This window comes from Caulobacter sp. P4_E5, assembly GCF_056401555.1.
The window spans coordinates 1-55,892 of the sequence record NZ_JBFUJD010000019.1 but is presented as its reverse complement, the minus strand read 5'-3'; the positions used below and the strand labels follow the sequence as shown (position 1 = coordinate 55,892).

The following is a 55,892-nucleotide window of genomic DNA, read 5'->3' as shown; positions in this document are numbered from 1 at the left end:
GGCGTTGACCCCGGCGCGATGGCCGAGGACGCGCGGCATCCCCCGCTGCTTCGCCCAGCGGCCGTTGCCATCCATGATAATGGCCACGTGCAGACGTTGATCGGACGCATCGCCCCCGGCGCGCGTCGAAACGTTCTGCAGACCGGTGGTCGCCGGCATTCGCTTCAACCTTCCCTCGTCGCCTCCCCACTAATTCCCAGGGAAGGCGATCAAACCTGCATGATCTCTTGTTCTTTGATTTTCAAGGCCTCGTCGACCCGCTTGATGGCGTCGTCGGTCATCTTCTGGACCTCGGTCTCCATCTTCTTGCGCTCGTCCTCGGCGATCGCCCCGTCCTTTTCGGCCTTCTTCAGGTCGTCATTGGCGTCGCGACGGACATTGCGGACCGCGATCTTCTGCTGCTCGGCGTATTTGCCGGCCAACTTGGAGAGCTCCTTGCGGCGCTCCTCGGTCGGCGGCGGAAGCGGAATACGCAGGTTCTGGCCTTCGACGACCGGATTCAGGCCCAGGCTGGAAGCGCGAATGGCCTTCTCGACCGCGACGACAACGCCCCGGTCCCAGACGCTGACATTGATCTGGCGCGGCTCGGGCACGCTGACCGAGGCCACCGCGTTCAACGGCGTGGTCGAGCCATAGGCCTCGACCATGATCTGATCCAGCAGACTGGCCGACGCGCGGCCGGTGCGCAGGCTGCTGAATTCTTCCTTCAGGGCGACGATGGCCTTGTCCATGCGATCGCGGTAGCGCGAGAGGACGGGTTTTTCGGCGGCGGCCATGACGGGCTCTCCTCGCTGTTTTCTAAGATTCAGGCGGTGCGGTCTTCAGAGACCACGGTGTGGGTCCCCTCGCCTCGCAGGACGTTCAGCAGATTGCCGCGGCCCTTGATCGAGAAGACGATGATCGGAATGTTGCTGTCGCGCATCAGCGCGACGGCCGAGGCGTCCATGACCCGCAGATCCTTGGCCAGGACGTCCATGTAGCTCAGGCGATCGTAACGCTGGGCCGACGGATCCTTCTTCGGGTCGGCCGTATAGACGCCGTCGACGCTGGTGCCCTTGAACAGGGCGTCGCACTGCATCTCAGCCGCCCGCAGGGCCGCGGCGGTGTCGGTGGTGAAGAACGGATTGCCGGTGCCGGCGGCGAAGATCACCACCCGCCCCTTTTCGAGGTGACGCTGGGCGCGGCGGCGGATGTAGGGCTCGCAGACCGTGGCCATCGGGATGGCCGACTGCACGCGGGTCTGGACGCCGATGCGTTCCAGCGCGTCCTGCATGGCCAGGGCGTTCATCACCGTCGCCAGCATGCCCATATAGTCGGCGCTCGAGCGCTCCATGCCCTTGGCCGCGCCGGCCATGCCGCGGAAGATGTTGCCGCCGCCGATCACCAGGCACAGCTCGACGCCGGACTTGACGATCTCGGCCACGTCGTCGGCGACGGATTGGACGGTGTTGGTGTCGATGCCGTAGGGCGTGTCGCCCATCAGGACCTCGCCCGACACTTTCAGCAGGATGCGGCGGTATTTCTGAGGTGCGCTGGTATCGGACATGGGACCGCTATTCCTGAGTCGTCGGCACGCACATTACGTGCGTTCTATAGAAGTGGGACGTGTTTTGCCAACCGGGGTCGCCCTTTGACGCGGGCGCCGCGTGGCGGGCGCAAAAAGGGCGCGGCGCGCGTCTAAACGCGCCGCGCCCTGATTGTTTGCCGAGGGCGCGAAAGCCCTCGACGACAGGCTTAGGCCTGGCCGGTCATCGAAGCGACTTCGGCGGCGAAGTCGTCGGTCTTCTTTTCCACGCCTTCGCCCAGGGCGAGACGGGTGAAGCCCTTCACGGTGATCGGCGCGCCCAGGGTCTTGCCGGTCTCGGCGACCAGTTGCTCGACCGTCTGGTCCGGGTTCATGACGAAGGCCTGCTTCAGCAGCACGACTTCTTCCAGGAACTTGCGGATGCGGCCTTCGATCATCTTCTCGATGACCGCCGGCGGCTTGCCCGACTCCAGCGCCTGCTCGGTGAACACGGCCTTTTCCCGCTCGATGGCGGCCGGGTCCAGATCATCCGGCGACAGCGACAGCGGGGCGGTCGCGGCGACGTGCATGGCGATCTTGCGGCCCAGCTCGCGCAGGGCGGCCTTGTCGCCGGTCGACTCGAGGGCGACCAGCACGCCGATGCGGCCGAGGTCCGGCGCGACGGCGTTGTGGATGTACGAAGCCACCACGCCGTTCTCGACCGTCCACTGGGCGGCGCGACGAACCATCATGTTCTCGCCGATCGTGGCGATCAAGTTGGTCAGGTGGTCTTGCACGCTTTCGCCGCCGGCCAGCTTGGCGCCGTTGACAGCGTCGATCGAACAGTCGGTCGCGACCGCCGCTTGGGCGATCTGGCGAGCGGCGCTCTGGAACAGGTCGTTGCGGGCGACGAAGTCGGTCTCGGCGTTCACCTCGACGACGGCGGCGGTTTCACCGGCGCCCTGCTCGGCCGCGGCGATGGCCACCAGGCCCTCGGCGGCGGCGCGATCGGCCTTCTTGGCGGCCTTGGACAGGCCCTTGGCGCGCAGCCAGTCGATGGACGCTTCGATGTCGCCGTTGTTCTCCGTCAGCGCCTTCTTGCAGTCCATCATGCCGACGCCGGACTTTTCGCGCAGTTCCTTGACCAGCGCAGCCGTGATCTCAGCCATGGAATATCTCCATATTCAAACGGTTAGCGACCGGGCTTGTCGCCCGCCATATTCGCAAAGAGTAGCGACCGGGCTTCTAGCCCGGTCGCATGTCAGGGTCGCGACGGCCTCCGCGTTCCGGCCGAGCCGGGCGGAGGCGCGTGGGAAATCAGCCTTCGGCCGATTCCGGAGCCGCTTCGACGGCGGCTTCCGGAGCGGCTTCAGCAGCCGCTTCTGGGGCGGTCGCTTCCGGGGCAGCGGCTTCCGGAGCGGTCTCGACAACGGCTTCCGGGGCAGCAGCTTCCGGGATCGGTTCCGGGATCGGTTCCGGAGCCAGAGCGCGAGCCAGGGCCGGCTCGGTCGGGTTCACGGCGGCGCCCAGGTCGACGCCCGAACCGGCTTGGCCAGCGGCCAGGCCGTCCAGAACCGCATCCGCGATCAGGTCGCAGTACAGCTGCAGGGCGCGGGCGGCGTCGTCGTTACCCGGGATCGGATAGGTGATGCCGTCCGGATCGCAGTTGGTGTCGAGGATGGCGACGACCGGAATGTTCAGCTTGCGGGCTTCCAGGATCGCGATCGCTTCCTTGTTGGTGTCGATCACGAACATGATGTCGGGGATGCCGCCCATGTCCTTGATGCCGCCCAGCGACAGCTCCAGCTTGTCGCGTTCGCGAGTCAGCTGCAGCAGTTCCTTCTTGGTGCGGCCTTGGCCTTCGCCGGCCAGAACGCCTTCCAGCTCGCGCAGACGAGCGATCGAGCCCGAGACGGTGCGCCAGTTGGTCAGGGTGCCGCCGAGCCAGCGGTGATTCACATAGTACTGAGCGCAGCGCTTGGCGGCCGTGGCGACCGGGTCGCTGGCCTGGCGCTTGGTGCCGACGAACAGCACGCGGCCGCCGGCGGCGGCGACTTCACGAACCTTCACCAGGGCCTGGTGCAGCAGCGGAATCGACTGCGACAGGTCGATGATGTGGATGTTCGAGCGCGAACCGAAGATGTAGCGGTCCATCTTCGGGTTCCAGCGGTGCGTCTGGTGACCGAAGTGGGCGCCGGCTTCCAGGAGCTGACGCATGGAGAATTCGGGAAGAGCCATCGGGCCTATATCCTTTTTCCGGTTGAACCTCCGCGGACACCCCCGTTCCAGACCATTCTGGAGCGGGACCGGAACGGCGACGCCGGGATGTCTCCCCGGTCGCAACCGAACGTCCACGTGTGGAATGGGCGGGCAAATAGGCTTTCAGCGGACAAAAAGCAAGCCCTCGACGTATGAGCTATGCACCGGTCGCTCGGCGCGAAAGACCGCGAACCGGCCTTCGCATCGTCGAAATGCCGCCATCTCTCCACAGGAGATTGGGGTGGGCTTCGCCGGATCTACACACAGGCATGCCCCAATGCCTTCGCCTTCGCTCCGGAGGCGAGCGGAGATCCTGGCCATGCTCGCCGTGTTCGACCTGGACGGAACCCTGCTGGACGGCGACTCCACGGCCCTGTGGCTCTGGGACCGGGTTCGCCGCTCGCCGCTCCGTGGCTTGGCCGTCCTGGTCGTCGCTCCAGTCGCCCTTCCCATGGTGGCCCTGCCCTGTACTCGCCGCGCCGGGGCCTCGATCCTGCTGTGGATCGCCACCGTCGGCCTTTGCGAGCGCCGTCTGCGCGAGTCCTGCCTCCAGTTCGGCGAGGCCTTCCGCTCTGGCCGGAGCGCCTTGGCCTGGAGGGCGGGCGGCCTGACGGTGCTGAACGAACATCTAGAGAGCGGCGACCGCGTGGTGGTCGTCACCGCCGCCCCGGACCTGCTGGCCCAGGCCTTGATCGGCCCGCTCGGTCACCCCATCGAAGTGCTGGGCACCTCGCTGAAGCGCCGCGGCGGCGGCTGGGTCGCCGACGTCCATTGTCGCAACCAGCGAAAATGCCAGGCCCTGGCCGACGCTGGTCATGGCGCGCGTTGGGCCTACGCCTATACCGACAGCCTCGACGACCTGCCCCTGCTGCGCGGGGCCGAGACGCCGGTGATCGTCAAGGGCGGCAAGGCGGCCGAGCGTCGGCTATTCCGGGCGGGCCTGGCCAATGGCCGCGCGGCGGTTTGGTGAGATTGGCCGGCTTCGCGGAAACAAGGACATCGACACGAGCGGCGCGACGCGAAAAACTTCCGTTCGATCGTCGGGCGCGAGCGGCCGGCGAGCTAGAGTCGCAACATAGGACTTCGGAGATGACGATCCGCCGAGACGCCGGCAAATGGCTGCAAAAGAAGGCGAAGACGGGACGCGGCCAGCCGATCGGGACAATCGCCTTCTATGGACCAGACCAACGGTGCGCGACAAAGGTTGTCGCGGCGGTCCTTCGGAGCCCTGACGAAGATCCGACGGACCTCCGTCGCTGGCTGACCGCCGATCGCGATCTTCGGCGCGACGGGGACACGCTGGGCGAGATCACCAGCTTCTTCAAGTCGCACGGCGTCCGATCGGTGGCCATGATCGACCGTATCATTGGTTGTCCGCACGAGGAGGGCATCGACTACCCCGTTGGCGAGCCCTGTCCCGCATGCCCCTACTGGGCCAAACGGGATCGTTGGACGGGTGAGCTCGAAACCTGAAGCGACGCGAAAGTTGACTTGAGCTTCTGAAGCGCATGGCGTCTGCCCGCTCGGCCTGTCGGATAGATCACTGATTGACCGCTGGGGCCGTCAACTCGCGCCTGCCCGCATGCCCTTTCCGGACCGAACAAGATCGCGGGAGGGACCCGTCCCCCTATCTGGGGCGGCGACTAAGTCGCAGTTCATCGCCCCCAGAGTCACCGTCGCGACGTGCAGATACCCGTGGCCGCCACTCTGACCGCGTCAATCGATTTGGCTCTCCCGCGGGTTCGCCGATCAGGCGCCTGACGGAGCCAGCCGATTCGCGCATAAGGCTGAGCGTGTGCGGGCGGGGCCGAGAAGGTCGCGCGCACCCCAAATCGGCCGCCGCTCAGCTCATCAGGCCGGGTCAATGAAAACCCGCCATCGCTCACGACGACTCGAACCCATCGCGCGCGAAGCGCTCGCTCAGAACGCCTTGCCGTCGATCTGCTGCGGCTTGAGCGCGAAGACGTCGACGCCGTCCAGACAACGGACATTGATCGCCACCATCGCCTGCCCGTTCGGCCCCATGCCGCGCCCGAACGATTGGATGCCGCAAGTTTCGCAGAACAGGTGCGAGATCTTGTGGGTGTTGAACTGGTACTCGGTCAGGGCGTCCTCGCCGCTCTTCAGGTCGAAGGCGTCCGCCCCGCTGAAGGCCAGGATCGAACCCAGCTTTCCGCAACGCGAGCAGTTGCAGCTGATCACGCTATCGAGCTCGATATCGACCGCGTAGCGAACGCGCCCGCACTGGCATCCGCCTTCGTGACTGGCCATCGTTTCTCTCCAAGGCTCCGGCCCCTATGCGGGGCTCTTCAACATAAAACCGTAGCCGCGCGGCCGGTACGCAGCGAACTCGCGATGCCGATATAGGAATATATTCCTATACATCCTCCAACAACGCCACACCCGGCGCGGTCTTCAGAGCGCCGCGCAGGGCGGCGTCCAGCGTATAGCGGCCCGGCAGGCGTAGCTCGATCTCGCGTCCGCCGCCAATCGCGGCGACGAAGGTCACCTCCCCGCCCTTCTGGGCCTGGGCCGGTTCCAGACGGCGCTTGAGCGCGTCGATCTCGGCCGCCGACGGCGAGAGATGCACCCGCAATCCGGCCACCACATTCTCAATGGCCTTCTCGATCGGCTCGGCGTCGTCGCCAAAGAAGCGCACCTCGCCGTCACGCGCCTTGGCGCGGACCTTGATGGCCACGGCCTTGCCAGGCTCCAGCACGTCGCGGCACTTGCGCAGCGATTCCGGCGGGAACAGCACCTCATATTCGCCAGTCGGATCCGACAGCGAGACGAAGGCGAACTTCTCGCCGCTCTGCGAGGCCCGCTCCTGGCGCCGGCGGACGACGCCGCACATGCGGAACGCCTCCATGCCCGCCTCGGCCTGGACCATGGCCTCGGCCAGCATGACCGTGCGCCGGCGGCGCAGCATGGCGACCATATCCTCCAGCGGGTGACCGGTCAGATAGAAGCCGACGGCCGACAGCTCCTCGTCCAGCAAGTCGACCTGGTTCCAGTTCTCGGTCTTGGCCATCCGCGGACGCCCGGCGCCGGGATCCGCACCGAACAGCCCGCCCTGCCCGCCCTGGCGGTCGGCGTGGCAGCTTTGGGCATAGGCGATCAGCACGTCGGCCGAAGCCACGATCTGGGCGCGGTTCTTGTGGATCTGGTCAAAGGCCCCGGCCCGGGCCAGGTTTTCGATCGCGCGCTTGTTGACCTGCTTGGGGTCGATCCGCTCGACGAAGTCGAAGACGTCGCGGAACGGCCCGCCTTCCTCGCGGATCGCCACCAGATGCTTCATGGCTTCGAGGCCGACGTTGCGGATGGCGCCCAGGGCGTAGAGCACCTCGCCGTTCTCGACCTCGAAATCGGCGCCCGACCGATTGACGTCCGGGGCCCGCACCGTGACGCCAAAGCGGCGGGCGTCCTGATGGAAGACGGCCAGCTTGTCGGTGTTCGACAAGTCCAGGCTCATCGACGCGGCGAAGAACTCGACCGGCGTGTTCGCCTTCAGCCAGGCGGTCTGGTACGAGATGAAGGCGTAGGCGGCGGCGTGCGACTTGTTGAAGCCGTAGCCGGCGAACTTGGCCACCAGTTCGAAGATCGCGCCCGACTGCTCTTCGGGAACGCCCTTCTCCTTGGCCCCGGAGACGAAACGGATCTTCTGGAGATCCATCTCCTCCTTCTTCTTCTTGCCCATGGCGCGACGCAGAAGGTCGGCTTCGCCCAGGCTGTAACCCGCCAGGATCTGGGCGATCTGCATCACCTGTTCCTGGTAGACGATGACGCCGTAGGTCTCCTTCAGCACCGTTTCCAGCGAGGGGTGCAGGGTATCGACGGGTTTGCGGCCGAACTTGCAGTCGACGAAGGTGTCGATGTTGTCCATCGGGCCGGGGCGATACAGCGAGATCAGCGCGGTGATCTCCTCGATCGAACCACAGCGCATCTTGCGCAGGGTGTCGCGCATGCCCTGGCTTTCGAGCTGGAACACCCCGACCGTCTGGCCTGAGGCGAGCAGCTCGTAACTCTTGGTGTCGTCGAACGACAGGCGACCGAGGTCGATCTCCATGCCGCGCTTCTTCAGGTGCTTCACCGCCCGGTCCAGCACCGTCAGGGTCTTCAGGCCCAGAAAGTCGAACTTCACCAGGCCGGCGCTCTCGACCCACTTCATGTTGAACTGGGTGGCCGGCAGATCCGAGCGCGGGTCCTTGTAGAGCGGGGTCAGCTGGGTCAGCGGCCGGTCGGCGATCACCACGCCGGCGGCGTGGGTCGAGGCGTTGCGGAACAGGCCTTCTAGTTGCAAGGCCACGTCCAGACAGGCCGAAACGTTGGCGTCTTCCTTCTTGGCCTGCTTCAGGCGCGGTTCCAGGTCGATGGCCTGGGCCAGGGTCACCGGCGCGGCCGGGTTGTTGGGCACCATCTTGCAAAGACGGTCGACCAGGCCCAGCGGCAGTTGCATCACGCGACCGACGTCGCGCAGCACGGCGCGGGCCTGAAGGGAGCCGAAGGTGATGATCTGGGCCACGCGGTCGCGGCCGTACTTCTCCTGCACGTAGGAGATCACCTCTTCACGTCGCTCCTGGCAGAAGTCGATGTCGAAGTCGGGCATCGAAACCCGCTCGGGATTGAGGAAGCGCTCGAACAGCAAGCCGAAGCGCAGCGGGTCGAGGTCGGTGATGGTCAACACCCAAGCGACCAGCGAGCCCGCGCCCGAACCCCGCCCCGGACCGACCGGGATCCCGTGCGACTTACCCCACTTGATGAAGTCCGACACGATCAGGAAGTAGCCGGGGAATCCCATTTTCTTGATGATGTCGAGTTCGAAGGCTAGCCGGTCCCAGTAGGCGTCCTCGGGCGCAGCCAGTTCCAGGCCGGCGAGGCGCATCCGTAGGCCTTCTTGCGCCTGGTGCGTCAGTTCCTCGCCTTCGTCGCGGCCGTCGCCGGTCGGGAAGCTGGGCAGGATGGGGTCGCGCTTGTGCACCATGAAGGCGCAGCGGCGGGCGATGTCGAGGGTGTTGTCGCAGGCTTCCGGCAGGTCCGAGAACAGCTTGCGCATGTCGGCCGGCGGCTTGAACCAATGCTCGGGCGTCACCCGCCGGCGTTCGTCCTGGCCTACGAACGAGCCGTCGGCGATGCAGAGCAGCGCATCATGGGCGTCGTAGAAGCTTTCCTTGACGAAATAGACGTCGTTGGTGGCGACCAACGGCACGTCGTGCTCGTAGGCCCAATTGACCAGGCCCGGCTCGGCCGCCGCCTGCTTGGGCAGGCCGTGACGTTGCAGCTCGACGTAGAAGCGGTCGCCGAAGACACGTTGCATCTCGGCCAGCGTCGCCGAGGCCTCGGCTGTCTTGCCCGCCGCGAACAGAGCGTCGACAGGGCCGTCCGTCCCGCCCGACAACAGGATCAGGCCTTCGCTGTATTCGACGACCTTGGCCCAGGGCACGATCGGCTCGGGCAGCTCGGCGCTGTCGAGATAGGCGATCGACGAGAGTTCGGAGAGATTGAGATAGCCGCGCTCGTTCTGGGCCAGCAGCATGATCGTCGGCGCCCGGGCCCAACGCTCGGTCGGGCCGCCGCCGATGCCGGTGATCGGGATGGCGCAGCCGATGATCGGCTGAACCCCCGCGTCCTTGGCGTAGGACGAGTATTCCAAGGCCCCGAACAGATTGGCGCGGTCGGCGATCCCCGCCGCCGGCATGCCCCCGGCAGCGGCCAGCTTGCCGATCTGGTCGGCCTTGATCGCGCCTTCCAGCAGCGAATAGGCCGAGCGGACTCGCAGGTGGACGAAACCCTGTCCTTCCCCGTCCGCCATGACCGACCTCCGCTACAAGACAGCCGCTCGCACGACTCAGGCCACCAGTTGGGCGACCGTACACATCATCCAGACGAAGCTGGCGACCGACACAAGCGCCAAAGACTCACGAGCGATACGGATCATCGGAACCTCCACAGATTTCTTGTTTTGTTCCATATTCTGGTTTTGTTCTGTTCACAAGATGTTCCGCGACGTTCCACCGCATTTTCTTTGAGCGAGTCACTCGCTAGGGCGCGCCGCCGCCCGATCTCTATGGCCAAGTCGCCCGGATCGGGGCAGATCGGAGCCATGCGCCTGATCATCGACACCGACACCGCCGGCGACGACGTCTTCTCGCTGATGCTGGCCCTCACCCGGCCCGGCGTCAGCGTCGAGGCCATCACCATCGCCCATGGCAATGTCGGCTTCGCCCAGCACGCCGAGAACGCGCTGGTGACGCTGGAACGGTGCGGCAAGGCGGGCCAGGTTCCGGTCTATCTGGGCGCCCAGGCGCCGTTCACCCGCGCGCCGCTCGACGCCGCCTATGTGTTCGGCCGCGACGGCATGAGCGACAGCGCCTTTCCCAAGGCCGCCCAGCGCCCCGCCGACGGCCACGCGGTCGACGAGCTGGTGGCCCGGATCATGGCCGCGCCCGGCGAGATCACCCTGATCGCCCAGGCCCCGCTGACCAATATCGCCCTCGCCTACCTGCGCGAGCCGCGCATCGCCCGGGCCTTGAAGCACCTGTGGATCATGGGCGGCACGGACAACGGCGTCGGCAACGTCACCCCGGCGGCCGAGTACAACTTCTATGTCGATCCCGAGGCGGCCAAGATCGTCGTCAACGCCGGCTTCAACCTATCGATCGCCACCTGGACCCTGACACTGCAAGACGGCCTATGGAGCACCACCCAATTGGCCGAGTTGGAGGCGCTGGGCACCGAGAAGGCCCGGTTCTTCACCGACGTGAACCGCGCCTCCCTCGCCTTCGCCCGCGAGATCGAAGGCCTGGACGGCAGCCTGCACCCCGACGCCCTCACCTGCGCGATCGCCCTGGACGAGACCCTGATCCTCGAGGCCGAGGATTGTGTCGTCGATGTCGAGACGGTGGGCGAGCTGACGCGCGGCTATCTCAGCGTCTCACATGCAATCCTGCCGGACATCGAGTTAGCCGACCCCGCCTTGAAACGCCGGCCGCCCAACGCGCGGGTGATCAAGAAGATCAATCAGGCCGGCTTCTTCGCCGCCATGAAGCAGGCCCTGCTTTAACTTAATCGCAGCGGTCTTCCCGCAGGTTCGACGCATGGGGAGACTGACTTCGACCGTTGTGGGGACGGCCATGGTCTTGGCGATCGCCGGTTCGGCGCAGGCGCGGGCGGAGCTGTTCTCCCGCGACACCGTCTCCGGCCTCGTTGATCTGCGCCTCGTCGCCGCCGATGGCGAAGCCTCGTGGATCGACGGCCGCGTCGGCAAGGCGCGCTTCGGCGACGGCCACCAAGGCGTGCGCCTGGGCGAGGCGGCCCTGGTCTGGAACCCCCGCTTTTCCGACACCGTGTCGGCCGTGATCGTCGGCGAGAGCCAGGACGGCCAGCGGCATCTGGTCGACCTGGGCGAAGGCTATCTAGCCTATCGCTCGCGACCGGGCTCGGCGCTGCGCGTGTCGGCCCGGGCCGGGGTGTTCTACCCGCCGATTTCGCTGGAGCACGATGGCCTGGACTGGTCCGTGCCCGACACCCTTACACCGTCGGCGATCAACACCTGGGTGGCCGAGGAAACCAAGGTCGTCGGCGCCGAAGCCACGCTCCGGCGCACCCTGGCGGGCCAGGCCTTCAGCCTGACCGTCGGCGGCTTCAAGAACGGCGACACCTCGGGCACCGAGCTGACCTTCCGCGGCTGGGCGCTGCACGACCTCAAGTCACCGGTGTTCGGCCGCTTTCCGCTGCCGCCGCTCAGCGCGCGGATGGCCCAGCGCCAGGCGCCGTCGACGACGCCCTTGGCCGAGATCGATGGGCGGATCGGCTATTACGGCCGCGTCGAATGGCGGCCATCACCCGTCCTGGCCTTCGACCTGCTCAGGTACGAGAACGAAGGCGACCGGACCAGCGTCGACGCCAACCGCGAATGGTCGTGGGAGACGCGGTTCTGGAATCTCGGCATGCGACTAGACCTCGACACCGTAGCCGTGAAGGCCCAGATCATGACGGGCGAGACCCTGATGGGCCGCTCGAACGCCAATGGAATCTGGGCCGACATGGGGTTCGACGCCGCCTACGTCTCGGTGAGCAAGGCGCTGGGGCCGGGCTCGGCGACGGTGCGCTACGACCGCTTTTCGACGACCGACCGGACCAACAAGGCCACCGACAACAACGCCGAGCATGGCTGGTCGGGGCTGGCGGCCTATCGCTGGGATATCAAGCCCAACAGCCAGATCGTCTTCGAGGCGCTGCACATCGACAGCTTCCGCCGCGACCGGGCGCGGCTGGGCTTGGCGCCGCGACAAGCTCAGACGGTCCTGCAGACCGCCTTCCGCCGCCAATTCTAGAAGCGCTGGGCTTCCAGGTGGCCGTCCTTGAGGGCCATGACGCGATCCATGTAGCGGGCCAGCTCCATGTTGTGGGTCGCGATCAGGGCCGCGACGCCCTGCTGGCGGGCGACCTGGTACAGCGCCTGGAACACGGCCGCGGAGGTGGCGGGGTCGAGGTTGCCGGTCGGCTCGTCGGCCAGCAGCAACTTGGGGCGATTGGCCAGCGCCCGGGCGATGGCCACGCGCTGCTGTTCGCCGCCGGACATCTGGGCCGGTTGGTGGTTGATGCGCGGGCCCAGGCCCAGGCTTTCCAGCAGTTCCTTGGCCCGCGCCTCGGCCTCGCGACGGCTCTTGCCGGCGATGGTCAGGGGCATGGCCACGTTCTCGAGCGCCGAGAACTCGGGCAGCAGATGGTGGAACTGGTAGACGAAGCCGACCGTGCCCAGGCGGATGCGGGTACGCACGCGCTCCGACAGCTTGGAGCAGTCGCGGCCCTCCAGCGCCACCAGACCGCCGTCCGGACGCTCCAGCAACCCCGCCGAATGCAGCAGCGAGGACTTGCCCGAGCCCGAGGGACCAATCAGGCCGACCACTTCGCCGGGATAGACGTCGATGTCGACGCCGCGCAGCACCGGCAGGTCGCCGGCCTCGGTCTTGTAGACGCGCTCGACCCCGCGCAGGGCCAGGATCGGCTCACTCATAGCGAAGCGCCTCCACCGGATCGAGGCGCGAGGCGCGCCAGGCGGGCGGCAAAGTCGCCAGCACGCTGAACAGAGCCGACAGCGACACGATGCCCGCGACCTCGGTCCAGTCGATCTTCGCCGGGATGTGCGAAAGCATGTAGACGTCGGCGCTGAACACGGCGGTGCCGGTTGCCCATTCCACGAAGTTCTGGATGGGCGTGATGTAGGCGCAGAACACCACGCCCAGGGCCAGGCCGCATAGGGTGCCGGCCACGCCGATCGAGGCGCCGGCCATCAGGAAGATGCGCAAGATCGCCCCCTGCCCCGCGCCCATGGTCCGCAGGATGGCGATGTCCTTGCCCTTGTTCTTCACCAGCATGACCAGGCTGGAGATGATGTTCAGGGTGGCGATGGCGACGATGCAGCCCAGGATCAGCCGCATTACCTTCCGCTCGACCTGGAGGGCGGTGAAATAGCTGTGGTTCTTGTCCTGCCAGTCGGTGACCAGGGCGCCGGGACCGCTGGCCACTTCGACCGCGCGCTTGAGGTCCTTGGCCTTATCCGGGTCGTCGACCTTGATCTCAACATAGTCGACCGAGGTGTCGCGGCCGAAGAACAGCTGGGCCTGTTCCAGCGGCATGTAGACGAAGGCCTCGTCGAACTGGCTCATGCCGACGCTGAAGATCCCGCCGACGATGTAGTTCTTCTCGCGGGTCGAAGTCCCGAAGGCGGTGGCCGGTCCTGTTGGTGAGATCAGGGTGATGGCGTCGCCCGGCCGAACGCCCAGGCTCTGGGCCATGCGGTCGCCGATCAGGACGATGTCGCCGCCGTACTCGCCCTGGCCGAAGCCGTCGATCCCGCCGCTCTTGATGTTGCCGGCAATCAGCGACATGTGCCGCAGATCAGAGGTGTTCACGCCGCGCACGATGGCGCCGGTCACCTGGGTCGGGCCGATGACCATGGCCTGGGCCTCGACCATCGGCGCGGCCTGGATGACGCCCGGCGAGGCCTTGATCCGGCGGATGATGGTGTCGCGATCCGGGCCGTTGATCAGCGGCGACTGGGCGTAGAGGTGGCCGTTGAAACCGAGGATCCGGCCCAGCAGCTCGGCCCGGAAGCCGTTCATCACGCTCATCACGGTAATTAGGGCGAAGACCGCCAGCATCACCGCGGAGAACGAGATGATCGAGATCAGCGCCACGCCGCCGTTCTTGCGCTTGGCGAACAGGTACCGGCGAGCGACGGAGCGCTCCCAGCGACTGAAGGGACCGGCGGCGCGGGTGTCTGGCATCAGGCGGTCTTGCTCTTGGTCAGGCCGTCGAGGATCGAGTCCAGCGAGGCGGTGTGGCGCTCGCCGGTCTTGCGGTTCTTGAGTTCGACCACGCCCTCGGCAATGCCCTTGGGGCCGACGATCAGCTGCCAGGGCAGGCCGATCAGGTCCATGGTGGCGAACTTGGCGCCGCCGCGGGCGTCGGTGTCGTCGTACAGCACGTCCTTGCCGGCGGCCTTGAGCGCGGCATAGGCCGTCTCGCAGGCCGCGTCGCAGGCGGCGTCGCCTTGGCGCATGTTGACGATGCCGACGTCGAACGGCGCAACGCCTTCCGGCCAGATGATCCCGGCCTCGTCATGGCTGGCCTCGATGATCGCGCCCAGCAGGCGCGAGACGCCGACGCCGTAGCTGCCCATCTGGACCGGCGTGTCCTTGCCATCGGGACCGGTGACCGTGGCCTTCATCGGCTCGGAATACTTGGTGCCGAACGAGAAGATGTGGCCGACCTCGATGCCGCGCGCCGACAGGCGGTCGCCCTCAGGCAGCGCATCGAAGGCCGCCGCGTCGTGCATTTCCTCGGTCGCGGCGTAAAGCGCCGTGCGCTGGTTGACCAGCGGCTGCAGGTCGCCGAACCAATCGACGTCCGGACCGGGGGCCGGCATCTCGACCAGGTCCTTGTGGCAGAAGACGGCGCTTTCGCCGGTGTCGGCCAGGACGATGAACTCGTGGCTGAGATCGCCGCCGATCGGGCCGGTGTCGGCCCGCATCGGCACGGCCTTCAGCCCCATCCGCGAGAACAGGTTCAGATAGGCCACGAACATGCGGTTATAGGCCTTGCGCGCGCCCTCGGCGTCGAGGTCGAAGCTGTAGGCGTCCTTCATCAGGAACTCGCGGCCGCGCATCACGCCAAAGCGCGGACGGCGCTCGTCCCGGAACTTCCACTGCACGTGGTACAGGTTCTTGGGAACGTCCTTGTAGCTCCGCACATAGGCCCGGAAGATCTCGGTGATCATTTCCTCGTTGGTGGGCCCGTACAGCAGCTCGCGCTCGTGACGGTCGGTGATGCGCAGCATCTCCGGGCCATAGGCGTCGTAGCGGCCCGACTCGCGCCACAGGTCGGCCAGCTGCAAGGTCGGCATCAGCAGCTCGATGGCGCCGGCGCGATCCATTTCCTCGCGGACGATCTGCTCGACCTTCTTCAGCACGCGGAAGCCCAGCGGCAGCCAGGCATAGATGCCCGCAGCTTCCTGGCGGATCATGCCGGCGCGAAGCATCAGCTGGTGCGAAACGATCTGGGCGTCGGACGGTGCTTCCTTCAGCACCGGCAAGAAATAGCGCGACAAGCGCATGCGCGTGGAAACTCCGGGGAATTCGAGGAGGCCTGAGATAGCCTCTCGTCCGACAGCTTGGCAACGCGCGAGGCTAAAGTAAGGCTCCGACGGCGAATAAAAGAGAGGCCGCGCGGATCGCCGCGCGGCCTTTCAAGTCATCGTCGGGGAAGACGCCACAGAGCGAGACCGGCCAGGCCGATCTCCTGAAGTCACCTTACCTACCCAACACGTGTTGGGGCACGGCCATCCAGGGGAAGCGCTGACAATGAGGCGGTTCGCCCAAGGCTTGGGCGATCGGGGGTAAATCGCTCGCTCCGCGCCCAAGGCTTGGGCATCCGCGCGTCAGGCGCCCATCGGCAGGTCGGGCAAGCTCACCAAGTGAAAGTGGAACACCACGAACAGCACCGCGAACACGATGGCCGAGACCCAGGTCGTGGTGATGAACTTGCGCTTGAGGTTCGGATTGACTGGCGCGCCGGGGTCCGCGCCCGGCGGCGGCGTGATCCCGGCCTCGTGGAAGCTGCGCGAACCCAGCGGCAGCACGGCGAACAGCACCGTCCACCAGATGGTCAGGTAGATCGCGAACCAGGTGACCGGGCTCATATTCAGTGAGCGTCCTTCGGCGTTTCCATGAGCTCGACCAACAGGCCGCCCATGTCCTTGGGGTGAACGAAGATGATCAGCGTGCCATGGGCCCCGATGCGGGGCTCGCCCAGCACTGTCGCGCCCTTGGCGACAAGGTCATCGCGGGCCTCGTAGATGTTCTCGACCTCGAAGCAGATGTGGTGCTGGCCGCCCTTGGGATTCTTGGCCAGGAAGCCATGGATCGGCGAGTTCTCACCATACGGCTCGATCAGCTCGATCTGGCTGTTGGGCAGGTTGACGAAGCAGACCCACACCCCCTGCTCCGGCATCGCCCACTTCTCGGTCACCGAGGTGGCGCCCAGCAGGTCGCGATACATCTTCACCGAGTCGTCGATCGAGGGCGTGGCGACCCCGACGTGGTTGAGCTTGCCGATCATCCTTCAAGAGCTCCCGCGCTTTTCTGGTTGTTGGCGATTGGCCTAGCACCAGTGCTGCATTGCGGAAAGATACGGGCGACCACGGTGTTTCGGTGGCCGCCCGTCTATGATCACAGCCGCAGGACCGTCGTCTCGACGACCGGCTTGCGCTCCCAGATGCGGAACGCCGCCTTCTTCACGGCCCGCGAGATGGCGCTTTCGATCGCTTCGTCCAACTCGCGGGCGTCGCCTTGGAGCTTCTTGTAGGCGGTCTCGGCTTCCTCGGCGAGATCGTCGAGAGCGTCGTCGAGGGTGTATTCCTCGTCGCCGGTCAGGCCGATGCCACGCACCTGCGGGCCCGAAACGATCTTGTTGCGGCCGTCCAGGACGATCGACACGGCCAGCATGCCGTTGAACGCCGCGTGCCTCCGCTCGCGCAGCGCGTCGCCGTTCTCGGGCGTGACGACGCCGCCGTCGACATAGAGACGGCCGGCCGGCACCTCGTCGATGATCTCCGGCAGGCCCGGCGCCAGACGCACCATGTCGCCGTTGCGCGGCGAGATGGCGTACGGCACCTGCAGGTCCTTGGCGAAGGCCGCGTGCTCGATCAGGTGGCGACGCTCGCCGTGGGTCGGCACGGCGATCTGCGGACGCACCCACGAGTACATCTGGCGCAGCTCTTCCCGGCACGGGTGGCCCGAGACGTGGATGCCAGGCGTGTCGCGTTCGGTGTGCAGACGCACGCCGCGGTCGGCCAGCTTGTTCTGCAGGTTGCGGATCGGGATCTCGTTGCCTGGGATGACCCTTGAGGAGAAGACCACGTGGTCGCCAGACCCCAGCTTGACGTGCGGATGGCTGCCGTCGGCGATCCGCGACAGGGCCGCGCGCGCCTCGCCCTGGCTGCCCGTGCACAGGAACAGGATCTCGTTCTCGGGCAGGTGCTTGGCCTGGTCGTCGTTGATGAACGGCTCGATGCCGGTCAGCAGCCCGACCGAGCGCGCGGCGGCGGCCATGCGGTGCATCGAGCGGCCGGCCAGGCAGACCTTGCGGCCGCAGGCCTGGGCGGCGCGGATCACGGTGTCCATGCGCGCCACGTTCGAGGCGAAGCAGGCCACGGCGATCTTGCCGGTCAGGCTTTTAATCAGGTTCCCGAGCGCCTCCCGAACGTCGGCTTCGGACCCGGCCGAGCCTTCCACGAAGACATTCGTACTGTCGCAGACCATGGCCAGCACCCCCTCGTCGCCAAGGCGGCGGATGGCGGCCTCGTCGGTCGGGGCGCCCAGCTGGGGCTCGGGGTCGATCTTCCAGTCGCCGGTGTGCAGGATGGTGCCCAGCGGCGTCTTGATCGCCAGGCCGTTCGGTTCCGGGATCGAGTGCGTCAGGGTGATCAGTTCCAGATCGAACGGGCCGAGCTTGAAGCGGCCGCCCAGCGGCACCTCGGTGATCGGGACCTCGTCGAGCAGATCGGCGTCGCGCAGCTTCTCACGCAGCAGGAAGGCGGTGAACGGCGTGGCGTAGACCGGCGCCTTCAGACGCGGCCATAGCCAGTGCACCGCGCCCAGATGGTCTTCGTGCGCGTGCGTCAGGACGATGCCGATGATGTCCTTGGCATAGGGCTCGATATACGAGGGATCCGGCAAGATGATCTCGACGCCCGGCGTCGTCTGGTCGCCGAAGGTCACGCCGAGGTCGACCACGATCCACTTGCGATCGTGAGCCGGGCCGAAGCCGTACAGGTTGAAGTTCATGCCGATCTCGTTCGACCCGCCTAGCGGCAGGAAGACGAGTTCGTCGCTCTTGGATTTTTTCATCAGGTCTCGGAAATGGTGTTTCGGCGATAGATTTCGAGGAGACCCCGGATCGTCAGATCGGAGTCGAAGTGGTCGATGCTTTCGGTAGCGCCCTCGAACAGCGAGGCGACGCCGCCAGTGGCGATGACGGTCATGGGCTCGCCGCGCTCGGCCTTGATGCGCGTGACGAGACCCTCGATCAGAGAGATATACCCCCAGAACACGCCAGACTGCATGGCCGACACGGTGTCGGTGCCCACGATCCTGTTACCGGCGGGCCGCTGGATGGCGATCCGGGGCAGCTTGGCCGCCGCTTCGTGCAGGGCCTGCATGGAAAGGTTGATGCCCGGGGCGATGATGCCGCCCTCGAAGGCGCCGTCGTCCCCGACGATATCAAACGTCGTGGCCGTGCCGCTGTCGATGACGATCAGCGGCCCCTTGTAGACCATTCCCGCCCCGATGGCGTTGACCAGGCGATCGGCGCCGGCTTCGGAAGGCTTTTCGATGCGCACTTCGATGCCGAGATTGGCGTTCTCGCCGATCACCAGCGGTTCGACGCCGAAATAGCGGCGCGATAGGTTGCGCAGGTTGAAGATCGACTGCGGCACGACGCTGGAAATGATCACCGCGTCGATGGCCCGAAAGCCCAGCCCCTGCATCGACAGAAGCTGCGAGAGCCAGACCACGTACTCGTCGGCGGTGCGGGTGCTCTCGGTGGCCGAACGCCATTGCGCCACCCACGACTGGCCGTCGTGAATGGCGAACATGGTGTTGGTGTTGCCCTGTTCAATGGCGAGCAGCATCACGCGCCTCCGAAAAACACGTCGCCGGCGGTGATCCGGCGGACTCGACCATCATCCAGACGAAGCCGCAGCGCGCCGTCGCCGTCCAGGCCCTCGGCGACGCCCTCGAGCGTCTCGGTCCCAAGACGCGCGGTGCACGGTTCGCCCAGGCCGTGGGCGCGAGCGGTCCAGGCGTCGGCGACGGCGGGGAAGCCCAGCGACGTCCAAACCCGCGACCAGCGCTCGAACGCGCCGGCCAGGGCTTCGATCGCCTCGGTCGGCCGCGGCGGCGGGCTGTCGCGATAGGTGGCGATCGAGGTGGCGGGACGTTCAGCATCGATCGGCTTGCGCGCCAGGTTCACCCCGATCCCGACGGCAATCCAGAGGCCGCCGAGGGGCGAGGCGCCCGACTCGACCAGGATGCCGCTGACCTTCAGTCCGCCCAGCAGCGGGTCGTTCGGCCACTTCAGGCTGACGAGGGAGGCCGGCACGTATCCGGCCAGCAGGTCGGCCACGGCCAGGGCGGCGACGAACGAGACCTGCGCGGCCTCGGCCGGCGGCTTGTCGGTGCGAAAAAGGAAGGTGGCGGCGAGGTTGCCCTCGCCGGTCTCCCAGGCGCGACCACGGCGGCCGCGCCCGGCGGTCTGGCGAAGGCCCAGCAGCCACAGCGGCCCGCCCTCGCCCGCCTCGGCCCGGCGTCGGGCCTCGGCGTTGGTGGAGTCGATCTCGTCGAGGACGACGACGGGCGGCAAGCCCGTCACGTCACGCGTGACCAAAGGCCGCCGCGGCGGCCTTGGCGGCGGGATCGATCCAGATCAGGGCCACCAGCACGATCGGGAATGAGAAGATCGCGGCCGCGAAGCCGACGGCGCGGGCCGACGGCGACGGGGCGTCGACCGAACCCGTCGAGGCGTCGAACCAGATCGCCTTGATCAGGCGCAGGTAATAGAACGCCGCGACCACGCTGCCGACCAGGCCAAGTACGGCGGCCCACTGCATCATCACGTCGCCCGTGCCGATGGCGGCCTTGAAGACGTAGAACTTCGACCAGAAGCCCGAGAACGGCGGCAGGCCCAGGGCCGAGAGCGAGAACGCGGTCATGGCCAGGGCGATGCCGGGACGTTCCTTGATCAGGCCGGCCATGTCCTCGATGGTCTCCATCGGCTTGCCGTCGCGGTTCAGCGCCTGCAGGCAGGCGAAGAAGCCGGTGACGTCGACCATGTAGAGGGTCATGAAGACCAGCATCGACTGCAGGCCGACCTCGCCGCCAGCCGCGACACCCAGCAGGGCGTAGCCGACATTGGCGATCGACGAATAGGCCCACAGGCGCTTCAAGTTGGTCTGGGCCAGGCCCGCGAAGGCGCCGACGAAGACCGAAAGCAGGGCCGCGATCACCAGGATCTGGCGCCATTGCTCGGTCGCGCCCGGGAAGGCGTCGCCCAGCACGCGGGCGAACATCATCATGGCGGCCAGCTTCGGCGCGGCGGCGAAGAAGCCGACGACCGGGGTCGGGGCGCCTTCGTAGACGTCCGGCGTCCACATGTGGAACGGCGCGGCCGAGACCTTGAAGGCCAGGCCGCAGATCAGGAACACCAGGCCGAACAGCAAGCCCACGCCGTGCGAACCGCCGTGAGCGGCCGCCAGGGCGATCTGGCTGAAGTGGGTTGAGCCGGTAAAGCCGTAAATCAGCGAGCTGCCATACAGCAGCAGGCCCGACGACAGCGCGCCCAGCACGAAGTACTTCAGGCCCGCTTCCGACGACTTGGCGTCGTCACGGCGCATGGCGGCCAGCACGTACAGGGCCAGCGACTGCAGCTCGACCCCGACATAGAGGCTGATCAGGTCGCCGGCCGAGGCGGTGACGCCCATGCCGAGCGCGGCCAGGATCACCAGGACGGCATATTCGATCTTCTGATCGCCGCGCTGAGCCAGCCAGCGGTCGCCCAGCACTACGGCGATGGCGCTGGACAGGTAGATGGCGACCTTGGCGTAGGTCGCCGCGGCGTCGGCCGCATAGACCCCGTTGAAGGCGTGGCCGTGCGGGCCCAGCACCGCCGTGGCGGCGGCCGCGACCAGCGAGGCGACAGCGGCCAGGGTGAAGATGGCTCCGACCTTGCCCCGGAAGGCGCCGGCGACCAGCAGAACCAGCGCCGCGATCGCGAGAACGACCTCAGGCAGGACGAGCGAGAAGTTGGCGGAAAAGGTCATAGGCTCCTCACCCGCCCACGGCGGCGCGCCAGGCGCCGACGAGCGCGTCGACGGACGTCGCGGTCAGGTTGAACACGAAATTCGGATAGATGCCGAGCACCAGGGTCGAGACGATCAGCGGGGCGAAGATCAGGATCTCGCGCTTGTCCAGATCGGTGATCGTGGCCAGTTGCGGATTGGTGATCTCGCCGAACATCACGCGGCGGTACAGGGTCAGGGCGTACATGGCCGACAGGATCACGCCCGAGGCGGCGACGATCGCGGTCCAGGTCGAGGCCTTGTAGGCGCCGGTCATGGTCAGGATTTCCCCGACGAAGCCCGAGGTGCCCGGCAGGCCGACATTGCCCATGGTGAACAGCATGAAGGTCGCCGCGTACCACGGCATCCGGTTGGTCAGGCCGCCGTAGAAGGCGATCTCGCGGGTATGCATGCGATCGTAGACGACGCCGACGCAGAGGAAGAGCGCGCCGGAGATCACCCCRTGGCTCAGCATCTGGAACAGAGCGCCCTGCTCGCCCGCCGCGTTGCCCGAGAAGATGCCCATGGTCACGAAGCCCATGTGGGCCACCGACGAATAGGCGATCAGCTTCTTGATGTCGGTCTGACGGAAGGCGACCAGCGAAGTGTAGACGATGGCGATGGCCGACATCGCGAACACCAGGGGCTGGAACAGCTCCGAGGCGTTGGGGAACATCGGCAGGCTGAAGCGCATGAAGCCGTAGCCGCCCATCTTCAGCAGGATACCCGCCAGGATGACCGAACCGGCCGTCGGGGCCTCGACGTGGGCGTCGGGCAGCCAGGTGTGCACCGGCCACATCGGCATCTTCACCGCGAAGCTCGCGAAGAAGGCCAGCCACAGCCAGGTCTGCAGCCACGGCGCGAACTTGAAGGTCATCAGGTCCGGGATCGACGAGGTATGGGCGATGCCGATCATGGCCAGGATGGCCGCCAGCATCAGCACCGAGCCGAGCAGCGTGTAGAGGAAGAACTTGTAGGCCGCGTACACCCGGCGCTTACCGCCCCAGATGCCGATGATCAGGAACATCGGAACCAGGCCGCCCTCGAAGAAGAGGTAGAACAGGATCAGGTCCAGCGCGCAGAACACGCCGATCACCAGGGTCTCCAGGACCAGGAAGGCGATCAGGTATTCGACGACGCGCTTCTCGACCGACTTCCAGCTGGCGATGATGCAGATCGGCAGCAGGAACGCGGTCAGCAGGACGAACAGCACCGAGATGCCGTCGATGCCCATGCGGTAGTGCAGGCCGGCGAACCAGGCGATGTCTTCCACGAACTGGAAGCCCGGGTTCTTCGGGTCGAACTGGACGGTGAGAACGATCGACAGGCCAAAGGTGACCAGGGTGGTCGCCAGGGCGATCCACTTGGCCAGGGTGTCGGTCTTGTCCCCCGCGCCGTGCAGGGCGCGCGCGGCGAGGATCACCGCGACGCCGACCAAGGGCGCGAAAGTCGTGAGGCTGAGAAGGCCGCTCATTAGCTCCGTCCCCCTCAACGGAATGCGTACAGGGCGAAGGTCAGCAGGCCGGCGACGCCGAGCAGCATGACAAACGCGTAGTGGTAGAGATAACCGGTCTGAAGTTTGCCGGTGCGCTTGCCGACCTCATACGAGACCGCGCTGACGCCATCAGGACCCAGGCCGTCGATGATCTTCTGGTCGCCGCCCTTCCAGAACAGGTCGCCGAGGAACTTGGCGAAGCGCACGAAGGTGGCGTCGTACAGCTCGTCGAAGAACCACTTGTTGTAGAAGAAGACGTAGGCCGGACCCTGACGGGCGGCGAGCTTGGCGCCCAGGCCTTCCTTCAGGATGTAGACGTAGAAGGCGATGAACAGGCCGATGATCGAGGCGACCAGCGGGCTCCACTTCACCCACTCGGCCACTTCATGCGCCTGGTGGAGCACGTGGTTGGTCGGAGCGTTGTAGATCGCGCCGCGCCAGAATTCTTCCTGGTGGTGGCCGACGAAGTAGTCGACGAACACGAAGCCGGCGGCGACGGCGCCGATCGACAGCACGATCAGCGGGACCAGCATCACCCAAGGGCTTTCATGCGGCTTGTGGTCATGACCGTGACCATGATCGTCGTCGGGCAGCGGCTCATCGTGCGTTTCATGCGCCGCGCCGTGCGCTTCGTGGCCATGGGCGTCATGCGCATGATGGTCGTCATGACCCCAGCGCGCGTGGCCATTAAAGGTGAAGAAGGCCAGACGCCACGAGTAGAACGAGGTCAGGCCCGCCACCAGCACGCCGATCACCCAGGCGAACATGGCGATCGAATTGTGACCGCCAGCCGCGAAGGCCGCTTCGATGATGGTGTCCTTCGAGTAGAAGCCGGCGAAGCCCAGGTGCAGCGGCGGGAAGCCAAGGCCCGTGATGGCGATCGTCCCGATGGTCATGGCGATGAAGGTCACCGGCAGCAGCTTGGCCAGGGCGCCGTAGCGGCGCATGTCCTGCTCGTGGTGCATGCCGTGGATCACCGAACCGGCGCCCAGGAACAGCAGGGCCTTGAAGAAGGCGTGGGTGAACAGGTGGAACATCGCCGCCTGATAGGCGCCGACGCCGGCCGCGAAGAACATGTAGCCCAGCTGCGAACAGGTCGAGTAGGCGATCACCCGCTTGATGTCGTTCTGGGTCAGGCCGACCGTGGCGGCGAACAGGGCCGTCACCGCGCCGATCACCGTGACGATGTTCTTGGCCACCGGGGCGTATTCGAACATCGGCGACAGCAGGCACAGCATGTAGACGCCAGCGGTCACCATGGTGGCCGCGTGGATCAGAGCCGAGACCGGGGTCGGGCCTTCCATGGCGTCCGGCAGCCAGGTGTGCAGGAAGAACTGGGCCGACTTGCCCATCGCGCCGATGAACAGCAGGAAGCAGGCGATATCCATCAGCGGGAACGTGTGGCCCGCGAACTCCCAGGTCTTGCCGGCGTGCGCCGCGATCTGCGGGAACAGCTCGGCGAACTGGATCGTGCCGAACGCCCAGTAGGTGGTCATGATGCCGAGGGCGAAACCGAAGTCGCCGACCCGGTTGACCACGAAGGCCTTGATGGCCGCGGCGCTGGCCGTGGGCTTCTTGTACCAGAAGCCGATCAGCAAATACGAGGCCAGGCCCACGCCTTCCCAACCGAAGAACAGCTGCATGAAGTCGGCGGCGGTGACCAGCGACAGCATGGCGAAGGTGAACAGCGACAGGTACGCGAAGAAGCGCGGCTTGCTGTCGTCCTCGGCCATGTAGCCCCAGGAGTAGACGTGCACGAGGGCCGAGACCGTCGTGACCACGATCAGCATGGTCGCCGACAGGGCGTCGATGCGGATCGACCAGTTGGCCTGGAAATCGCCGATGTGGATGAACGGCAGCAGGTGGACCGTGAAGGCCTCCATGTGCCCCCAGGTCCACTGGCTGAACGTGTACCACGACAGGCCGCAGGCCAGGAGCAGCGCGCCGGTGGTGACCGACTGCGAGGCCACATCGCCGATACGACGGCCGAACAGGCCGGCGATGGCCGCGGCGATGATCGGCGCGAAAAGGATAATGGTGACAAGCGTCTGCATGACGTCGCTTAGCCCTTCATCATGCTGGCGTCGTCAACCGCGATGTCGCCGCGGTTTCGGAAGAAGGTGACGAGAATGGCCAGACCCACGGCCGCCTCGGCGGCGGCGACGGTCAGCACGAACATGGCGAAGATCTGCCCCGTCACGTCGTGCAGGAACGCCGAGAACGCCACCAGGTTGATGTTCACCGCCAACAGGATCAGCTCGATCGACATCAGGATGACGATGATGTTCTTGCGGTTCACGAAGATGCCGAAGACGCCGATCGTGAACAGGATCGCGGCGACGACGAGATAGTGCGGCAGGCCGATCATTCGGAGATCCCCTCACCCGGTTTGATCTGAACCAGCTCCATGCCGGTCTTGGGCGTGCGGGCGATCTGCTTGCCGATGTCCTGGCGCTTGACGCCCGGCTTGTGGCGCAGGGTGAGCACGATGGCGCCGATCATGGCGACCAGCAGCACCAGGCCCGCCAGTTGGAAGAAGAAGACGTAGTCGGTGTAGAGCACCCGGCCGATCGCCTCGGTGTTGGGCACGCCGCCCGGCGAGGCATTCGGCAAGCCGTTCTTGGCGGCCGCGCCGTTAGTCGCCACCGCGGCCACGACCATCACCATCTCGACGGCGATGAACAGCGCCACCGCCCCGCCGAACGGCAGGTACTGAGCGAAGCCCTGACGAAGCTCGGCGAAGTCCACGTCCAGCATCATGACGACGAACAGGAACAGCACCGCGACCGCGCCCACGTAGACGACGATCAGCAGCATCGCCAGGAACTCTGCGCCCAGCAGGACGAAGAGGCCGGCGGCCGAGAAGAAGGCGGTGATCAGGAAGAGCACCGAGTGCACGGGATTCCGAGCCGACACGACGAGAAGACCCGCCGCGATGGTCGTGAAAGCCAGCAGATAGAAAGCGATCGCCTGCAAGGCCATTGGCCCAGGTGCTCCCCTGAAAACTAAAGTCCAAACGACGGTGCGCCGACGACGCGCCGCCCACCTCGGATTCGCGCCCGTCTTTAGCGGTAGGGCGCGTCCAACTCCAGATTCTTCGCGATCAGGCGCTCCCAGCGGTCGCCGTTATCGAGAAGCCGTTCCTTGTCGTAGTAGAGTTCCTCGCGCGTCTCGGTCGCGAACTCGATGTTCGGGCCTTCGACGATGGCGTCCACCGGGCAGGCCTCCTGGCACAGACCGCAGTAGATGCACTTGACCATGTCGATGTCGTAGCGGGTCGTGCGGCGGCTGCCGTCCTCGCGCGGTTCGGCCTCGATGGTGATCGCCTGGGCGGGGCAGATGGCTTCGCACAGCTTGCAGGCGATGCAGCGCTCCTCGCCCGACGGATAGCGACGCAGAGCGTGCTCGCCCCGGAAGCGCGGCGATTGCGGGCCACGCTCGTTCGGATAGATCACCGTCTTCTTCGGCGCGATCATGTACTTCATGGCCAGGCCGAAGGCGCCGGCGAAGTCCAGAAGGGCCGCGCCCTTGACCGCTTGCGTGATGCGCTGGAACACCAGAGCTCTCCTAACACTTTTCCTTAGGGAGAGGACGAACGTCCCTTCCCTGCTCTTTCTGCTGCCGCCGCAAGGTCTGCTCGAGGACGCACTTCTTGGTCGCGGCGGCTTCCTTGCGGCGCGCCTCGACCTGGTCCTCCAGCGTCCGCTGCGGCGGCGGCTGAACACTTCGTCCCCAGGGCGCGCAGCCGGCCAACAGGCCGATCATCGCGATCCCGAGGGCAGCCCGCCTCATTTCCCGCCCGTGGGAATGACGCAGGTGTAGTTCGACAGCTGGGCGGGGTCTCCCCCGTCCTGCTTGGCCCGGATCGTTCCGCCCGAGCCCTTGCACTTGTCGCCCTCGCGGCGGAGATCGTCGTAGCTGACGATCCCGTCGCCCAGAGAGTAGGACCGTTCTTGCGCCGAGACGGCCTGGCAGGCCGTCAGCGTCAGGCCGGTCAGGCCCAGGGCGATGAGAGCGATCCGGCGCATCAGGCCGCCGGACCGAACACGCGCCAAGCGGCGACCGCGGCCACCAGCACCAGCGAGGTCGGCAGGAACACCTTCCAACCCAGGCGCATCAGCTGGTCGTAGCGGTAGCGAGGCACGATGGCCTTGGCCATGGCGATCATGAAGAACCAGAAACAGATCTTGGCGAAGAAGACGAGCGCCAGGGCCAGCTTGCCCCACCAGCCCCACATCGCGACCAGATCGATCGGCAGGCCCAGGTTCCAGCCGCCGAAGAACAGCACGCTGATCATGGCGCACATCAGGACGATGTTCGAATACTCGGCCACCATGAACAGCAGGTACGGCGTCGAGCTGTACTCGACCTGATAGCCGGCCACGAGTTCGGATTCGGCTTCCGGCAAGTCGAACGGCGGACGGTTGGTCTCGGCCAGGGCCGAGATGAAGAACATCCCCATCGCCACCACCATGACCGGCAGCAGGATGACGTTCTTGAGGCCCGCGCCACCGAAGACGTTCCAGTTCCAGATCCAGCCGGACTGCTTCTCGACGATGGTCGACAGGTTCATCGAGCCGGCCAGCAGGATCACCGTAATGATGATCAGGCCGATCGAGACTTCGTACGACACCATCTGCGCCGCCGAACGCAGGGCGCCCAGGAACGGGTACTTCGAGTTCGAAGCCCAGCCGCCCATGATGATGCCGTAGACGCCCAGCGAACTCATCGCCAGCAGGTAGAGGATGCCGACATTGATGTTGGAGACGACCCAGCCCGGCGCGAACGGCACGGCCGCCCAGCCCACGAAGGCCAGGACCAGGCTCAGCAGCGGCGCCAGCAGGAACACGACCTTGTCGGCGCCGGCCGGGATCACGATCTCCTYCAGCACGAACTTGAGGAAGTCGGCGAAGGATTGCAGCAGGCCGAAGGGACCAACGACGTTGGGGCCCTTGCGCATCTGGACACCGGCCCAGATCTTGCGGTCGGCTAGCAGGAGGAAGGCCAGGCTCAGCAGAACCCAGATCACGACCAGCAGGATGCCGCCGGTCGTCAGGCCAAACCAGAGAAGCGGAGAAGTCGAGCCCACGATTTACTCCGCGGCGATCTTGGCGGCGCCGGAGGCCACGGCCGCGCATTCGGCCATGGTCACGCTGGCGCGCGCGACGGGGTTGGTCAGGTGGAAGGCCTTGATCGGGCTTTCGAACGGCGCGTCCGAAACCTCGGCGTCGCCGCCCAGGGAGCCGACATCGAACGACGTGGCGACCGAGCCCGGCGCGTAGTCGATCTGGCCAAAGGTCGGGTGATCGGCGAACAGCTTGGCGCGCAGTTGGTCCAGGCTGTCATAGGGCAGCTTGTGGCCGAGCACTTCCGAGAGCGCCCGCAGGATCGACCAGTCTTCCTTGGCCTCACCCTTCGGGAACACGGCGCGCTTGCCCTGTTGGACGCGGCCTTCGGTGTTCACATAGAGGCCGTTCTTCTCAGTATAGGCCGCACCCGGCAGGATGACGTCGGCCTTGTGCGCGCCGGCGTCGCCGTGCGTGCCGAGGTAGATCTTGAAGGCGTCCGAGGCCGCGGGCTCGCACTCGTCGGCGCCCAGCAGGAACAGGACGTCCAGAGCGCCCGGCTTCAGCATGTCGGCGGCCGACAGACCGCCCTCGGCCGGGACGAAGCCCATGTCGAGACCGGCCACGCGGGCGGCGGCGGTGTGCAGGACGTTCCAGCCGTTCCAGCCGTCGCGGACCACCTTCATGGTCTTGGCGAGGCCGGCGGCCGCCTTGAGGATGGCCGCGCCGTCGGCGCGGGCCAGAGCGCCCTGGCCGATGATGATCGCGGGACGCTCGGCGGCCTTCAGAGCAGCGACAAAGTCGCTCTTGCTCTTGGCCAGGCCCGCCAGGGTCTTGGCGCCGGCGCCGAGGTAGTCGTAGTCGAACGTCAGGTCGGCCTGCTCGCCGATGACGCCGAAACGGGTCTTGCCGGCGATCCACTGCTTGCGGAAGCGGGCGTTGAGGACCGGAGCCTCGAGGCGCGGGTTCGTACCGACGAAAAGAACGACGTCGGCGTTCTCGATACCGGCCAGGGTCGAGTTGAACAGCCAGCTTTCACGCGGACCGGCGCCCAGGGCCGTACCGTCCTGGCGGCTGTCGAGGTTCTTCACGCCCAAGGCGGTGAACAGGTCCTTGGTCGCCTTCAAGCTTTCGGCGTCCTGCAGGTCGCCGGCGATGACGCCGACGCGCTCCGGCGCGGTCGCCGTGAGCTTGGACGCGATGGCGGCGAAGGCTTGGGCCCAGGTCGCCGGCTGCAGTTTGCCGCCGACACGGACGTACGGACGATCCAGACGCTGACGGCCCAGGCCGTCGACGGCGTAGCGGGTCTTGTCCGAGATCCACTCTTCGTTGATGTCATCGTTGTTGCGCGGCAGGACGCGCAGCACGGCCGCGCCGCGGGCGTCGACGCGGATCGACGAGCCCAGGGCGTCCATGACGTCGACGCTCTCGGTCTTCTTCAGTTCCCACGGGCGGGCTTCGAAGGCGTAAGGCTTGGAGGTCAGCGCGCCGACCGGGCAGAGGTCGATGACGTTGGCGCTGAGCTCGGACGTCACCGCCGCACCCAGATAGGTCGTGATTTCAACGTCTTCGCCGCGCGAGATCAGGCCGATTTCCGGCGACCCGGCCACTTCGGTGATGAAGCGGACGCAGCGCGTGCACTGGATGCAGCGCGTCATCACGGTCTTGATCAGCGGGCCCATGGCCTTTTCTTCGACCGCGCGCTTGTTTTCTTCATAGCGGCTGTCGTCGCGGCCGTAGCCGACGGCCTGATCCTGCAGGTCGCACTCGCCGCCCTGGTCACAGATCGGGCAGTCCAGCGGGTGGTTGATGAGCAGGAACTCCATCACCCCTTCGCGGGCCTTCTTGACCATCGGAGTCTTGGTGAAGATCTCCTGGCCCTCGGCGGCCGGCAGGGCGCACGAGGCCTGCGGCTTCGGCGGGCCGGGCTTCACCTCGACCAAGCACATGCGGCAGTTGCCGGCGATGGACAGGCGCTCGTGGTAGCAGAAGCGCGGGATCTCTTCCCCGGCCAGTTCCGCGACCTGCAGAACCGTCATGCCGGGTTCGAACTCGACTTCGACGCCGTTGACCTTGGCTGTAGCCATTATTCTCGCACTCCGCCGTAGGGCGAATCCACTAATTCCAATCGCGCTTCGATACGATCGACGCGTACTTCAAGACGATCGAGCCGGCGGTTTACACCGGCCAAGCCCTCTTCCACATGAGTCATACGAACCTTCACGTCCCGCATGTCCTCCGCCAGACGGTCGAGCTTGCCGTCCATCTTGCGAAGCAACACGAGAACCAAATTGTCAGGCTCCTCGGCCATGCCTATTCCGCCGCGATCAGCTTGGCGCCCTGCACGTGCAGGCGACCGCTACGATAGGAAGCGATCCGCTCCTCCACCTCGTGGCGGAAGTGGCGGAACAGGCCCTGGATCGGCCAGGCGGCCGCGTCGCCCAGGGCGCAGATGGTGTGACCCTCGACCTGGGTCGTGACGTCCAGCAGGGTGTCGATCTCTTTCGGATCGGCCTCGCCGGTGGCCATGCGCTCCATGACCCGCCACATCCAGCCGGTGCCTTCGCGGCACGGCGTGCACTGGCCGCAGCTCTCGTGCTTGTAGAAGTACGACAGGCGGGCGATGGCGCGGACCAGGTCGGTGGACTTGTCCATGACGATGACGGCGGCGGTGCCGAGGCCCGAGCGCAGGTTGCGCAGGGCGTCGAAGTCCATCGGCAGATCTTCGCACTGCTCGGCCGGGATCATCGGCACGGACGAGCCGCCCGGGATGACGGCCTTCAGGTTGCCCCAGCCGCCACGGATACCGCCGCAATGGTCTTCCATCAGCTGACGGAAGGGGATGCTCATCGCTTCTTCGACGTTGCAGGGCAGGTTCACGTGGCCCGAGACGCAGAACAGCTTGGTGCCGGCGTTGTTCGGACGGCCGAAACCGGCGAACCAGGCCGCGCCGCGACGCAGGATCGTGCCGGCGACGGCGATGCTCTCGACGTTGTTCACGGTCGTGGGCATGCCGTAGAGGCCCGCGCCGGCCGGGAACGGCGGCTTCAGGCGCGGCTGGCCCTTCTTGCCTTCCAGGCTCTCCAGCAGGGCCGTCTCTTCGCCGCAGATATAGGCGCCGGCGCCGTGGTGGACGTAGAGGTCGAAGTCCCAGCCGTGGACGTTGTTCTTGCCGATCAGCTTGGCCTCGTAGGCTTGCTTGATCGCCGCTTCCAGGCGCTCGCGTTCGAAGACGTACTCGCCGCGGATGTAGATGTAGCAGGCGTTGGCCAGCATGGCGCGCGAGGCGATCAGGCAGCCTTCGATCAGGAGGTGCGGGTCATGCCGCATGATCTCCCGGTCCTTGCAGGTGCCCGGCTCGGATTCGTCGGCGTTGACGACGAGGTAGTGAGGACGACCTTCCTTCACTTCCTTGGGCATGAACGACCACTTCAGGCCGGTGCCGAAGCCCGCGCCGCCCCGGCCGCGCAGGCCCGAGTTCTTCATGTTGTCGATGATCCAGTCGCGCCCGGCGTCCAGGATGTCCTTGGTGCCATTCCAGCAGCCGCGCTTCTTCGCGCCCTCGAGGCCCCAATCGTGGAGGCCATAGAGGTTGGTGAAGATGCGGTCCTTGTCTTCGAGGATACCGACCATGACTCAGCTTTGCGGATCGAATGGATGGGCGCGCACATAGCGCGCCCGACGAATGATGACATAGGCGAAAAGCAGCCAGCCCACGCCGATCGTGACGAGGCCGGCGATGACCGCCCAGAACGGGGCGCCCGGAATAGTGCGACCCCAGATCAGCAGGATCGCACCCGCCAGGCAGGCCACGAAGCCGACGCCGCGTTCGCGACGATGCAGGCCCCGGATGGTGTCGGCATAGGCCGCGCGGCGCGTGTTGAGGGCGCTGTCGTCGATCATGACGAGGCCCCCTCCCCCTTGGTCGCGCGCATCCAGCCCAGGATGAACCAGATCTGCGCGACCACCCCCGCGGCGATGGCCAGGATGAAGACAGGCTTGGCCCAACCAAGTCCCAGCGACACCGCGCCATAGATCGCCACGCCGGCCAGCACGAAGCAGACCGCGTCGATGGCGAGCATCGCGGTCAGGCGCTTCTTCTGCAGGGCGGCGTCGGCGGTCATGTTAGGCGGTCGGTTCCGGCTTGGCCTTGGAGGCCTTCGGCTTCTCGGGCAGGTTCGGGATCTTGATCTTCTTGGCGTACGAGCCGTCGTAAAGCTTCGGATCCGTCAGGGTATGGATAGCGCCCTTCGGTTCCGAGGCGACACGGCCGTCATAGCTGCCCGGCTTGGGCGCCTTTCCGGCCGCGAAGTCGTCCAGGATCTGGGCCAGACTCTCCGGCGTCAGGTCCTCGTAATAGTAGTCGTTGATCGCGGCCATCGGGGCGTTGCAGCACGCGCCCAGGCACTCGACCTCTTCCCAGCTGAACTTGCCGTCGGCCGAGACGTGGTTGGCGTCGCCGATCTTGGCCTTCAGCACGGCCTTCAGGTCCAGCGCGCCGCGCAGCTGGCACGGCGTGGTGCCGCACAGCTGGACGAAGGCGACCTTGCCGACCGGTTGCAGCTGGAACATCACGTAGAAGGTGGCCACTTCCAGCACGCGGATAACCGGCATTTCGAGCTGCTTGGCGATCTCCTGGATCGCGGGCTCGGACACCCAGCCTTCCTGCTTCTGGGCCAGCCACAGCATCGGGATCACCGCCGACTGCTTGCGGACAGCGGGGTACTTGGCCTTCCACCAGTCGGCCTTGGCCTGGCTGTCCTTCGAGAAGGCGAAGCTGGCAGGCTGCTCTTTGGCAAGACGACGAACGCTCATCGGGCGAAATCCACGCGGGCGATCTTGTCGCCTTTGAAAGTGTAGATGGCGGCGACTTCGAACACCGGGTCGCCATTGCCGCGGTCGACGCGCTCGTGATCGATCACGTTCGAGCCGACCACGATACGATTCAGCAGCTGCGCCTTGTTCTTCGGGAACTGGGCGAAGGCGGCTTCGTACCAGGCGCGATAGGCCTCGATGCCCGTCCGCGCCACGTCGCCGTTCAGGCCGGCGACCACCACGTCGTCGGCGAAATGGGCGCAGTGAGCGTCCAGGTCCTGGGCGTTGTAGGCGTCGAGCTGAGCCTGGGCGATCTTCTCAAGGCTCATCGATCGACCTCGCCGAAGACGATGTCGAGCGAGCCCAAGATGGCCGAGACGTCGGCCAGCTGGTGGCCGCGGTTCATCCAGTCCATCGCCGCCAGGTGCGAGAAGCCCGGCGCCTTGATCTTGCAGCGGTACGGCTTGTTGGTGCCGTCGCTGACCACATAGACGCCGAACTCGCCCTTCGGCGCTTCGACGGCGGCGTAGACCTCGCCTTCCGGCGTCTTGAAGCCCTCGGTGTAGAGCTTGAAGTGGTGGATCAGGGCTTCCATCGAGCGCTTCATCTCGGCGCGGCGCGGCGGGCTGACCTTGTTGTCCTCGGTCAGCACGGGGCCCGGCGTACCGCGCAGCATTTGCACGGCCTGCAGGATGATCTTCGTCGACTCGCGCATCTCCTGCATGCGGCAGAGATAGCGGTCGTAGCAGTCGCCGTTCTTGCCCAGCGGGATGTCGAATTCGAACTCGTTGTAGTTCTCGTAGGGCTGGTTGCGGCGCAGGTCCCAGGCGATGCCCGACCCGCGCACCATCACGCCCGAGAAACCCCAGGCCCAGGCGTCTTCCTTGCTGACCACGCCGATATCGACGTTGCGCTGCTTGAAGATGCGGTTGTCGGTGATCAGGCCTTCGATGTCGTCGCAGATCTTGGGGAAAGCCTTGGCCCAGCTCTCGATGTCGTCGATCAGCGACGGGGTCAGGTCCTGGTGGACRCCGCCCGGACGGAAATAGTTGGCGTGCAGGCGAGCGCCGCAGGCGCGCTCGTAGAACACCATCAGCTTCTCGCGCTCCTCGAAGCCCCAGAGCGGCGGCGTCAGGGCGCCGACGTCCATGGCCTGGGTCGTCACGTTCAGCAGGTGATTGAGGATGCGGCCGATCTCGCAGAACAGCACGCGCACGACCTGACCGCGCTTGGGCACTTCGACACCCAGCAGCTTCTCGATGGCCAGGCAGAACGCATGCTCCTGGTTCATCGGCGCCACGTAGTCGAGGCGGTCGAAGTACGGGATGTTCTGCAGATAGGTCCGCGCTTCCATCAGCTTTTCGGTGCCGCGGTGCAGCAGGCCGATGTGCGGATCGACGCGTTCGACGATTTCGCCGTCCAGCTCCAGAACCAGACGCAGCACGCCGTGCGCGGCCGGGTGCTGGGGGCCGAAGTTGATGTTGAACTTGCGGACCGGCGTCTCCGGAATGGCCGGGGTCGTCGGGGCGTCGCGGAAGAAGTCGGTCGCCGCGGCGGGCGCGTTCGTGCCAGTCATGACTTAAGCGTCCCCTGCCCGCTTTTCGGCCTTCTCGTCGCCCGGCAGGGCGTACTTGGCGCCCTCCCACGGAGACATGAAGTCGAAGGCGCGGAACTCGGTGATCTTCACGGGTTCGTAGACAACGCGCTTGAGCTCGTCGTCGTAACGGACCTCGACGTAACCCGTCATCGGGAAGTCCTTCCGCAGCGGATGGCCGTGGAAGCCGTAGTCGGTCAGGATCCGGCGCAGGTCCGGATGGCCCTCGAAGAACACGCCGTACATGTCGAACGCCTCGCGCTCGAACCAGTCGGCGACCGGGAACACCGCCGTGGCGCTGGGCACCGGCGTGTCCTCGTCGGTCTGCACCTTCAGGCGGACGCGGGTGTTCTTCACCATCGATAGCAGGTGGTAGACCACGTCGAAGCGCGCGGCGCGCTCGGGGTAGTCGACCGCCGTCAGGTCCACCAGCTGGTGGAAACGATAGTCGGGATGATCCCTCAGGTAGGTCAGGGCCTGGACGACGCGCGGGGCCGAGCCCAGCACGGTCAGCTCGCCGAACGCCACATAGTAGGTCGAGATCGCGCCGGCCGAGTTGGCGACAATCGCTTGGCCCAGGGCTTCGAGGTCTTGGCTCATCGCTCGATCGTCCCCGTGCGACGGATCTTCTTCTGCAGCTGCAGCACGCCGTAGACCAGCGCCTCGGCCGTGGGCGGGCAGCCCGGCACGTAGATGTCGACCGGCACGATGCGGTCGCAGCCGCGCACGACGCTGTAGCTGTAATAGTAGTAACCGCCGCCATTGGCGCAGCTGCCCATCGAGATGACGTAGCGGGGCTCCGGCATCTGGTCGTAGACCTTGCGCAGGGCCGGGGCCATCTTGTTGGTCAGGGTGCCAGCGACGATCATCACGTCCGACTGGCGCGGGCTGGCGCGCGGCGCGAAACCGTAACGCTCCAGGTCGTAGCGCGGCATGGCCGAGTGCATCATTTCGACGGCGCAGCACGCCAGGCCGAACGTCATCCACATCAAGCTGCCGGTGCGGGCCCAGGTGATCAGGTCGTCGGCGGCGGCGGTGATGAAGCCCTTGTCGGCCAGCTGCTGCGAGACACCATCGAAGAACGGGTCGTGCAGCTTGGGGTCATAGCCCTCGACCGTCGAACGGCCGGCCGAAAGCGCCGGCGCCGACGAAGCGTTGGCGGGAACGATCACTCCCATTCGAGGGCGCCCTTCTTCCATTCATAGACAAAGCCGACGGTCAGGACGCCGAGGAACGTCATCATCGACCAGAAGGCGAACTGGGCCACGTCGTGCGGCAGCTTCATCAGCGTGACCGCCCAAGGGAACAGGAACGCCACTTCCAGGTCGAAGATGATGAAGAGGATCGACACCAGATAGAACCGGACGTCGAACTTCATGCGCGCGTCGTCGAAGGCGTTGAAGCCGCATTCGTACGCGGACAGCTTTTCAGGGTCCGGCGCCTTCGGCGCGAACACGGCCGCGGCGAGGATGAAGACGATGCCGATGGCCGCCGCAATCCCTAGGAAGATCACGATCGGCAGGTATTGGAGAAGGAAGGCGGTCATGACAGCCCTTGGCTTGAATCGAGCGGGTTGTAGCCCACTGTCGCAGCCGCTTCAAACACCCCGGAACACATTGAGAAACGATCGCAACTGGATCTGTTCCCGAGAACGTCGATCTGTGTTGGGCGGGCGCCGAAACCTCTGCTTGCCGGGACCAGCCTGCCGCCCGCATTTGGTCTGACGAGACCGAAACCGCCCATGCGGAACGGGGTATTCGTTGCTTCTTCGAGATGCCCGTTGACACGAGTCTTCGCCCGACATATCAGACGCCCCTCGCCGATCGGCGGGTCGCACTTTCGCTTCGGCGAAGGGATATGCGGATGTAGCTCAGTTGGTTAGAGCGCCGGCCTGTCACGCCGGAGGTCGCGGGTTCGAGTCCCGTCATTCGCGCCACCCTTTCAAAGGTGGTAGGCTTCCCCCTCTCGGTCTACGGACGACCGTCGCGCCCAGGCGCACGACGCGGATGTAGCTCAGTTGGTTAGAGCGCCGGCCTGTCACGCCGGAGGTCGCGGGTTCGAGTCCCGTCATTCGCGCCACCGTCCGATGGTTCTTCTCCTCAAATCGAGAGTGATTTCGGCAACGCTCGGTGTTGCTGAAGACTTGAGTTGCTGAAAGCGCGCGCCATCTAGCGAAGATGACCCGTCCCGCTTACCCGCCGCTCTCCGTCCTGGATCTCGCGCCCGTTCCGCAGGGGACACAGGTCGGCCAGGCCCTCCACAACAGTCTGGACCTGGCCCGTCACGCTGAAACCCTCGGCTTCCACCGCTACTGGCTGGCCGAGCATCACAACATGCCGGGCATCGCCAGCGCCGCGACGGCCGTGGTGATCGGCCATGTGGCCGGCGGCACCTCGACGATTCGGGTCGGTTCGGGCGGCGTCATGCTGCCCAACCACGCACCGCTGATGGTCGCCGAGCAGTTCGGGACCCTGGCGGCCCTCCATCCGGGCCGCATCGACCTGGGCCTTGGCCGTGCGCCGGGCACGGACCAGGCGACCATGCGCGCGCTGCGCCGCTACGCGGGCGCCGTCGATTCGTTCGCTCAGGACGTSGTCGARCTGCAGCACTGGTTCAAGCCGGCCGAGCCGGACCAGAACGTCCGCGCCGTGCCCGGCGAAGGCCAGGATGTGCCGATCTGGCTGCTCGGTTCTTCGACCTGGAGCGCCCAGCTGGCCGCCGCATTGGGGCTGCCATTCGCCTTCGCGGCCCATTTCGCGCCCGACTCGCTGCTGGACGCCCTCCTTCTCTATCGCCGCCACTTCAAGCCGTCGGAGACGCTGGAAAAGCCCTACGCCCTGGTTTGCATCGGCGTGTGTGCGGCCGACACCGACGCGGAGGCGACCCGCCTGTCGACCTCGACCCAGCAGCAGTTCCTGGCCCTGCGGCGCGGCCGTCCGGGCCTRCTGCCGCCACCGGTCGACGATATCCGCGAGCACGCTTCTCCCGCCGAGCTGGCGGGCCTGGACCACACGTTCCAATACGCGGCCATCGGTTCACCCGAGACCGTGCGGCGCAAGATCGATCAGGTGCTGGAGATGACCCAGGCCGACGAGTTGATGGCCGCGTCCCAGATCTACGACCACGACGCGCGCAAGCGCAGCTACGAGATCCTGGCCAGCCTGCGAGTCTAGTGGTCGCGAAGCTGCGGCTGGCCGCCAAACGCCCGGTGGCCGCTCAAGCCTCCATAGATCGCGCAAAGCTGGCCGAAGACGGCGTCCCAGCCATGCCGCTCGACCGCGCGACGCCGAGCCGCCGCCCCGACCGCGACGATGTCACGGGCGAACAAGGCTTCGATCGCTTCGGCGAAGGCCGCCGGTTCCGATTCCGTGGCCAGCTGTCCGACCTCTTCGTCGACGGATTCGGCGACTCCGCCGGCGGCGACGCCGACCACGGGCAGGCCGCAGGCCATCGCTTCCAGCACGATCAGGCCGAACGGCTCGTTGTCGTTGGCGTGAACGAAGGCGTCACAGCTGGCCAGCACCCCAGCCAGTTCGGCCGGATCGCGGACATAGTCCAGGCAGATCGCCCGATCGCTGACCGGCGCGCCGCCGCCAGCCCCGACGAACAGCAGCTTGTAGGGCGCGCCCAGCCGCTCGACCGCCGCGACCAGCACCTCCAGCCGCTTCTCGCGCGCCGGGCGGCCGGCGAAGACCAGCAGGCGCTCGCCCGGCGAAACGCCAAGCCGGCGCCGCAGGGCGTCCCGATCAGCGCGCGACGGGTGGAACAGCTCGGTGTCGACGCCCAGCGGCAGGCCGATGGCGTTGTGGACGCCCGCCTCGATCAGGCGGCCGGCGATGAAACGGCTTGGCGCCACGGCCTGGTCGAACTGGCGATAGATCGCCGCCCAGCGCTTCTGGACCGGTTTCTCAGCCCATTCACCGATATGCAGCGCCGCCAGGGCGCCCAGGTCGGTGTGGCAGAACCCGACGACCGGCACGCCCAAGGCGTCGCCGGCGCGCAGAGCGGCTAGGCCCGGCGTGTAAGGATCGCCAGCCTCGATGACGTCTGGCCGCTGGCGGATCAGCCGCTCCATCCAGGCCTGCTTGACCACGGGCCAGCGATAGCCGGCGCCGAAGGGCAGTGGCGCGGCGTAGATCGAGACCCGCCCTCGCCCGTCGTACGAATCGCGCGCGCCCGGCACCACCAGCGTGTGGCGGACATCCGGCCGGTTGGCGGTCAGCCAAGTCCGTTTGGAAGACAGATAGCGACGCACCCCACCGCTGCGCGGGGCGTACAGCATGGTCGTGTCGACGAGGCGTACGATGTCGTCAGTCGGCGGAGTGACCTCGCGAGAAAAACCACGCAGGCCAAGCGGCCGGTCCGATCTCGTGTCCGTCACGCCGATTCCTCATCGATACCCCAAGCCGCCCCATTCGGCCCTTGAACGATAAAGCTTTTGCGACACTCACGGTTCCTCGCCGTTCCCGGACGATTTGAGGGTCACGCCGCGTCGCCCCAGAGCCTCGCGTAGCAATACCTCGACTTGCGCATTCACGCTACGCAACTCGGCGCTAGCCAGCCGTTCGACGGCGGCCAGCACTTCGGGGCGGACGCGCATCAGGAATGCACGGCGTCCGCCCTTGGCGTCGTTCGGTTCGCCCGCCACGTCAGCCGTACAGGGTGCCGGTGTTGACCACGGGCTGGGCCTCGCGATCGGCGCACAGCACCACCAGAAGATTGGAGACCATCGAAGCCCGGCGGTCGTCGTCGAGCGTGACCACGCCCCGCTCGCTGAGCTGGCTGAGGGCGCTCTCGACCATGTCGACGGCGCCGGCCACGATCGTGCGGCGCGCGGCCAGCACCGCCTCGGCCTGCTGGCGCTTCAGCATCGAGCCGGCGATCTCCGGAGCGTAGGCCAGGTGCATCAGGTGGGCTTCGTCGATGGCGACGCCAGCCACGGCGATACGCTGCTGCAGGTCCTTCTGCAGGCGATCGCCGACCTCCTCGGCGTGAGCTCGCAGAGTGGGTTCGCCCTCCTCCGCGTGGTCGTAGGCGTAGTGCGAGGCGACCTCGCGCAGGCCGGTCTCGATCTGGATGTTCACGAAGGCGATGTAGTCGTCGACGTCGAACAGGGCCTGGGCCGAATCCTGGACCCGCCAGACGATGTTGGCGGCGATCTCGATCGGGTTGCCGCGCTTGTCGTTCACCTTCAGCATCTCGCTGGTGACGTTGCGGACCCGCAGGCTGATCTTCTTGCGGCCGTACCAGGGCAGGATCCAGCGCAGCCCCGTGCGACGGTCGGTGCCGACATAGCTCCCGAACAGCGTGATGACATAGGCCTCGTTTGGTTGCAGCGCGTAGAAGCCGCACGAAACCATGGCGAACAGAAAGACCAGGAGGGCGCCCAAAGCCGCATAGGCCGCGCCGTCATCCCGGGCCTGGGCGAAGGCCCAGATCCCGGCGGCCAGCAGGATTGGAAGCGCGAGCAGCGGCAGACCGCCGCCCATGCCGCCGTGCGGGCGCTCCGTCGTCGGGTTGATGGTGCGAGTCTCGGACATGACGCTCCTCCAGCGTTGATACCGAAGTGATATCACTTTGGTAGCAGCCCGCAATAGGAACCGAGGCGCATGAGCCATCGGCCCGCGGCGTGCGCCGCGGAAGCCGGGTTCCAGATCTGGAGGAGGATGGTGGGCAGTGAGGGGATCGAACCCCCGACCCTCTCGGTGTAAACGAGACGCTCTACCGCTGAGCTAACTGCCCTCTCGATCGCCGGCGCTTCTAGCCGCCCGGCGCGTCCGCGCATAGCGCGAAAACGAAAAGGCGGCGCGCCAGTCCCCTGGCGCTCCGCCTTCCGTTAAGCGGAAAACTGTTTAGCCGTTCAGCGAGGACTTCAGGCCTTCGCCGACCTGGAAGCGCGCGGTCTTCGACGCGGGACGGTTCACCGTCTCGCCGGTGCGCGGATTGCGAGCGGTGCCGGCGGCGCGGGTCACGGCCTTGAACGTGCCGAAGCCGACCAGGCGAACGTCTTGACCCGACTTCAGCGAGTCGGTGACGGCGTCGATAAAGGCTTCCAGAGCGTCCTTGGCCTGGTTCTTGTTGATGCCCGCCTTTTCGGCGATCGCCGTAACGAGTTCGGCTTTTGTGGTCATGTTTTTCTCCCAGCCTGAGCGGCGACGCGTTCTTGTGCTTACGGCGCTACGCTCGGCGGGGATTATGGCGGTTGAAAATGCCTCGTCAAACGCGAGCGGCGCGGGAATCTCCCGCGCCGCATAAGTTATCAACGATAACTTGCGTCTAGTGGGTCAATACGGCGTCGCTATCGCCCTCGTCTTTCTTCGCACTCGCAGCAATCGGCTCCTCGGCCTCGTTCCACTCGACCGGAGTCAGAGGGCCCGTGAGGGCGTGCTTGAGCACCTCGTCCATGGTCGAGACCGGGATGATTTCCAGTCCAACCTTGACACTCTGGGGCACGTCCACGAGGTCCTTTTCGTTCTCCTGCGGGATCAGGACCGTCTTGACGCCCGAACGCAGGGCCGCCAGCAGCTTCTCCTTCAGGCCGCCGATGGCGGTGACCCGGCCGCGCAGGGTGATCTCGCCGGTCATGGCGATATCCTTGCGGATCGGGATGCCTGTCAGCACAGAGACGATGGCCAGACCCATGGCGGCGCCGGCCGACGGACCGTCCTTGGGCGTGGCGCCGTCCGGCACGTGGATGTGCACGTCGGTCTTTTCAAACATCGGCGGCTTGATGCCGAACTGCACCGACCGCGAACGGACGTAGCTGTTGGCCGCCGAGATTGACTCCTTCATCACTTCCTTGAGGTTGCCGGTGATCGACATGCGACCCTTGCCCGGCATCTTCACGGCTTCGATGGTCAGGATGTCGCCGCCGAACTCCGTCCAGGCCAGACCGGTGACGATGCCGACCTGGTCGACCTCGTCGGTCTCGCCGTAGCGGTACTTCTTGACGCCCGCGTACTTGGCCAGGCGCTCGTCGTCGATCGTGATCGTGGTCAGCTTCTCGCGGGCCAGGTCACGGACCGTCTTGCGCGCCAGGGCGCCCAGTTCCCGCTCCAGCGACCGCACGCCGGCTTCCCGGGTGTAGTAGCGGATCAGGTCGCGGATCGCCTTGTCCGGAACGACGAACTCGGCCGGCTTCAGGCCGTGGTCCTTCGACAGCTTCGGCAGGATGTGCCGCTTGGCGATCTCCAGCTTTTCGTCCTCGGTGTAGCCGGGGATACGAATGATCTCCATGCGGTCCAGCAGCGGCTGGGGCATGTTCAAGCTGTTGGCCGTCGTGACGAACATCACCTGCGACAGGTCGTAGTCGACCTCCAGATAGTGGTCGCCGAAGGTCGAGTTCTGCKACGGATCGAGCACTTCGAGCAGGGCCGAGGCGGGGTCGCCGCGATAGTCGCTGCCCATCTTGTCGATCTCGTCCAGCAGGACGAAGGCGTTGGTGGTCTTGGCCTTCTTCATCGACTGGACGACCTTGCCGGGCATCGAGCCGATGTAGGTGCGGCGGTGACCGCGGATCTCCGCCTCGTCACGCACACCGCCGAGGCTCATGCGCACGAACTCGCGACCGGTAGCCTTGGCCAGCGACTTGCCCAGCGAGGTCTTACCGACGCCGGGAGGACCGACCAGGCACAGGATCGGGCCCTTCAGCGAGTTGGTCCGGGCCTGGACGGCCAGGTACTCGAGGATCCGTTCCTTGACCTTGTCCAGGCCGTAGTGGTCGGCTTCGAGGATCTCCTCGGCTTCCAGCAGGTCGATCTTCTTGGTCTTGGCCTTGCCCCACGGGATCGACAGCAGCCAGTCCAGATAGTTGCGGACCACGGTGCTCTCGGCCGACATCGGGCTCATGTTGCGCAGCTTCTTCAGCTCGCTCTCGGCCTTGGTGCGGGCTTCCTTGGAAAGCTTGGTCCTCTTGATGCGCTTTTCGAGGTCGATCAGCTCGTCGCGCGAGTCATCCGGGTCGCCCAGCTCGCGCTGGATCGCCTTCATCTGTTCGTTCAGATAATACTCGCGCTGGGTCTTCTCCATCTGGCGCTTGACGCGCGAGCGGATCTTCTTCTCGACCTGCAGCACCGAGATCTCGCCCTCCATCAGGGCGAAGACCTTTTCCAGGCGCTTCACGACGTCGAAGATTTCCAGCAGATGCTGCTTGTCGCCGATCTTCACTGACAGGTGGGCGGCGATGCTGTCGGCCAGCTTGCCCGGCTCGGCGATCTGCGGGATCGACGCCAGGGCCTCCGGCGGCACCTTCTTGTTCAGTTTGACGTAGTTTTCGAATTGCTCGACGACGGCGCGCGACAGGGCCTCGGCCTCGGGGCCGACGCCTTCGTCTTCGCTGACCTCGCCGATCTGGGCTTCGTAATAGGACTCCTGGTCGGTGAAGGCCACGACTGCGGCGCGGCCCTTGCCCTCGACCAGCACCTTCACGGTGCCGTCGGGCAGCTTCAGCAGCTGCAGGACGGTGGCCAGCACGCCGACGTCGAAGATGTCGCCCGGCGCCGGATCATCGTCGGCCGAGTTCTTCTGGGTCACCAGCAGGATCTGCTTGTCGCCGCGCATGACCTCTTCGAGGGCGCGCACGGATTTGTCGCGCCCGACGAAGAGCGGCACCACCATGTGCGGGAACACAACGATATCCCGCAGCGGCAAGACAGGAAGCGTACGTAGTTCGGACATGTGCTCATTTACTCCTGGCCGGCGCGGTCGCTCACGCTCGCGCCTAGCCATTCGGGCCGCCGTCACCCAGACGATGCGCCTGAGTCGGCCAGCCCGTCCGCCCGGGACTGGGCGGCTGGTTGTTATTTATGTGGACCTTTTGCAACGGGGTTCAAGACGCCTCCCGTCGCAGCGGCGACGAGTCGCGCCACACGCGATGCGATCAACGGGAATGGACGCCCTGCCCGCTTGCGAATCCGGGTCCTAGACCCCCCGCCCCCGCAGCACCGCATCGAGGTCGGACATCACCAGGCGCGCGCCGTCGAAGCTGAGATGGTCGTCGTCGCGATAGAGGATCGTCGCCCCCTTGGTGGTCCGGCACAGCTCGCGGGCGCAGAACTTGCTCCACGGCAGCGTCACCGTCACCCCGGGATGGGCGGCGGCCAGCCGGGTCAGGATGCGGTCGGCGGCCTGGGCCTCGGCGTAGTTCTGGGCCCTGGCCACCTCGCAGTGGTGGGTGTCGATGCGCATGAAGCGGGCCCGGGCCAGGCACTTGCTGGGCAGGAAGGAAAATTCCGGCGTCGAGCCGATCAGCACGATGCGGATCCCCGGCCCCAGGTCCCGACGGGTGCGGGTCAAGGTGGCGTCCAGCGCCGCGTAGGCCGCCGCCTCGCGGGCGGCGGGGTCGGCCGCGTCGTCGGCCAGCATCGAGGTCCAACGGCCGCTGATCATCACATAGCGCAGGCCAGGCTCGGTCTGGGCCTGGCGCATGACGTCGGCGTCGAAGGCCAGGCACTCGGCGGTGGCGAACGGCGAGCCGCCATTGGCGAGCAGCGGCCGGCAGCCGGACTTGGTGGCCTGGCGGGCCGGCAGGCCCTGGCCGGCGGCCCAGTCGGCGACGCCGGGAAAGACGTGGTCGGCGTGGGAGTCGCCCCAGACCAGCACCTTGGGCTCGCGGCCGCCCGACACGCAGCCGGCGATCGGTGGGGCCCGCCGGGCGCCGTCCGGCACGTGGCAGTGGGAGCGCAGCGGATTGATGGTCTCCGAGACCAGCTCGGCCTGCAGCACCCCGTCGGGCGCCCGCTGCGGCGCGCCCTTGACCGCCCGCAGCGCCAGGCCCGCGCTGCCGGCCAGGACCAGCACCACGGCGGCGGCGGCCAGCGGCCCGCGCCGCCGCGCGCCCGGGGTCGGCCGAACGCGGAACGGTCGCTCGACGAAGCGCCACGACAGCCAGCCCAGGCCGAAGGCGACGGCCACCGCCAGCAGGATCTCCGCCGGGGTCAGAGCCCGGGCCAGGAACAGCGGCGGCAGCACCAGGGCCGGCCAGTGCCACAGATAGAGCGAATAGGAGATCAGGCCGACGCCGACCGCCCAGGGATGCGACAGCAGCCTGGCCACCGCGGTGTCGCCCTCGGCGTTGGCGTGGATCATCAGCGCCGCCCCGACGCAGGGGATCAGCGCCGTGACGCCCGGGAAGCGGATGGCCTCGCTCAGCGCCGCCATGCCGCCCAGCACCAGGGCCAAGCCCAGCGCCGACAGGCCCTCGCGCGCGGCGCGCGGCGCGGGCCTGGGCAGGCGGCCGGTGGCCAGCAGGGCCCCGATCGACAGCTCCCAGGCCCGCGACGGGATCAGATAGAAGGCGGCGTTGCGGTCCCAACGCATCATCAGCTCCGACACCGCCAGCGAAACCACCGTCAGCAGCGCGATCCACAGCCCCGCCCGGCGCCGGGCGAACCGCGAATAGATCAGCCAGATGACGAACGGCCACAGGATGTAGAACTGCTCCTCGACCGACAGCGACCAGGTGTGCAGCAGCGGCTTTTCCTGGGCCGGGCCGTCGAAATAGCCGCCCTTCAGCCAGAACAGGATGTTGGACGAGAACAGCGCCACCGAGACCAGGGCCGAACTGTAGGCCCGCAGGTCGGCCGGCGGCAGGAACAGCGTCGCCGCCGCGGTGACCACCGCCAGCATCGCCGCCAGGGCCGGAATGATCCGCCGCACCCGGCGCTCGTAGAAGGTGAGGATCGAGAACCGGCCGCGGTCGCACTGGTCGATCAGCACGCCGGATATCAGATAACCCGATATCACGAAGAACACATCGACGCCGATGAAGCCGCCCGGCAGAGCTTTCGGAAAGGCGTGGAACAAGACCACGCCAAGCACGGCGACCGCTCGCAGCCCGTCTATGTCGCGCCTATACTGAAGCATCAAGCTTGACCACTGAAGCGACCGACCAGGCCACTTCTCGACGCAAGACGATGTCGGCGTCAACCGCCAGATATGAAAAAGGCGGGACCTTTCGGCCCCGCCCTAATCTTCAAGCAGTCGACGCCCGTCAGGCCGAAGCCGCTCCGCCCTTCTTCTCGGCGTAGATCAGCAGCGGCTGAGCCCGGCCTTCGACGACCTCGGCATTGACCACCACTTCCTCGACGCCCTCGTAGTTGGGCAGCTCGAACATGGTCTCCAGCAGGATGCCTTCCATGATCGAGCGCAGGCCGCGCGCGCCGGTCTTGCGAAGGATGGCCTTCTTGGCGACGCCATGCAGGGCGTCCTCCGTGAAGGTCAGGCCGATGTTCTCCATCTCGAACAGGCGCTGGTACTGCTTGACGAAGGCGTTCTTCGGCTCGGTCAGGATCTTGACCAGGGCGACCTCGTCGAGGTCTTCCAGGGTCGCGACCACCGGCAGACGGCCGATGAATTCCGGGATCAGGCCGAAGCGCTGCAGGTCGTCGGGCTCGACGTTCCGCAGGATCTCGCCCGTGCGGCGGTCTTCCGGATCGGCCACCTTGGCGCCGAAGCCGATCGACTTGGCCGCGCCGCGCGCCGAGATGATCTTCTCGAGCCCGGCGAAGGCGCCGCCGCAGATGAACAGGATGTTCGTCGTGTCGACCTGCAGGAACTCCTGCTGCGGATGCTTGCGCCCGCCTTGCGGCGGCACGGAGGCGACGGTGCCTTCCATGATCTTCAGCAGGGCCTGCTGCACGCCTTCGCCCGACACGTCGCGGGTGATCGACGGGTTGTCGGACTTGCGGCTGATCTTGTCGATTTCGTCGATGTAGACGATGCCGCGCTGGGCCCGCTCGACGTTGTAGTCGGCGGCTTGCAGCAGCTTCAGCACGATGTTCTCGACGTCCTCGCCGACATAACCGGCTTCAGTCAGCGTCGTGGCGTCGGCCATCGTGAACGGCACGTCGATGATTCGCGCCAGGGTCTGGGCCAGCAGCGTCTTACCCGTACCGGTCGGACCGACCAGCAGGATGTTCGACTTGGCCAGCTCAACGTCGTTGTTCTTCGAGGCGTGGTTCAGGCGCTTGTAGTGGTTGTGAACCGCAACCGCGAGCACCTTCTTGGCGTGACCTTGTCCGATCACGTAATCGTCCAGGACTTCGCAGATCTCGCGCGGCGTCGGGACGCCGTCCTTGGACTTCACGAAAGCGATCTTGTGCTCTTCGCGAATGATATCCATGCAGAGCTCGACGCATTCATCACAAATGAACACCGTCGGTCCCGCGATGAGCTTACGCACCTCATGTTGGCTCTTTCCGCAGAAAGAACAGTAGAGAGTGCTTTTCGTGTCGCCGCTCGCGGCTTTCGTCATGATCGCTTCTCACACTATGGCGGCTTACGGCTTAACGCCGAGACGCCCCTCCGAGCGCATACACCGCCACCGAAGCAGACAGGATATACGCCGGGAGTTGTCTAATCCTTGACATTCCCCGATCCGGGCTCGGTTCACAAGCCTTGGCGGCGCCTTTCCCGCCTCAAACGCTCGAACCCGACGATCGTGTCATGAGCTCATCATCTAAATTGGGCGATTGGCGCCCGGGCGCAAGCGCCGGACGTCTTAGCCCTTACGGCGACGGCTCGAAGACCGTATGACCAAGGCGAGAATCGTATGGAAYGGAGCGTGCGGCGCACGCTCGCATGGAAGATCGATGGCGAAGCGTTCGTTGATGGCCAAGGGTTTGAGCGCGTCGCGCCCAATGACCGGCGATATGGGCCACGAACCCGCCCTGGTGGCCTTCGACTTCGACGGCACCCTGACCGTCAAGGACAGCTTCAACGCGTTCCTGAAGTGGCGCGCCGGGCCGCGCAAATGGACGCGCGGCGTCATCCGCCTGACGCCGGCCCTGATCACCTACGTGTTCGATCGCAATCGCACGAAACTCAAGGCCGCCGCGGTGCGAGAGTTCATGAAAGGCGCGACTGTCAGTCAGATCGAGGCCGACGCCCGCGCCTTCGCCGAGGCCTTCGCCCCGTCCCTGCTGCGTCCCGACGCCCTGGCGGTCTGGCGCGGCTGGCGGGCCAAGGGCGCCAAGATGGTCATTGTGACCGCCTCCCCCGAGATCACCGTCGCGCCGTTCGCCCGGGGCCTGGGCGCCGACCTGCTGATCGGCACGCGGCTCATGTGCTCGGAAGATGGTCGCATCCTCGGCGGCCTCGACGGGAACAATTGCCGGGCCAAGGAAAAGGTCGCCCGCCTGCGCGAGGTCTTCGGTCCCGACGTCCACCTGACGGCCGCCTATGGCGACACCTCCGGCGACACCGAAATGCTCGCGATCGCCGACGAGAAGGGCTACCGCATCTTCCGGGGCAAGCCGGACACCTGAGCCGATTTGCCGCAGGCGAGCGGACAAGAAAAAAGCCGCCGATCCGGAGATCGGCGGCTTTCTTGTTTCAGTGAAGCTTCGCCTATTCAGCGATGTCCGGGCCGTCGCGGCTTTCGTTGATGTGGTCGATCAGACCCCAGTCCTTGGCCTCTTCAGCGCTCATGAAGTGGTCACGGTCCAGGGTGCGTTCGACTTCTTCATAGGTGCGGCCGCAATGCTTGACGTAGATCTCGTTCAGGCGACGCTTGGTCTTGATGATGTCCTCGGCGTGGCGCTCGATGTCCGAGGCCTGACCGCGGAAGCCGCCCGAGGGCTGGTGCACCATGATGCGCGAGTTCGGCAGGCTGATGCGCTGACCGGGGGCGCCGGCGCACAGCAGCAGGCTGCCCATCGAGGCGGCCATGCCCATGCACACCGTCGAGACCGGGCTCTTGATGTATTGCATGGTGTCGTAGATCGCGAGGCCCGCCGTCACCACGCCGCCGGGCGAGTTGATGTACATGGCGATCTCTTTCTTGGGGTTCTCCGACTCCAGGAACAGCAGCTGGGCGCAGATCAGGCTGGCCATGCCGTCCTCGACGGGACCGGTCAGGAAGATGATCCGCTCCTTCAGCAGGCGCGAGAAAATGTCGAAGGCTCGCTCACCGCGGCTGGTCTGCTCGACCACCATCGGAACGAGGTTCATCGCCGTCGCCATCGGATCGTACATCATGGGGATCACCCTTTTCGTGTGTCTGGGCGCGCGAAAACGAATCAGCCCCCGGCGCGCCGTCGCTATCGCATATCGCGTGGCGCTTAACAGGTTGCAAGGAGCCGGCCGGTTCCGACCGATACGAAAAAGGCGCGGCCCTCGCGAGCCGCGCCTCTGATCGTTTCAGCTCAGCGAGCTTAGCCGCCGTAGCCTTCCGGCAGGTCGTCTTCTTCCAGGAGCTCGTCCTTGGAGACTTCCTTTTCCTCGACCTTGGCCTTGCCGAAGATCAGGTCGACGACCTTGTCCTCGTAGATCGGCGCGCGCAGGGCGGCCTGCAGGTCGCTGCGCTGGCGGTACATGTCGAACACCTGCTGGGCTTGCGCACCGTACTGGCGGGCTTCGCGCATGATGGCGTCGGTCAGTTCCTGGTCGGTGACGACCACGTCGTTCTTGCGACCGATTTCGGCCAGCACCAGACCCAGGCGCACACGGCGCTCGGCGATCTTGCGGTACTCGTCCTTCAGCTGGTCTTCCGACTTCTCGGCATCTTCCGGCGGCAGGCCGCCCCGGGCCTTGTCGGCCTCGACCTGTTGCCAGATGCCGGCGAATTCGGCGTCCACCATGCGCGGCGGCAGCGGGAAGTCGTGCTTGGTGTCCAGCACGTCCAGCAAGGCGCGCTTCAGCTTGAAGCGCGAGCTGTTGTCGTAGCGGCCAGCCAAGTTCGAACGCAGCAGGTCCTTCAGGGCGGCCAGGTCCGACAGGCCCAGGCGCTTGGCCAGCTCGTCGTCGGCCTTGCCGTCGACCGGGGCGCGGACTTCCGTCACCTTGGTGGCGAACTCGGCGTCCTTACCGGCCAGATCCTTGGCTTGGTACTCTTCCGGGAACTTCACCTTCACGACGAGCTCGTCGCCCGGCTTGGCGCCGACCAGTTGCTCTTCGAAGCCCGGGATGAATTGGCCCGAACCCAGGACCAGCTCGGCGCCCTCGGCCTTGCCGCCGGCGAATTCGACGCCGTCGACCGTGCCGACGAAGTCGATCAGCAGTTGGTCGCCGTCCTTGGCTTTCAGGCTCTTGCCAGTGCGCGGCTCGTAGGTGCGAGCTTGCTTGGCCAGCTCGTCCAGCGACTCGTCGACCTCCGCGTCGGTGATCTTGTAGACCGGCTTGGTCAGCTCGATCGAAGCCGGGTCGATCGGGTCGAACTCCGGCATGACTTCGATGGCCAGTTCGAACGCCAGGTCTTCACCGCCGGCGATGACCTTTTCCATGTCCGACGACGGGTTCAGCTCGGGCTGACCGGCCGGGCGCAGCTTGTTCTCTTCGAGGACCTTCTGGGTGGTCTCGTTCAGCGTCTGTTCGACGACTTCGCCCATCAGGGCCTTGCCGTACAGGCGACGGACGTGAGCGGTCGGCACCTTGCCGGGGCGGAAGCCCTTCACGTTCATCTGCGGAGCGACTTCGGCGATCCGCGCATTCAGGCGCGTGGCCAGTTCACTCGCGGGCACCGTAACGCCAAAAACGCGGCTGAGGCCTTCGCCCGACTTTTCAACGATCTGCATCGACATTCTTAAATTCTCGGGTCGAAGCGCCAAGCGCCCGATCTCCGCCCTGGGGTCCAAAAGATCGACGCCGCCCGCGAGGCCGGGGCGGCGAAAGAGCGCCCTTATGTCACGACGTGCGCGAGCATCCAAGAGCGGGATAAGTAAAACTCGTGACGGCCTTCCCAACGGTCATGGGCGGGGCCGTCACGAGCTGTCTGGTGCGGATGAGAGGACTCGAACCTCCACGCCTCTCGGCGCTAGAACCTAAATCTAGTGCGTCTACCAGTTTCGCCACATCCGCGTTCGATGGGGATTACGAGCTCGGACCCTGACGCGCAAGCCCGCTCAACGCTTTGCGTACAGCTGAGCCAGGACGCCGGGCGCGAGGCCCGGCAGATCCTCGGCGATCAGGCCAGGACCATGGCGGGCGCCGCACGCGGCATGGATCCAGGCTCCGGCGCAGGCCGCTTCAAAGCTCTCCATGCCCTGAGCGATAAGGCCGCCGATGAAGCCGGCCAGGACGTCGCCCGAACCCGCCGTAGCTAGCCACGGCGTTCCGTTCAACGACACCGCCGCCCGACCGTCCGGCGCGGCGATCACGGTGTCGGCGCCCTTCAGCAGAACCACGGCGCCGGCCAGCCTGGCCGCCTCGCGCGCGGCGGCGATCCGCTCGGGCGATCTGGCCAACAGTCCCGGGAAGATCCGCTCGAACTCGCCGGGGTGCGGCGTCAGCACGTCGTCGCGATCCAGGCAGGCGAACAGCGCCGCCGGATCGTGCCGGAAGCTGGTCAGGGCGTCGGCGTCGACGACCAGGGCCGCGCCGGTGCGGGCCAGCGCCTGCAGGTTGCGCGCGGTCGCCTCCCCCACCCCCGCCGCCGGGCCGATGATCACGGCGTCGGCCTGCTCCGCCGCCGTGGCGAGATCGGCATCCGATTCGAACGGTGACAGCATCACCGCTTCCAGGTGCGCGGCGTTCACCGCCAAGGCGTTCAGCGGCGACAGCACGGTCACCGCGCCCGCGCCGATCCGAAGCGCGCCACGCGCCGACAGTCGCGCCGCGCCGGTGTTCCAGGCCTCGCCGCTGACGACCTTCAACCGTCCCCGGCTGTGCTTATGGGCGTCGAGGGCCGGCCAGGGAAAACGGCGTCCCCAGAGGTCAGGATCGTTCTCGAACAGCGCTGCGTCTTCGACGGACCAGAGGCCGATGTCGGCGACGACGATCTCGCCGCAGGCCTTGCGGCCCTCGACCAGGACATGGGCCCGCTTGCGCCGGTGAAAGGTCACGGTGAGCTCGGCGCTGAACGCCAGATCGCCGATGGGACAGCCGGTGTCGCCATGGATGCCCGATGGCGTGTCGACCGCCACCACGGTCAGAGATTTTTCCTGGCAAGCCCGCGCCAGTTGCGCGACCGCGCCCTCGAGCGGCCGCGAAAGGCCCGCGCCGAACAGCGCGTCTATATAGAGTGTGCCGATCGATGGCTCGGTCGACAGCGACCGGACCTCGCCCTTCCAGCGCGCGGCAGCCCAGCGGGCGGCGTCGGTGGCCGGCGGGGCGGCGGCTTCGACCACGATCCGCCAGCCACACCGACGCAGATGGCGCGCGGCGACGTAGCCATCGCCGCCATTGTCGCCTGGTCCGCACCAGATCACCACGGGGCGATGGGCGTAGCGCGCGCGGACGGCCCGAGCGACGGCCTCGCCGGCTCGCTCCATCAGGACCGGCGTCGGCGTCCCCCGCAGGACGGCGGCGCGGTCGGCGGCGGCCATTTCAGCGACGGTCAGGATTTCTCGGGCCACGCCGACTCCTTTAAGCAACTGGCCTGGAAGCCTCGGCCTCAAAGCACCTGGCTTTGAGCTTCGCGTCCTTTCTCGACCAGGATCAAGCGTTCGCCGTCGATCTCGAAAACGGTGCGCGAGCAGTGGTCGGGCCGAAAGGACAGGACCTCGGCCGCGCCGGTCGCCACAGAAACCGCCGCGTTCAGCGCGACGAAGTGGCTGAACACCGCCGCGCCGGCGTGCTCGCGCAAGGCGGCCGCGACGCTTTGGGTCCAGCCGACATAGTCGAGATCGCCGATCATCTCGTCCCAGCGACCACCAAAAGCTCGGCGCAGCCAGTCTGGCCGCTCGGTGGCGCTCAACGCCGTCGGCGTCGGGATCTCGCCGATCCGAGGATCGATCTCGACCGCCACGCCCAAGGCGTCGGCCAGCGGCTCGGCCGTCTCGCGGCAACGGCGCAAGGGCGACGAGACGACTCTGGTCGGCCTCTGGTCGGCGGGCAGCGCCAGGATCTCCCGGGCGACGGTCATCGCCTGAGCCAGACCCATCCCATCGAGACCAGGGTCCTCGTCCTCGCCGCCCCAGGTCGCGGCCGGGCGGCCGTGGCGGATGACATACACTCTATTCATGGCGCGGGTCCGGGACGAAGAGGTTGCGGACGCCGTCGGGATGCGGCCCGACGGAACCGGTCCGTCCGACACCCTCGCGGCTTTCGAGATCGCGCAGCACGGCCGGATCGTCGGGCGTCTGAGCGACGAAGCGGCGGCCCCGATCGTCTCGGCCGATGACAATGCCCATTCGCACGCCCTCGCGACCGTGGACGACGGTGTAGGTCTCGATCGTCGCCCTGCTCTCTGGCCGCTCGGCGATCTCGGGATGCGGCAAGGCGTCGATCTTCGCCTGAATCACCGACGGCGACTGTCGCTCCCAGCGGCCTTCGACCGGCTTGGTCGAATAGATCCCCACCGACTGCTTGGTCAGGAACCAGCCGTTGGCGGTCGACAGGCCGTAGGCGCCGGGCCGCTCGCGCAGCTTGACCGCCATTTCGCCGATGGCATGCAGGGCGTAGTTGTTCCCGGGCCCGCCGAAATACGGCAGGCCGCCGGTCACCGTCAGGCCGCGCGGATCATCGAGCGCCAGGCCCAGTTCCTCGGCGCCGATCCGCACCGCCGACGGGAAGCAGGAATAGAGGTCGATCAGCGCGAGGTCCTCGAGCCCGATCCCCGCCATCTCCAGAGCGCGCTCGCCGGTCAGGCGCATGGCGGGACTGGAATGATAGTTTTGCCGTTCCAACGGATGCCAGAGGTCCGAGGCGTCGGCGCAGCCATGCAGGAACACCCAACGATCCTCCGGTACGCCCAGCTCGCGGGCCTTGCACACGCTGGCGATCAGGACCGCCGCCGACTGGTCGACCTCCATGATGGCGTTCAGGTATTTCGGGTACGGAAAGCCGATCATCCGATTGCGGTCGGTGACCGTGACCAGCTCCTCGGCCGAGCGTTCGGTGGGAAACCAGGCGTGCGGATTGGCGGCCGCCACCTTGGTGAACGGGGAGAATAGCTCGCCCAGTTGCTTCTGGTGATCTTCGATCGATCGTCCGTCGCGCGCCCGCAGCGCGTTCTCAAACAAGGGATAGGTGTTGACCGGATAGCCCAGCCCGTGGGCGGCCTCCTGCCTCGTCACGCCGGGACGCGGATCGCCGATACGCTGGGGCGCGCTGTCGAGGTCATCGCCCCAGCCGTCGAAGCCCAGGCCGCCCTTCATTCGCTTCATCAACGAACCCAGGAACTCGGCCCCCGTCACCAGCGCCAGATCCGACTCGCCTTCAGCGATCCGCTCGCAGACGACATTGATCGCTTGTTGCGGACTGTTGCCGCCGGTCTCGGTATAGACACTCCAGCCCGGCCGGGCCGACAGCGCTCGGGCCAGCGAGGCCGGCGGATCCGTCAGCCTGGGCGACGGCAGCTTCGAAAGCCCTCCGGGAGCGTCGATGCTGAACGCCACGACCGCCAAAGCGTCGAGGTCGGCAAGAACCGACCCTTTCAAGCCTGCATCGAGAACCGCCCGTTCCGCCGCAAGTTTCAGCAGTTGCAGCGGAGACGGTGAATTTCCCGCATCGTCCCGATACGTGAATTGGCCCGCGCCGATCAAAACCGGCGTGTCGTCGCGCATATCCACCCCCGTTCAAACGATCGTTGGGTGCGATCGTAGGCGCGAAATGGCGCGTCGCAAGGCCATTTGGCAGCCATTCCGAAAATGCACATGCCGATGGCGCCAGGCGCCTAAAATTCGAACACATGCCTCGAACTCAATCGTTCGGTCAGGTTTGTCGCGGGCCCTCGCTTGCGAGCCTCCGGACGGCGTGATGGTTGCGCGCTCAGTGAAGGCGGTTCGCCGCCGACGGGCCCGAAAGTGGAACCGATGAAGAAGATTGAAGCCGTCATCAAGCCGTTCAAGCTGGATGAGGTGAAGGAGGCCCTGCAGGACATGGGCGTCCAAGGCATGACCGTGCTCGAAGCCAAGGGCTATGGCCGTCAGAAGGGCCATACCGAGCTGTATCGCGGCGCCGAGTACGTCGTCGACTTCCTCCCCAAGATCAAGGTGGAGGTGGTTGTCGAGGACAGCCAGCTGGAACCTGCGCTGGAAGCCATTACCCGCGCCGCCCGCACGGGCCGCATCGGCGACGGCAAGATTTTCGTGTCGGAGATCACGGAAGTGATCCGCATCCGAACCGGAGAAAACGGTCCCGCCGCCGTCTAGGCCGGACTGTCAACACTTACGAGAGCTCTACAAAGGGGATACGGAATGACCACCGCCAAAGATATCCTGAACCTGATCAAGGAAAAGGACGTCAAGTACGTCGACGTCCGCTTCACCGACGTGCGCGGTAAGATGCAGCACGTCACCTTCGACATCGACTTGGTCGACGATGACTTCCTGAATGACGGCACGATGTTCGACGGCTCRTCGATCGCCGGCTGGAAGGCCATCAACGAGTCGGACATGAAGCTGCGTCCGGACCTGTCGAGCGCGATCATCGATCCGTTCTATCAGCAGACCACGCTGGCTCTGTTCTGCGACGTCGTGAACCCCGACAGCGGCACCCCGTATAACCGCGACCCGCGCTCGATCGCCAAGGCCGCGCTGAACTACGTCAAGTCTGCGGGCGTGGGCGACACCGTCTACTTCGGCCCGGAAGCCGAGTTCTTCATCTTCGACGACGTCCGCTGGTCGGTCTCGCCGAACAACACCGGCTATTCGTACGACTCCACCGAACTGCCGGTGAACTCGGCCAAGGAATACGCCGAAGGCAACATGGGTCACCGTCCGGGCCCCAAGGGCGGCTACTTCCCGGTGAACCCGGTCGACAGCTGCCAGGACCTGCGCGGCGAAATGCTGGCCGTGATGGGCGAGCTGGGCATGAAGCCGGAAAAGCACCACCACGAGGTGGCCCCGGCCCAGCACGAACTCGGCCTGAAGTTCGACACCATGGTCGTGATGGCCGACCGGATGCAGCTCTACAAGTACGTCATCCACAACGTCGCGGCCGCCTACGGCAAGACCGCCACCTTCATGGCTAAGCCGATGTTCGCCGACAACGGCTCGGGCATGCACGTGCACCAGTCGATCTGGCAGGACGGCAAGCCGCTGTTCGCTGGCGACAAGTACGCCGGCCTGTCGCAGGAATGCCTGTGGTACATCGGCGGCATCATCAAGCACGCCAAGGCGATCAACGCGTTCTCGAACTCGACGACGAACTCGTACAAGCGCCTGGTGCCCGGCTACGAAGCTCCGGTGAAGCTGGCCTACAGCTCGCGCAACCGCTCGGCCTCGATCCGCATCCCGCACGTCGACTCGCCGAAGGCCAAGCGCCTGGAAGCCCGCTTCCCCGATCCGATGGGCAACCCGTACCTGACCTTCGTCGCCCTGCTGATGGCCGGCCTGGACGGCATCATCAACAAGATCGATCCGGGCGCGCCGGCCGACAAGAACCTCTACGACCTGCCGCCCCGCGAGCAGAAGAAGATCCCGGAAGTCTGCGGCTCGCTGCGCGAAGCCCTGGAGAACCTGGACAAGGACCGCGCCTTCCTGAAGGCCGGCGGCGTCATGGACGACGATTTCATCGACAGCTACATCGAGCTGAAGATGGAAGAAGTGATGCGTCTGCAACTGCACCCGCACCCGGTCGAATTCGACATGTACTACAAGTGCTAATTGCGCAGAGCCTGTCTGTTTTGGATGGTTCGCCATCCAAAACAGATAAACAGGCTCTGATCTCAAGAGATGAGCGCGTTCGCGCGCTCGGCGCTTAGATGAACGAAGGGCCGCAGAGCGATCTCCGGCCCTTTTTCGTTGCGCCGCACAAGAAGGGCCGCGCGAAACCTGGGAATGACTTATTACTTACGAGCAGCGACTGAACAAAAATGTCGCAAGTTCGCAACATAACCGGCGCAATCGCCCCTCTCCGGCTGGAATCGCATAGCGCGGGAT

55 protein-coding genes and 4 tRNA genes (1 of these 59 running past the window's edge) are annotated in these 55,892 nt (G+C 66.2%); 10 read left to right on the top strand and 49 right to left on the bottom strand.

Annotated elements, in window-relative coordinates:
* The 5 genes from uppS to rpsB all read right to left on the bottom strand — a co-directional run.
* Positions 1–159: the 5' portion of a polyprenyl diphosphate synthase gene (gene uppS / locus AC1DSO_RS08665; protein ID WP_477068444.1), read on the bottom strand. The gene continues 621 nt to the left of window position 1, outside the view; 159 of the gene's 780 nt are visible here — the first part of the coding sequence; it begins with the start codon at positions 157–159; its stop codon lies off the left edge, out of view.
* 50 nt (positions 160–209) lie between these two features.
* Positions 210–776, bottom strand: a complete 567-nt coding sequence (gene frr / locus AC1DSO_RS08660; RefSeq protein ID WP_056051186.1) for a ribosome recycling factor — start codon at positions 774–776, stop codon at positions 210–212.
* Between the two features lie 29 nt (positions 777–805).
* Positions 806–1,546 carry a UMP kinase gene (gene pyrH / locus AC1DSO_RS08655; RefSeq protein ID WP_056051184.1) on the bottom strand — a complete coding sequence of 247 codons (741 nt, stop codon included), beginning with the start codon at positions 1,544–1,546 and terminating at the stop codon, positions 806–808.
* Positions 1,547–1,734: 188 nt separating this feature from the next.
* Complete coding sequence (gene tsf, locus AC1DSO_RS08650) at positions 1,735–2,673, bottom strand: translation elongation factor Ts (RefSeq protein WP_477068443.1); 939 nt, start codon at positions 2,671–2,673, stop codon at positions 1,735–1,737.
* Between the two features lie 148 nt (positions 2,674–2,821).
* Positions 2,822–3,742: a 30S ribosomal protein S2 gene (gene rpsB, locus AC1DSO_RS08645; RefSeq protein ID WP_477068442.1), complete on the bottom strand. Its 921-nt coding sequence runs from the start codon at positions 3,740–3,742 to the stop codon at positions 2,822–2,824.
* 340 nt (positions 3,743–4,082) lie between these two features.
* On the opposite strand from rpsB, the gene AC1DSO_RS08640 reads away from it, so the two are divergent.
* Positions 4,083–4,733: a haloacid dehalogenase-like hydrolase gene (locus AC1DSO_RS08640; protein ID WP_477068441.1), complete on the top strand. Its 651-nt coding sequence runs from the start codon at positions 4,083–4,085 to the stop codon at positions 4,731–4,733.
* A gap of 119 nt (positions 4,734–4,852) precedes the next feature.
* Positions 4,853–5,236, top strand: coding sequence for a hypothetical protein (locus tag AC1DSO_RS08635; protein ID WP_477068440.1), 384 nt, complete (start codon positions 4,853–4,855; stop codon positions 5,234–5,236).
* Between the two features lie 447 nt (positions 5,237–5,683).
* Here the strand turns inward: AC1DSO_RS08635 and AC1DSO_RS08630 are convergent, their stop codons facing one another.
* The 3 genes from AC1DSO_RS08630 to sidA form a co-directional block, all read right to left on the bottom strand.
* Positions 5,684–6,034: a GFA family protein gene (locus AC1DSO_RS08630; protein WP_477068439.1), complete on the bottom strand. Its 351-nt coding sequence runs from the start codon at positions 6,032–6,034 to the stop codon at positions 5,684–5,686.
* Positions 6,035–6,140: 106 nt separating this feature from the next.
* Complete coding sequence (gene dnaE, locus AC1DSO_RS08625; protein WP_477068438.1) at positions 6,141–9,572, bottom strand: DNA polymerase III subunit alpha; 3,432 nt, start codon at positions 9,570–9,572, stop codon at positions 6,141–6,143.
* A 36-nt stretch (positions 9,573–9,608) separates the two neighbouring features.
* On the bottom strand, positions 9,609–9,698 hold the full coding sequence (gene sidA, locus AC1DSO_RS08620; protein ID WP_156136740.1) for a cell division inhibitor SidA: 90 nt from the start codon (positions 9,696–9,698) through the stop codon (positions 9,609–9,611).
* A 165-nt stretch (positions 9,699–9,863) separates the two neighbouring features.
* On the opposite strand from sidA, the gene AC1DSO_RS08615 reads away from it, so the two are divergent.
* Together AC1DSO_RS08615 and AC1DSO_RS08610 are read left to right on the top strand one after the other, a co-directional pair.
* Positions 9,864–10,823: a nucleoside hydrolase gene (locus AC1DSO_RS08615; protein ID WP_477068437.1), complete on the top strand. Its 960-nt coding sequence runs from the start codon at positions 9,864–9,866 to the stop codon at positions 10,821–10,823.
* A 70-nt stretch (positions 10,824–10,893) separates the two neighbouring features.
* Positions 10,894–12,096 (top strand): hypothetical protein, encoded by a 1,203-nt coding sequence (locus AC1DSO_RS08610; RefSeq protein WP_477068436.1) that lies wholly within the window; start codon positions 10,894–10,896, stop codon positions 12,094–12,096.
* Here AC1DSO_RS08610 and AC1DSO_RS08605 read toward each other — a convergent pair.
* The 28 genes from AC1DSO_RS08605 to AC1DSO_RS08470 form a co-directional block, all read right to left on the bottom strand.
* Positions 12,093–12,779: an ABC transporter ATP-binding protein gene (locus AC1DSO_RS08605; protein WP_477068435.1), complete on the bottom strand. Its 687-nt coding sequence runs from the start codon at positions 12,777–12,779 to the stop codon at positions 12,093–12,095. The two genes, AC1DSO_RS08610 and AC1DSO_RS08605, sit on opposite strands and share 4 nt — an antisense overlap.
* Positions 12,772–14,052 carry a lipoprotein-releasing ABC transporter permease subunit gene (locus tag AC1DSO_RS08600; RefSeq protein ID WP_477068434.1) on the bottom strand — a complete coding sequence of 427 codons (1,281 nt, stop codon included), beginning with the start codon at positions 14,050–14,052 and terminating at the stop codon, positions 12,772–12,774. Before AC1DSO_RS08600 ends, AC1DSO_RS08605 begins: the two co-directional genes overlap by 8 nt.
* On the bottom strand, positions 14,052–15,380 hold the full coding sequence (gene proS, locus AC1DSO_RS08595; protein WP_477068433.1) for a proline--tRNA ligase: 1,329 nt from the start codon (positions 15,378–15,380) through the stop codon (positions 14,052–14,054). Before proS ends, AC1DSO_RS08600 begins: the two co-directional genes overlap by 1 nt.
* 324 nt (positions 15,381–15,704) lie before the next feature.
* Positions 15,705–15,965, bottom strand: a complete 261-nt coding sequence (locus tag AC1DSO_RS08590; protein ID WP_477068432.1) for a DUF1467 family protein — start codon at positions 15,963–15,965, stop codon at positions 15,705–15,707.
* 2 nt (positions 15,966–15,967) lie between these two features.
* A complete protein-coding gene (gene mce, locus AC1DSO_RS08585) occupies positions 15,968–16,384 on the bottom strand; it encodes a methylmalonyl-CoA epimerase (protein WP_477068431.1) in 417 nt (138 codons plus the stop codon).
* 110 nt (positions 16,385–16,494) lie between these two features.
* Entirely contained in the window at positions 16,495–18,174 is a 1,680-nt protein-coding gene (locus tag AC1DSO_RS08580; RefSeq protein WP_477068430.1) for a ribonuclease J, read from the bottom strand.
* Positions 18,174–18,959, bottom strand: a complete 786-nt coding sequence (locus tag AC1DSO_RS08575; RefSeq protein WP_477068429.1) for a type III pantothenate kinase — start codon at positions 18,957–18,959, stop codon at positions 18,174–18,176. Before AC1DSO_RS08575 ends, AC1DSO_RS08580 begins: the two co-directional genes overlap by 1 nt.
* Positions 18,956–19,711: a biotin--[acetyl-CoA-carboxylase] ligase gene (locus tag AC1DSO_RS08570; protein ID WP_477068428.1), complete on the bottom strand. Its 756-nt coding sequence runs from the start codon at positions 19,709–19,711 to the stop codon at positions 18,956–18,958. The genes AC1DSO_RS08575 and AC1DSO_RS08570 overlap by 4 nt, the downstream gene beginning before the upstream one ends.
* Positions 19,698–21,143 carry an NADH-quinone oxidoreductase subunit NuoN gene (gene nuoN / locus AC1DSO_RS08565; protein ID WP_477068427.1) on the bottom strand — a complete coding sequence of 482 codons (1,446 nt, stop codon included), beginning with the start codon at positions 21,141–21,143 and terminating at the stop codon, positions 19,698–19,700. The genes AC1DSO_RS08570 and nuoN overlap by 14 nt, the downstream gene beginning before the upstream one ends.
* 7 nt (positions 21,144–21,150) lie before the next feature.
* Positions 21,151–22,653: an NADH-quinone oxidoreductase subunit M gene (locus AC1DSO_RS08560; RefSeq protein WP_477068426.1), complete on the bottom strand. Its 1,503-nt coding sequence runs from the start codon at positions 22,651–22,653 to the stop codon at positions 21,151–21,153.
* Complete coding sequence (gene nuoL / locus AC1DSO_RS08555; protein ID WP_477068425.1) at positions 22,650–24,710, bottom strand: NADH-quinone oxidoreductase subunit L; 2,061 nt, start codon at positions 24,708–24,710, stop codon at positions 22,650–22,652. Before nuoL ends, AC1DSO_RS08560 begins: the two co-directional genes overlap by 4 nt.
* 8 nt (positions 24,711–24,718) lie before the next feature.
* Complete coding sequence (gene nuoK, locus AC1DSO_RS08550) at positions 24,719–25,024, bottom strand: NADH-quinone oxidoreductase subunit NuoK (protein ID WP_477068424.1); 306 nt, start codon at positions 25,022–25,024, stop codon at positions 24,719–24,721.
* On the bottom strand, positions 25,021–25,638 hold the full coding sequence (locus tag AC1DSO_RS08545) for an NADH-quinone oxidoreductase subunit J (protein WP_047405878.1): 618 nt from the start codon (positions 25,636–25,638) through the stop codon (positions 25,021–25,023). The genes nuoK and AC1DSO_RS08545 overlap by 4 nt, the downstream gene beginning before the upstream one ends.
* 83 nt (positions 25,639–25,721) lie before the next feature.
* On the bottom strand, positions 25,722–26,213 hold the full coding sequence (gene nuoI, locus AC1DSO_RS08540) for an NADH-quinone oxidoreductase subunit NuoI (RefSeq protein WP_056051151.1): 492 nt from the start codon (positions 26,211–26,213) through the stop codon (positions 25,722–25,724).
* Between the two features lie 10 nt (positions 26,214–26,223).
* Positions 26,224–26,448 (bottom strand): hypothetical protein, encoded by a 225-nt coding sequence (locus AC1DSO_RS08535; RefSeq protein WP_477068423.1) that lies wholly within the window; start codon positions 26,446–26,448, stop codon positions 26,224–26,226.
* Entirely contained in the window at positions 26,445–26,684 is a 240-nt protein-coding gene (locus AC1DSO_RS08530) for a hypothetical protein (protein WP_477068422.1), read from the bottom strand. The genes AC1DSO_RS08535 and AC1DSO_RS08530 overlap by 4 nt, the downstream gene beginning before the upstream one ends.
* Entirely contained in the window at positions 26,684–27,748 is a 1,065-nt protein-coding gene (nuoH, locus tag AC1DSO_RS08525) for an NADH-quinone oxidoreductase subunit NuoH (RefSeq protein ID WP_477068453.1), read from the bottom strand. Before nuoH ends, AC1DSO_RS08530 begins: the two co-directional genes overlap by 1 nt.
* On the bottom strand, positions 27,749–29,809 hold the full coding sequence (nuoG, locus tag AC1DSO_RS08520) for an NADH-quinone oxidoreductase subunit NuoG (RefSeq protein ID WP_477068421.1): 2,061 nt from the start codon (positions 29,807–29,809) through the stop codon (positions 27,749–27,751).
* The gene (locus AC1DSO_RS08515; protein ID WP_477068420.1) at positions 29,809–30,033 is read right to left on the bottom strand and encodes a hypothetical protein; all 225 of its coding nucleotides are present in this window, start codon (positions 30,031–30,033) and stop codon (positions 29,809–29,811) included. Before AC1DSO_RS08515 ends, nuoG begins: the two co-directional genes overlap by 1 nt.
* A gap of 2 nt (positions 30,034–30,035) precedes the next feature.
* Entirely contained in the window at positions 30,036–31,355 is a 1,320-nt protein-coding gene (nuoF, locus tag AC1DSO_RS08510; RefSeq protein ID WP_047405888.1) for an NADH-quinone oxidoreductase subunit NuoF, read from the bottom strand.
* A 3-nt stretch (positions 31,356–31,358) separates the two neighbouring features.
* On the bottom strand, positions 31,359–31,625 hold the full coding sequence (locus tag AC1DSO_RS08505; protein ID WP_477068419.1) for a hypothetical protein: 267 nt from the start codon (positions 31,623–31,625) through the stop codon (positions 31,359–31,361).
* Positions 31,622–31,846: a hypothetical protein gene (locus AC1DSO_RS08500; protein WP_047405892.1), complete on the bottom strand. Its 225-nt coding sequence runs from the start codon at positions 31,844–31,846 to the stop codon at positions 31,622–31,624. Before AC1DSO_RS08500 ends, AC1DSO_RS08505 begins: the two co-directional genes overlap by 4 nt.
* Before the next feature lies 1 nt (position 31,847).
* Positions 31,848–32,537, bottom strand: coding sequence for an NADH-quinone oxidoreductase subunit NuoE (nuoE, locus tag AC1DSO_RS08495; RefSeq protein ID WP_477068418.1), 690 nt, complete (start codon positions 32,535–32,537; stop codon positions 31,848–31,850).
* The gene (locus tag AC1DSO_RS08490) at positions 32,534–32,866 is read right to left on the bottom strand and encodes a nuclear transport factor 2 family protein (RefSeq protein ID WP_477068417.1); all 333 of its coding nucleotides are present in this window, start codon (positions 32,864–32,866) and stop codon (positions 32,534–32,536) included. Before AC1DSO_RS08490 ends, nuoE begins: the two co-directional genes overlap by 4 nt.
* A complete protein-coding gene (locus tag AC1DSO_RS08485; RefSeq protein WP_477068416.1) occupies positions 32,863–34,113 on the bottom strand; it encodes an NADH-quinone oxidoreductase subunit D in 1,251 nt (416 codons plus the stop codon). Before AC1DSO_RS08485 ends, AC1DSO_RS08490 begins: the two co-directional genes overlap by 4 nt.
* 3 nt (positions 34,114–34,116) lie before the next feature.
* Positions 34,117–34,731, bottom strand: coding sequence for an NADH-quinone oxidoreductase subunit C (locus AC1DSO_RS08480; RefSeq protein WP_477068415.1), 615 nt, complete (start codon positions 34,729–34,731; stop codon positions 34,117–34,119).
* Positions 34,728–35,330 carry a NuoB/complex I 20 kDa subunit family protein gene (locus tag AC1DSO_RS08475; RefSeq protein WP_477068414.1) on the bottom strand — a complete coding sequence of 201 codons (603 nt, stop codon included), beginning with the start codon at positions 35,328–35,330 and terminating at the stop codon, positions 34,728–34,730. Before AC1DSO_RS08475 ends, AC1DSO_RS08480 begins: the two co-directional genes overlap by 4 nt.
* Positions 35,300–35,677 (bottom strand): NADH-quinone oxidoreductase subunit A, encoded by a 378-nt coding sequence (locus tag AC1DSO_RS08470; RefSeq protein ID WP_047405904.1) that lies wholly within the window; start codon positions 35,675–35,677, stop codon positions 35,300–35,302. Before AC1DSO_RS08470 ends, AC1DSO_RS08475 begins: the two co-directional genes overlap by 31 nt.
* A 313-nt stretch (positions 35,678–35,990) precedes the next feature.
* Between AC1DSO_RS08470 and AC1DSO_RS08465 the strand changes: the two genes are divergently transcribed.
* The 3 genes from AC1DSO_RS08465 (at position 35,991) to AC1DSO_RS08455 (ending at position 37,304) form a co-directional block, all read left to right on the top strand.
* Positions 35,991–36,067 (top strand) — tRNA-Asp (locus AC1DSO_RS08465).
* A gap of 66 nt (positions 36,068–36,133) precedes the next feature.
* Positions 36,134–36,210, top strand: a tRNA-Asp gene (locus tag AC1DSO_RS08460).
* Positions 36,211–36,308: 98 nt separating this feature from the next.
* Positions 36,309–37,304 carry an LLM class flavin-dependent oxidoreductase gene (locus tag AC1DSO_RS08455; protein ID WP_477068413.1) on the top strand — a complete coding sequence of 332 codons (996 nt, stop codon included), beginning with the start codon at positions 36,309–36,311 and terminating at the stop codon, positions 37,302–37,304.
* Here the strand turns inward: AC1DSO_RS08455 and AC1DSO_RS08450 are convergent.
* The 7 genes from AC1DSO_RS08450 to clpX form a co-directional block, all read right to left on the bottom strand.
* Positions 37,301–38,512: a glycosyltransferase family 4 protein gene (locus tag AC1DSO_RS08450; protein WP_477068412.1), complete on the bottom strand. Its 1,212-nt coding sequence runs from the start codon at positions 38,510–38,512 to the stop codon at positions 37,301–37,303. The two genes, AC1DSO_RS08455 and AC1DSO_RS08450, sit on opposite strands and share 4 nt — an antisense overlap.
* Positions 38,513–38,780: 268 nt before the next feature.
* Positions 38,781–39,671: an SPFH domain-containing protein gene (locus AC1DSO_RS08445; protein ID WP_477068411.1), complete on the bottom strand. Its 891-nt coding sequence runs from the start codon at positions 39,669–39,671 to the stop codon at positions 38,781–38,783.
* A gap of 127 nt (positions 39,672–39,798) precedes the next feature.
* Positions 39,799–39,873 (bottom strand) — tRNA-Val (locus tag AC1DSO_RS08440).
* Positions 39,874–39,983: 110 nt separating this feature from the next.
* The gene (locus AC1DSO_RS08435) at positions 39,984–40,262 is read right to left on the bottom strand and encodes an HU family DNA-binding protein (protein WP_013079364.1); all 279 of its coding nucleotides are present in this window, start codon (positions 40,260–40,262) and stop codon (positions 39,984–39,986) included.
* 145 nt (positions 40,263–40,407) lie between these two features.
* Complete coding sequence (gene lon, locus AC1DSO_RS08430) at positions 40,408–42,807, bottom strand: endopeptidase La (protein ID WP_477068410.1); 2,400 nt, start codon at positions 42,805–42,807, stop codon at positions 40,408–40,410.
* A 243-nt stretch (positions 42,808–43,050) separates the two neighbouring features.
* The gene (locus AC1DSO_RS08425; protein ID WP_477068409.1) at positions 43,051–44,994 is read right to left on the bottom strand and encodes an acyltransferase family protein; all 1,944 of its coding nucleotides are present in this window, start codon (positions 44,992–44,994) and stop codon (positions 43,051–43,053) included.
* 127 nt (positions 44,995–45,121) lie between these two features.
* On the bottom strand, positions 45,122–46,384 hold the full coding sequence (gene clpX, locus AC1DSO_RS08420; protein ID WP_047405914.1) for an ATP-dependent Clp protease ATP-binding subunit ClpX: 1,263 nt from the start codon (positions 46,382–46,384) through the stop codon (positions 45,122–45,124).
* 337 nt (positions 46,385–46,721) lie between these two features.
* Between clpX and AC1DSO_RS08415 the strand changes: the two genes are divergently transcribed.
* Positions 46,722–47,396 (top strand): HAD-IB family hydrolase, encoded by a 675-nt coding sequence (locus tag AC1DSO_RS08415; protein ID WP_477068408.1) that lies wholly within the window; start codon positions 46,722–46,724, stop codon positions 47,394–47,396.
* An 82-nt stretch (positions 47,397–47,478) separates the two neighbouring features.
* Here the strand turns inward: AC1DSO_RS08415 and AC1DSO_RS08410 are convergent, their stop codons facing one another.
* The 6 genes from AC1DSO_RS08410 to AC1DSO_RS08385 form a co-directional block, all read right to left on the bottom strand.
* Entirely contained in the window at positions 47,479–48,117 is a 639-nt protein-coding gene (locus AC1DSO_RS08410; RefSeq protein WP_477068407.1) for an ATP-dependent Clp protease proteolytic subunit, read from the bottom strand.
* Positions 48,118–48,284: 167 nt separating this feature from the next.
* Complete coding sequence (gene tig, locus AC1DSO_RS08405; RefSeq protein ID WP_477068406.1) at positions 48,285–49,643, bottom strand: trigger factor; 1,359 nt, start codon at positions 49,641–49,643, stop codon at positions 48,285–48,287.
* A gap of 198 nt (positions 49,644–49,841) precedes the next feature.
* Positions 49,842–49,926 (bottom strand) — tRNA-Leu (locus tag AC1DSO_RS08400).
* A gap of 44 nt (positions 49,927–49,970) precedes the next feature.
* The gene (locus AC1DSO_RS08395) at positions 49,971–51,422 is read right to left on the bottom strand and encodes an NAD(P)H-hydrate dehydratase (RefSeq protein ID WP_477068405.1); all 1,452 of its coding nucleotides are present in this window, start codon (positions 51,420–51,422) and stop codon (positions 49,971–49,973) included.
* A gap of 38 nt (positions 51,423–51,460) precedes the next feature.
* Positions 51,461–52,030, bottom strand: coding sequence for a histidine phosphatase family protein (locus tag AC1DSO_RS08390; RefSeq protein WP_477068404.1), 570 nt, complete (start codon positions 52,028–52,030; stop codon positions 51,461–51,463).
* Entirely contained in the window at positions 52,023–53,573 is a 1,551-nt protein-coding gene (locus tag AC1DSO_RS08385) for an acetyl-CoA acetyltransferase (RefSeq protein ID WP_477068403.1), read from the bottom strand. The genes AC1DSO_RS08390 and AC1DSO_RS08385 overlap by 8 nt, the downstream gene beginning before the upstream one ends.
* Positions 53,574–53,822: 249 nt before the next feature.
* Here AC1DSO_RS08385 and AC1DSO_RS08380 point away from each other — a divergent pair, with 249 nt between their 5' ends.
* On the top strand, positions 53,823–54,161 hold the full coding sequence (locus tag AC1DSO_RS08380) for a P-II family nitrogen regulator (protein WP_047405922.1): 339 nt from the start codon (positions 53,823–53,825) through the stop codon (positions 54,159–54,161).
* Positions 54,162–54,206: 45 nt separating this feature from the next.
* Positions 54,207–55,616, top strand: a complete 1,410-nt coding sequence (gene glnA, locus AC1DSO_RS08375) for a type I glutamate--ammonia ligase (protein ID WP_047405923.1) — start codon at positions 54,207–54,209, stop codon at positions 55,614–55,616.
* Positions 55,617–55,892: the final 276 nt, after the last annotated feature.

Bases quoted from the DNA above. Each gene is read 5' to 3' on its own strand.
- frr (WP_056051186.1), bottom strand. From the start codon at position 776: ATGGCCGCCGCCGAAAAACCCGTCCTCTCGCGCTACCGCGATCGCATG.
- pyrH (WP_056051184.1), bottom strand. From the start codon at position 1,546: ATGTCCGATACCAGCGCACCTCAGAAATACCGCCGCATCCTGCTGAAA.
- tsf (WP_477068443.1), bottom strand. From the start codon at position 2,673: ATGGCTGAGATCACGGCTGCGCTGGTCAAGGAACTGCGCGAAAAGTCC.
- rpsB (WP_477068442.1), bottom strand. From the start codon at position 3,742: ATGGCTCTTCCCGAATTCTCCATGCGTCAGCTCCTGGAAGCCGGCGCC.
- AC1DSO_RS08640 (WP_477068441.1), top strand. From the start codon at position 4,083: ATGCTCGCCGTGTTCGACCTGGACGGAACCCTGCTGGACGGCGACTCC.
- AC1DSO_RS08635 (WP_477068440.1), top strand. From the start codon at position 4,853: ATGACGATCCGCCGAGACGCCGGCAAATGGCTGCAAAAGAAGGCGAAG.
- AC1DSO_RS08630 (WP_477068439.1), bottom strand. From the start codon at position 6,034: ATGGCCAGTCACGAAGGCGGATGCCAGTGCGGGCGCGTTCGCTACGCG.
- dnaE (WP_477068438.1), bottom strand. From the start codon at position 9,572: ATGGCGGACGGGGAAGGACAGGGTTTCGTCCACCTGCGAGTCCGCTCG.
- sidA (WP_156136740.1), bottom strand. From the start codon at position 9,698: ATGATCCGTATCGCTCGTGAGTCTTTGGCGCTTGTGTCGGTCGCCAGC.
- AC1DSO_RS08615 (WP_477068437.1), top strand. From the start codon at position 9,864: ATGCGCCTGATCATCGACACCGACACCGCCGGCGACGACGTCTTCTCG.
- AC1DSO_RS08610 (WP_477068436.1), top strand. From the start codon at position 10,894: ATGGTCTTGGCGATCGCCGGTTCGGCGCAGGCGCGGGCGGAGCTGTTC.
- AC1DSO_RS08605 (WP_477068435.1), bottom strand. From the start codon at position 12,779: ATGAGTGAGCCGATCCTGGCCCTGCGCGGGGTCGAGCGCGTCTACAAG.
- AC1DSO_RS08600 (WP_477068434.1), bottom strand. From the start codon at position 14,052: ATGCCAGACACCCGCGCCGCCGGTCCCTTCAGTCGCTGGGAGCGCTCC.
- proS (WP_477068433.1), bottom strand. From the start codon at position 15,380: ATGCGCTTGTCGCGCTATTTCTTGCCGGTGCTGAAGGAAGCACCGTCC.
- AC1DSO_RS08590 (WP_477068432.1), bottom strand. From the start codon at position 15,965: ATGAGCCCGGTCACCTGGTTCGCGATCTACCTGACCATCTGGTGGACG.
- mce (WP_477068431.1), bottom strand. From the start codon at position 16,384: ATGATCGGCAAGCTCAACCACGTCGGGGTCGCCACGCCCTCGATCGAC.
- AC1DSO_RS08580 (WP_477068430.1), bottom strand. From the start codon at position 18,174: ATGAAAAAATCCAAGAGCGACGAACTCGTCTTCCTGCCGCTAGGCGGG.
- nuoN (WP_477068427.1), bottom strand. From the start codon at position 21,143: ATGACCTTTTCCGCCAACTTCTCGCTCGTCCTGCCTGAGGTCGTTCTC.
- nuoL (WP_477068425.1), bottom strand. From the start codon at position 24,710: ATGCAGACGCTTGTCACCATTATCCTTTTCGCGCCGATCATCGCCGCG.
- nuoK (WP_477068424.1), bottom strand. From the start codon at position 25,024: ATGATCGGCCTGCCGCACTATCTCGTCGTCGCCGCGATCCTGTTCACG.
- AC1DSO_RS08545 (WP_047405878.1), bottom strand. From the start codon at position 25,638: ATGGCCTTGCAGGCGATCGCTTTCTATCTGCTGGCTTTCACGACCATC.
- AC1DSO_RS08535 (WP_477068423.1), bottom strand. From the start codon at position 26,448: ATGAGGCGGGCTGCCCTCGGGATCGCGATGATCGGCCTGTTGGCCGGC.
- AC1DSO_RS08530 (WP_477068422.1), bottom strand. From the start codon at position 26,684: ATGCGCCGGATCGCTCTCATCGCCCTGGGCCTGACCGGCCTGACGCTG.
- nuoG (WP_477068421.1), bottom strand. From the start codon at position 29,809: ATGGCTACAGCCAAGGTCAACGGCGTCGAAGTCGAGTTCGAACCCGGC.
- AC1DSO_RS08515 (WP_477068420.1), bottom strand. From the start codon at position 30,033: ATGGCCGAGGAGCCTGACAATTTGGTTCTCGTGTTGCTTCGCAAGATG.
- nuoF (WP_047405888.1), bottom strand. From the start codon at position 31,355: ATGGTCGGTATCCTCGAAGACAAGGACCGCATCTTCACCAACCTCTAT.
- AC1DSO_RS08505 (WP_477068419.1), bottom strand. From the start codon at position 31,625: ATGATCGACGACAGCGCCCTCAACACGCGCCGCGCGGCCTATGCCGAC.
- AC1DSO_RS08500 (WP_047405892.1), bottom strand. From the start codon at position 31,846: ATGACCGCCGACGCCGCCCTGCAGAAGAAGCGCCTGACCGCGATGCTC.
- nuoE (WP_477068418.1), bottom strand. From the start codon at position 32,537: ATGAGCGTTCGTCGTCTTGCCAAAGAGCAGCCTGCCAGCTTCGCCTTC.
- AC1DSO_RS08490 (WP_477068417.1), bottom strand. From the start codon at position 32,866: ATGAGCCTTGAGAAGATCGCCCAGGCTCAGCTCGACGCCTACAACGCC.
- AC1DSO_RS08480 (WP_477068415.1), bottom strand. From the start codon at position 34,731: ATGAGCCAAGACCTCGAAGCCCTGGGCCAAGCGATTGTCGCCAACTCG.
- AC1DSO_RS08475 (WP_477068414.1), bottom strand. From the start codon at position 35,330: ATGGAAGAAGGGCGCCCTCGAATGGGAGTGATCGTTCCCGCCAACGCT.
- AC1DSO_RS08470 (WP_047405904.1), bottom strand. From the start codon at position 35,677: ATGACCGCCTTCCTTCTCCAATACCTGCCGATCGTGATCTTCCTAGGG.
- AC1DSO_RS08445 (WP_477068411.1), bottom strand. From the start codon at position 39,671: ATGTCCGAGACTCGCACCATCAACCCGACGACGGAGCGCCCGCACGGC.
- AC1DSO_RS08435 (WP_013079364.1), bottom strand. From the start codon at position 40,262: ATGACCACAAAAGCCGAACTCGTTACGGCGATCGCCGAAAAGGCGGGC.
- AC1DSO_RS08425 (WP_477068409.1), bottom strand. From the start codon at position 44,994: ATGCTTCAGTATAGGCGCGACATAGACGGGCTGCGAGCGGTCGCCGTG.
- clpX (WP_047405914.1), bottom strand. From the start codon at position 46,384: ATGACGAAAGCCGCGAGCGGCGACACGAAAAGCACTCTCTACTGTTCT.
- AC1DSO_RS08415 (WP_477068408.1), top strand. From the start codon at position 46,722: ATGGCGAAGCGTTCGTTGATGGCCAAGGGTTTGAGCGCGTCGCGCCCA.
- tig (WP_477068406.1), bottom strand. From the start codon at position 49,643: ATGCAGATCGTTGAAAAGTCGGGCGAAGGCCTCAGCCGCGTTTTTGGC.
- AC1DSO_RS08390 (WP_477068404.1), bottom strand. From the start codon at position 52,030: ATGAATAGAGTGTATGTCATCCGCCACGGCCGCCCGGCCGCGACCTGG.
- AC1DSO_RS08385 (WP_477068403.1), bottom strand. From the start codon at position 53,573: ATGCGCGACGACACGCCGGTTTTGATCGGCGCGGGCCAATTCACGTAT.
- AC1DSO_RS08380 (WP_047405922.1), top strand. From the start codon at position 53,823: ATGAAGAAGATTGAAGCCGTCATCAAGCCGTTCAAGCTGGATGAGGTG.